This window comes from Robertmurraya mangrovi, assembly GCF_034427655.1.
Lineage (GTDB): Bacteria > Bacillota > Bacilli > Bacillales > Cytobacillaceae > Robertmurraya_A > Robertmurraya_A mangrovi.
Genome location: NZ_JAXOFX010000011.1, coordinates 57,672 through 115,342 on the forward strand (window position 1 = coordinate 57,672; position 57,671 = coordinate 115,342).

The 57,671-nt window shown below is 35.2% G+C and carries 60 protein-coding genes and 1 other RNA gene (2 of these 61 cut by a window edge); 19 read left to right on the plus strand and 42 right to left on the minus strand.

Annotated elements, in window-relative coordinates; all coding sequences use genetic code 11:
* The 8 genes from SM124_RS15710 to SM124_RS15745 all read right to left on the minus strand — a co-directional run.
* On the minus strand, window positions 1-787 hold the start of the coding sequence (locus SM124_RS15710; RefSeq protein ID WP_322447469.1) for a DNA topoisomerase III. Its footprint begins 1,355 nt before the window's first position; 787 of the gene's 2,142 nt are visible here — the first part of the coding sequence; it begins with the start codon at window positions 785-787; its stop codon lies beyond the left edge, outside the window.
* A gap of 103 nt (window positions 788-890) precedes the next feature.
* Window positions 891-1,406, minus strand: coding sequence for a GNAT family N-acetyltransferase (locus tag SM124_RS15715; protein WP_322447470.1), 516 nt, complete (start codon window positions 1,404-1,406; stop codon window positions 891-893).
* Window positions 1,407-1,503: 97 nt separating this feature from the next.
* Entirely contained in the window at window positions 1,504-2,370 is an 867-nt protein-coding gene (locus tag SM124_RS15720; RefSeq protein WP_322447471.1) for a metal ABC transporter permease, read from the minus strand.
* On the minus strand, window positions 2,367-3,680 hold the full coding sequence (locus SM124_RS15725) for a metal ABC transporter permease (RefSeq protein WP_322447472.1): 1,314 nt from the start codon (window positions 3,678-3,680) through the stop codon (window positions 2,367-2,369). The genes SM124_RS15720 and SM124_RS15725 overlap by 4 nt, the downstream gene beginning before the upstream one ends.
* A complete protein-coding gene (locus SM124_RS15730) occupies window positions 3,677-4,426 on the minus strand; it encodes a metal ABC transporter ATP-binding protein (RefSeq protein WP_322447473.1) in 750 nt (249 codons plus the stop codon). The genes SM124_RS15725 and SM124_RS15730 overlap by 4 nt, the downstream gene beginning before the upstream one ends.
* Before the next feature lie 15 nt (window positions 4,427-4,441).
* Window positions 4,442-5,365 (minus strand): metal ABC transporter solute-binding protein, Zn/Mn family, encoded by a 924-nt coding sequence (locus tag SM124_RS15735; protein ID WP_322447474.1) that lies wholly within the window; start codon window positions 5,363-5,365, stop codon window positions 4,442-4,444.
* 226 nt (window positions 5,366-5,591) lie between these two features.
* Window positions 5,592-5,879, minus strand: a complete 288-nt coding sequence (locus tag SM124_RS15740) for a hypothetical protein (protein ID WP_322447475.1) — start codon at window positions 5,877-5,879, stop codon at window positions 5,592-5,594.
* A gap of 110 nt (window positions 5,880-5,989) precedes the next feature.
* Complete coding sequence (locus tag SM124_RS15745; protein WP_322447476.1) at window positions 5,990-7,030, minus strand: HD-GYP domain-containing protein; 1,041 nt, start codon at window positions 7,028-7,030, stop codon at window positions 5,990-5,992.
* Window positions 7,031-7,549: 519 nt separating this feature from the next.
* Between SM124_RS15745 and cspD the strand changes: the two genes are divergently transcribed.
* Entirely contained in the window at window positions 7,550-7,750 is a 201-nt protein-coding gene (cspD, locus tag SM124_RS15750) for a cold-shock protein CspD (protein ID WP_268337208.1), read from the plus strand.
* 67 nt (window positions 7,751-7,817) lie between these two features.
* Here cspD and SM124_RS15755 read toward each other — a convergent pair whose 3' ends face one another.
* The gene (locus SM124_RS15755; RefSeq protein WP_322447477.1) at window positions 7,818-8,006 is read right to left on the minus strand and encodes a zinc-finger domain-containing protein; all 189 of its coding nucleotides are present in this window, start codon (window positions 8,004-8,006) and stop codon (window positions 7,818-7,820) included.
* A gap of 14 nt (window positions 8,007-8,020) precedes the next feature.
* Window positions 8,021-8,677 carry a ribonuclease H family protein gene (locus SM124_RS15760; protein WP_322447478.1) on the minus strand — a complete coding sequence of 219 codons (657 nt, stop codon included), beginning with the start codon at window positions 8,675-8,677 and terminating at the stop codon, window positions 8,021-8,023.
* Window positions 8,678-8,841: 164 nt separating this feature from the next.
* Between SM124_RS15760 and SM124_RS15765 the strand changes: the two genes are divergently transcribed.
* The 3 genes from SM124_RS15765 (at window position 8,842) to SM124_RS15775 (ending at window position 11,197) form a co-directional block, all read left to right on the plus strand.
* Window positions 8,842-9,510: a queuosine precursor transporter gene (locus tag SM124_RS15765; RefSeq protein WP_322447479.1), complete on the plus strand. Its 669-nt coding sequence runs from the start codon at window positions 8,842-8,844 to the stop codon at window positions 9,508-9,510.
* A 348-nt stretch (window positions 9,511-9,858) separates the two neighbouring features.
* Window positions 9,859-10,248, plus strand: a complete 390-nt coding sequence (locus SM124_RS15770; protein WP_322447480.1) for a reverse transcriptase-like protein — start codon at window positions 9,859-9,861, stop codon at window positions 10,246-10,248.
* A 22-nt stretch (window positions 10,249-10,270) separates the two neighbouring features.
* Window positions 10,271-11,197, plus strand: a complete 927-nt coding sequence (locus SM124_RS15775) for a DMT family transporter (RefSeq protein ID WP_322447481.1) — start codon at window positions 10,271-10,273, stop codon at window positions 11,195-11,197.
* A 31-nt stretch (window positions 11,198-11,228) separates the two neighbouring features.
* Here SM124_RS15775 and SM124_RS15780 read toward each other — a convergent pair whose 3' ends face one another.
* Together SM124_RS15780 and SM124_RS15785 are read right to left on the minus strand one after the other, a co-directional pair.
* A complete protein-coding gene (locus tag SM124_RS15780; RefSeq protein ID WP_322447482.1) occupies window positions 11,229-11,495 on the minus strand; it encodes a DUF6123 family protein in 267 nt (88 codons plus the stop codon).
* Window positions 11,496-11,558: 63 nt separating this feature from the next.
* Window positions 11,559-12,020 (minus strand): divergent PAP2 family protein, encoded by a 462-nt coding sequence (locus SM124_RS15785; RefSeq protein WP_322447550.1) that lies wholly within the window; start codon window positions 12,018-12,020, stop codon window positions 11,559-11,561.
* 94 nt (window positions 12,021-12,114) lie between these two features.
* Here SM124_RS15785 and sspL point away from each other — a divergent pair, with 94 nt between their 5' ends.
* A complete protein-coding gene (gene sspL, locus SM124_RS15790) occupies window positions 12,115-12,258 on the plus strand; it encodes a small, acid-soluble spore protein L (RefSeq protein WP_322447483.1) in 144 nt (47 codons plus the stop codon).
* A gap of 49 nt (window positions 12,259-12,307) precedes the next feature.
* Here sspL and SM124_RS15795 read toward each other — a convergent pair whose 3' ends face one another.
* The 8 genes from SM124_RS15795 to SM124_RS15830 form a co-directional block, all read right to left on the minus strand.
* Window positions 12,308-13,195 carry a 5'-3' exonuclease gene (locus tag SM124_RS15795; RefSeq protein ID WP_322447484.1) on the minus strand — a complete coding sequence of 296 codons (888 nt, stop codon included), beginning with the start codon at window positions 13,193-13,195 and terminating at the stop codon, window positions 12,308-12,310.
* Between the two features lie 99 nt (window positions 13,196-13,294).
* A complete protein-coding gene (locus SM124_RS15800) occupies window positions 13,295-13,912 on the minus strand; it encodes a hypothetical protein (protein WP_322447485.1) in 618 nt (205 codons plus the stop codon).
* A 133-nt stretch (window positions 13,913-14,045) separates the two neighbouring features.
* Window positions 14,046-14,876 (minus strand): sulfurtransferase, encoded by an 831-nt coding sequence (locus tag SM124_RS15805; RefSeq protein ID WP_322447486.1) that lies wholly within the window; start codon window positions 14,874-14,876, stop codon window positions 14,046-14,048.
* Window positions 14,873-15,058 carry a hypothetical protein gene (locus SM124_RS15810; RefSeq protein WP_322447487.1) on the minus strand — a complete coding sequence of 62 codons (186 nt, stop codon included), beginning with the start codon at window positions 15,056-15,058 and terminating at the stop codon, window positions 14,873-14,875. The genes SM124_RS15805 and SM124_RS15810 overlap by 4 nt, the downstream gene beginning before the upstream one ends.
* An 8-nt stretch (window positions 15,059-15,066) precedes the next feature.
* Window positions 15,067-15,816, minus strand: a complete 750-nt coding sequence (locus tag SM124_RS15815; protein WP_322447488.1) for a nucleotidyltransferase domain-containing protein — start codon at window positions 15,814-15,816, stop codon at window positions 15,067-15,069.
* A gap of 20 nt (window positions 15,817-15,836) precedes the next feature.
* On the minus strand, window positions 15,837-19,487 hold the full coding sequence (locus tag SM124_RS15820; protein ID WP_322447489.1) for a dynamin family protein: 3,651 nt from the start codon (window positions 19,485-19,487) through the stop codon (window positions 15,837-15,839).
* A 733-nt stretch (window positions 19,488-20,220) separates the two neighbouring features.
* Window positions 20,221-20,784 (minus strand): isoprenylcysteine carboxyl methyltransferase family protein, encoded by a 564-nt coding sequence (locus tag SM124_RS15825; protein WP_322447490.1) that lies wholly within the window; start codon window positions 20,782-20,784, stop codon window positions 20,221-20,223.
* Window positions 20,785-21,870: a type III polyketide synthase gene (locus SM124_RS15830; protein ID WP_322447491.1), complete on the minus strand. Its 1,086-nt coding sequence runs from the start codon at window positions 21,868-21,870 to the stop codon at window positions 20,785-20,787. It abuts the gene before it with no gap.
* Between the two features lie 311 nt (window positions 21,871-22,181).
* On the opposite strand from SM124_RS15830, the gene SM124_RS15835 reads away from it, so the two are divergent.
* Window positions 22,182-22,637, plus strand: coding sequence for a chemotaxis protein CheX (locus SM124_RS15835; RefSeq protein ID WP_322447492.1), 456 nt, complete (start codon window positions 22,182-22,184; stop codon window positions 22,635-22,637).
* Window positions 22,638-22,678: 41 nt separating this feature from the next.
* Here SM124_RS15835 and SM124_RS15840 read toward each other — a convergent pair whose 3' ends face one another.
* Complete coding sequence (locus SM124_RS15840; RefSeq protein WP_322447493.1) at window positions 22,679-23,452, minus strand: SDR family NAD(P)-dependent oxidoreductase; 774 nt, start codon at window positions 23,450-23,452, stop codon at window positions 22,679-22,681.
* A 607-nt stretch (window positions 23,453-24,059) separates the two neighbouring features.
* Between SM124_RS15840 and SM124_RS15845 the strand changes: the two genes are divergently transcribed.
* From SM124_RS15845 to SM124_RS15860, 4 genes are all read left to right on the plus strand, one after another.
* Window positions 24,060-24,281 carry a hypothetical protein gene (locus SM124_RS15845; protein ID WP_322447494.1) on the plus strand — a complete coding sequence of 74 codons (222 nt, stop codon included), beginning with the start codon at window positions 24,060-24,062 and terminating at the stop codon, window positions 24,279-24,281.
* Between the two features lie 333 nt (window positions 24,282-24,614).
* Window positions 24,615-24,764: a cytochrome c oxidase subunit 2A gene (locus tag SM124_RS15850; RefSeq protein ID WP_322447495.1), complete on the plus strand. Its 150-nt coding sequence runs from the start codon at window positions 24,615-24,617 to the stop codon at window positions 24,762-24,764.
* 23 nt (window positions 24,765-24,787) lie between these two features.
* Complete coding sequence (locus SM124_RS15855) at window positions 24,788-25,264, plus strand: cytochrome c oxidase subunit II (protein WP_322447496.1); 477 nt, start codon at window positions 24,788-24,790, stop codon at window positions 25,262-25,264.
* Window positions 25,264-26,919 carry a b(o/a)3-type cytochrome-c oxidase subunit 1 gene (locus tag SM124_RS15860; protein WP_322447497.1) on the plus strand — a complete coding sequence of 552 codons (1,656 nt, stop codon included), beginning with the start codon at window positions 25,264-25,266 and terminating at the stop codon, window positions 26,917-26,919. Before SM124_RS15855 ends, SM124_RS15860 begins: the two co-directional genes overlap by 1 nt.
* Window positions 26,920-26,977: 58 nt before the next feature.
* On the opposite strand, the gene SM124_RS15865 is transcribed toward SM124_RS15860, so the two are convergent.
* Together SM124_RS15865 and SM124_RS15870 are read right to left on the minus strand one after the other, a co-directional pair.
* Window positions 26,978-27,901, minus strand: coding sequence for a DMT family transporter (locus SM124_RS15865; RefSeq protein ID WP_322447498.1), 924 nt, complete (start codon window positions 27,899-27,901; stop codon window positions 26,978-26,980).
* A 160-nt stretch (window positions 27,902-28,061) separates the two neighbouring features.
* Window positions 28,062-29,570, minus strand: a complete 1,509-nt coding sequence (locus SM124_RS15870) for a carboxypeptidase M32 (RefSeq protein ID WP_322447499.1) — start codon at window positions 29,568-29,570, stop codon at window positions 28,062-28,064.
* A 202-nt stretch (window positions 29,571-29,772) separates the two neighbouring features.
* On the opposite strand from SM124_RS15870, the gene SM124_RS15875 reads away from it, so the two are divergent.
* A complete protein-coding gene (locus SM124_RS15875; RefSeq protein ID WP_322447500.1) occupies window positions 29,773-30,939 on the plus strand; it encodes an MFS transporter in 1,167 nt (388 codons plus the stop codon).
* Between the two features lie 17 nt (window positions 30,940-30,956).
* On the opposite strand, the gene SM124_RS15880 is transcribed toward SM124_RS15875, so the two are convergent.
* The 10 genes from SM124_RS15880 to SM124_RS15925 form a co-directional block, all read right to left on the minus strand.
* On the minus strand, window positions 30,957-32,873 hold the full coding sequence (locus tag SM124_RS15880; protein WP_322447501.1) for an ATP-dependent DNA helicase: 1,917 nt from the start codon (window positions 32,871-32,873) through the stop codon (window positions 30,957-30,959).
* A gap of 433 nt (window positions 32,874-33,306) precedes the next feature.
* Window positions 33,307-33,483, minus strand: a complete 177-nt coding sequence (locus SM124_RS15885) for a hypothetical protein (protein ID WP_322447502.1) — start codon at window positions 33,481-33,483, stop codon at window positions 33,307-33,309.
* Between the two features lie 215 nt (window positions 33,484-33,698).
* Window positions 33,699-34,838 carry a THUMP domain-containing class I SAM-dependent RNA methyltransferase gene (locus SM124_RS15890; RefSeq protein WP_322447503.1) on the minus strand — a complete coding sequence of 380 codons (1,140 nt, stop codon included), beginning with the start codon at window positions 34,836-34,838 and terminating at the stop codon, window positions 33,699-33,701.
* A gap of 10 nt (window positions 34,839-34,848) precedes the next feature.
* A complete protein-coding gene (locus SM124_RS15895; protein ID WP_322447504.1) occupies window positions 34,849-36,915 on the minus strand; it encodes a sensor domain-containing protein in 2,067 nt (688 codons plus the stop codon).
* A 218-nt stretch (window positions 36,916-37,133) separates the two neighbouring features.
* Window positions 37,134-37,531: RNase P RNA component class B (gene rnpB, locus SM124_RS15900), an RNA gene on the minus strand.
* 106 nt (window positions 37,532-37,637) lie between these two features.
* Complete coding sequence (gene gpsB, locus SM124_RS15905; RefSeq protein WP_322447505.1) at window positions 37,638-37,940, minus strand: cell division regulator GpsB; 303 nt, start codon at window positions 37,938-37,940, stop codon at window positions 37,638-37,640.
* A 130-nt stretch (window positions 37,941-38,070) separates the two neighbouring features.
* Window positions 38,071-38,634, minus strand: coding sequence for an SLOG family protein (locus SM124_RS15910; protein ID WP_322447506.1), 564 nt, complete (start codon window positions 38,632-38,634; stop codon window positions 38,071-38,073).
* Window positions 38,635-38,784: 150 nt separating this feature from the next.
* Window positions 38,785-39,114, minus strand: coding sequence for a CotD family spore coat protein (locus SM124_RS15915; RefSeq protein WP_322447507.1), 330 nt, complete (start codon window positions 39,112-39,114; stop codon window positions 38,785-38,787).
* 449 nt (window positions 39,115-39,563) lie between these two features.
* Window positions 39,564-40,850, minus strand: coding sequence for a ribonuclease H-like domain-containing protein (locus SM124_RS15920; RefSeq protein WP_322447508.1), 1,287 nt, complete (start codon window positions 40,848-40,850; stop codon window positions 39,564-39,566).
* A 35-nt stretch (window positions 40,851-40,885) separates the two neighbouring features.
* Window positions 40,886-43,162 (minus strand): DEAD/DEAH box helicase, encoded by a 2,277-nt coding sequence (locus tag SM124_RS15925; RefSeq protein WP_322447509.1) that lies wholly within the window; start codon window positions 43,160-43,162, stop codon window positions 40,886-40,888.
* A gap of 238 nt (window positions 43,163-43,400) precedes the next feature.
* On the opposite strand from SM124_RS15925, the gene SM124_RS15930 reads away from it, so the two are divergent.
* The 3 genes from SM124_RS15930 (at window position 43,401) to SM124_RS15940 (ending at window position 45,998) form a co-directional block, all read left to right on the plus strand.
* Entirely contained in the window at window positions 43,401-44,297 is an 897-nt protein-coding gene (locus SM124_RS15930) for an ABC transporter permease subunit (protein WP_322447510.1), read from the plus strand.
* Window position 44,298: 1 nt separating this feature from the next.
* Window positions 44,299-45,216 carry a peptide ABC transporter permease gene (locus tag SM124_RS15935; protein ID WP_322447511.1) on the plus strand — a complete coding sequence of 306 codons (918 nt, stop codon included), beginning with the start codon at window positions 44,299-44,301 and terminating at the stop codon, window positions 45,214-45,216.
* Between the two features lie 86 nt (window positions 45,217-45,302).
* Window positions 45,303-45,998, plus strand: coding sequence for a Crp/Fnr family transcriptional regulator (locus tag SM124_RS15940; protein ID WP_322447551.1), 696 nt, complete (start codon window positions 45,303-45,305; stop codon window positions 45,996-45,998).
* A 49-nt stretch (window positions 45,999-46,047) separates the two neighbouring features.
* On the opposite strand, the gene hcp is transcribed toward SM124_RS15940, so the two are convergent.
* Entirely contained in the window at window positions 46,048-47,337 is a 1,290-nt protein-coding gene (hcp, locus tag SM124_RS15945; protein WP_322447512.1) for a hydroxylamine reductase, read from the minus strand.
* Window positions 47,338-47,555: 218 nt separating this feature from the next.
* On the opposite strand from hcp, the gene SM124_RS15950 reads away from it, so the two are divergent.
* Window positions 47,556-48,038 (plus strand): Hsp20/alpha crystallin family protein, encoded by a 483-nt coding sequence (locus SM124_RS15950; protein WP_322447513.1) that lies wholly within the window; start codon window positions 47,556-47,558, stop codon window positions 48,036-48,038.
* Between the two features lie 86 nt (window positions 48,039-48,124).
* On the opposite strand, the gene SM124_RS15955 is transcribed toward SM124_RS15950, so the two are convergent.
* A complete protein-coding gene (locus SM124_RS15955) occupies window positions 48,125-48,763 on the minus strand; it encodes a YppG family protein (RefSeq protein WP_322447514.1) in 639 nt (212 codons plus the stop codon).
* A gap of 297 nt (window positions 48,764-49,060) precedes the next feature.
* Between SM124_RS15955 and yppF the strand changes: the two genes are divergently transcribed.
* Window positions 49,061-49,261, plus strand: a complete 201-nt coding sequence (yppF, locus tag SM124_RS15960; protein ID WP_322447515.1) for a YppF family protein — start codon at window positions 49,061-49,063, stop codon at window positions 49,259-49,261.
* A gap of 53 nt (window positions 49,262-49,314) precedes the next feature.
* Here yppF and SM124_RS15965 read toward each other — a convergent pair whose 3' ends face one another.
* Window positions 49,315-49,677: a YppE family protein gene (locus SM124_RS15965; RefSeq protein WP_322447516.1), complete on the minus strand. Its 363-nt coding sequence runs from the start codon at window positions 49,675-49,677 to the stop codon at window positions 49,315-49,317.
* 227 nt (window positions 49,678-49,904) lie between these two features.
* Entirely contained in the window at window positions 49,905-50,153 is a 249-nt protein-coding gene (locus SM124_RS15970) for a hypothetical protein (protein ID WP_322447517.1), read from the minus strand.
* A 265-nt stretch (window positions 50,154-50,418) separates the two neighbouring features.
* On the opposite strand from SM124_RS15970, the gene SM124_RS24175 reads away from it, so the two are divergent.
* Window positions 50,419-50,526 carry a hypothetical protein gene (locus tag SM124_RS24175; protein ID WP_507185124.1) on the plus strand — a complete coding sequence of 36 codons (108 nt, stop codon included), beginning with the start codon at window positions 50,419-50,421 and terminating at the stop codon, window positions 50,524-50,526.
* 16 nt (window positions 50,527-50,542) lie between these two features.
* On the opposite strand, the gene SM124_RS15975 is transcribed toward SM124_RS24175, so the two are convergent.
* Window positions 50,543-51,535 (minus strand): DUF2515 domain-containing protein, encoded by a 993-nt coding sequence (locus SM124_RS15975; RefSeq protein ID WP_322447518.1) that lies wholly within the window; start codon window positions 51,533-51,535, stop codon window positions 50,543-50,545.
* A 234-nt stretch (window positions 51,536-51,769) separates the two neighbouring features.
* On the opposite strand from SM124_RS15975, the gene recU reads away from it, so the two are divergent.
* Window positions 51,770-52,393 (plus strand): Holliday junction resolvase RecU, encoded by a 624-nt coding sequence (recU, locus tag SM124_RS15980; RefSeq protein WP_322447519.1) that lies wholly within the window; start codon window positions 51,770-51,772, stop codon window positions 52,391-52,393.
* 92 nt (window positions 52,394-52,485) lie between these two features.
* Window positions 52,486-55,047 (plus strand): transglycosylase domain-containing protein, encoded by a 2,562-nt coding sequence (locus SM124_RS15985; protein ID WP_322447520.1) that lies wholly within the window; start codon window positions 52,486-52,488, stop codon window positions 55,045-55,047.
* 267 nt (window positions 55,048-55,314) lie between these two features.
* Here SM124_RS15985 and SM124_RS15990 read toward each other — a convergent pair whose 3' ends face one another.
* The 4 genes from SM124_RS15990 to SM124_RS16005 all read right to left on the minus strand — a co-directional run.
* Complete coding sequence (locus SM124_RS15990) at window positions 55,315-55,821, minus strand: YpoC family protein (RefSeq protein WP_322447521.1); 507 nt, start codon at window positions 55,819-55,821, stop codon at window positions 55,315-55,317.
* Window positions 55,814-56,473: an endonuclease III gene (gene nth / locus SM124_RS15995; RefSeq protein ID WP_322447522.1), complete on the minus strand. Its 660-nt coding sequence runs from the start codon at window positions 56,471-56,473 to the stop codon at window positions 55,814-55,816. The genes SM124_RS15990 and nth overlap by 8 nt, the downstream gene beginning before the upstream one ends.
* A gap of 127 nt (window positions 56,474-56,600) precedes the next feature.
* Window positions 56,601-57,302 (minus strand): DnaD domain-containing protein, encoded by a 702-nt coding sequence (locus tag SM124_RS16000; protein WP_322447523.1) that lies wholly within the window; start codon window positions 57,300-57,302, stop codon window positions 56,601-56,603.
* A gap of 204 nt (window positions 57,303-57,506) precedes the next feature.
* Window positions 57,507-57,671, minus strand: partial view of a pyridoxal phosphate-dependent aminotransferase gene (locus SM124_RS16005; protein ID WP_322447524.1) — the end only. 1,026 nt of this gene lie beyond the right edge of the window; the window shows 165 of its 1,191 coding nt (coding positions 1,027-1,191); its start codon lies off the right edge, out of view — the gene reads right to left on this strand; it ends in the stop codon at window positions 57,507-57,509.

Genomic DNA, 57,671 nt, shown 5'->3' on the forward strand with positions numbered 1-57,671 from the left:
TACAGAATTCGGCGATTTTATCAGCCATTTCTTTCGATGTTACTCTAGATTCCCCGTCTTTCTCCCATTTACCCTTGTACTTCTTACCATCAACTAAAAAATGGGCTTGTACTTCCCAAAATGGTTCGGAAACAAAGTTTTCGATTTCTTGCTCTCTTTTTACAATTAAAGCTAATGTTGGCGTTTGAACTCTACCAACTGAAAATACGTCCGAAAATCCTTGTTGTTGTAAGAGCAAACTATAGAGCCTTGAAGCATTCATTCCTACTACCCAATCTGCACAAGCTCGAGTATATGCTTCGAAATATAGACTCCTCGTATCTGTTTCATCCTTTAAAGACTGGAAACCCTCTTTAATCGCTTTTGGTGTTAAGGAAGAAATCCATAATCTCTTCATTGGATGAGGTGATCTTGTTAACCTTAAAATATTTCTAACAATTAATTCACCTTCTCTCCCGGCATCACCTGCGTGAATGACTTCGGAGATTTCAGGATGATTAATTAATTTTTTTATTATGCTGAATTGCTTAACTTTATCCTTAGTTACTTCATATTGAAATTGTGTCGGAAAAATAGGCAAGGTTTGTAGGGACCATTTTTTCCATGATGGATTATAATTCTCTGGCGGAACGAGCTGACAAAGATGGCCGACTGCCCATGTTACGAAAGCTCCTTTTGGAAAGACTTCATTTGGAAGGATTTCAACAAACCCCTGGTTCTTTTTTGTTTTAAAAACAGAAGCAAGGGTTATTCCTTGATCAGGTTTTTCCGCAATAATGAGTTTCATATGATAACTCCTTAATTCAAATCTCTACTTTTAATAGATATATATTTTAATCCCTTACGGTGACTTTAGTAAAGAGCTAATAAATAAGCATCGATAAAGATGACTATGATTTTCTAATATAGTTTAAAAAATCATATTTCACTCCGTCCTCCCATACAATCTTCTTTTTATCCACTGACTGTAGGACAAAGTTATTCTTTTCGAGAACTCTTTGGGATGCAACATTATTGCTGGTTGTGCTTGCTAGAAACTCGTTTACACTATATTCCATTATTGCCTCTTGTAAAAGTAGCTGGAGTGCCACTGAAGCAACACCTTTTCCTAAGTAAGACTTTCCAACTCGATAGCCAATCGATCCTTGTCTCTTTTCCTTATCAACATCAACTAAGTTCATTCTTCCAACGATTTGATTGGCTTCATTTATAATAAGGTGAAAATATGAAACCCCTTCTTCTTGTTCTTTAAGTAAATCTTTTAATGATGCCAAGAAATTTTCATATATGTAGTAATCTTCACCTCTTCCAGGAACAAAGGTTTCAAAATATGCTCTATTTTCCAGTTCAAAATCATATAAACTACGTGCGTCTTCTATACTGAGTAACTTAATTGAAATATTCATTTTTGACCACCTAGGAAAATATTGTTATATTCCCTATTATATATTAAAGTAATTTCTCACATAAGGATTATTTAACATCATAAAAGCTCCCCACAATTTATATGGAGGAGCTGAGCTTTTTGGATATTAACCCTTTTGTTGGGGAAAAGAGAAACACGAGAAGGAAAATGATCCCGTTTAGTGAAGCCATACTACCCGAAATCGATACATTTAACCAAGTAGCGGAATAATATCCAGCCACGGCGGCCATTACTCCAAACAGAGCACTTAGGACTAACATGACACTTAGTTTATCTGTTAGTAAATAAGCAGAAGCTCCTGGAGCAACAAGCATGGCGACTACTAGAATCGCCCCTACACTATCAAACGAGGCAACCGTTGTAATTGAAACCATCCCCATTAATAAATAGTGAATCAGTAAAACGGGTATTCCTATAGCAGCAGCCATTTGCGGATCAAAAGATGTAATTTTAAATTCCTTATAGAAAAGGACAATAATGATGATATTTAAAATAAACACGATAGAGAGCATGAGGAATGCTTTTGGTAAAGGAGGTAAAAACCACCACTGAACTAAATCCCAAGGCACAAATGTGATTTCTCCCATTAACGCATGGTCAACATCTAGATGAACATCATTTGCATAGAGAGAAATTAATATGACGCCAACTGCAAATAGAAATGTAAAAACTACCCCAATTGATGCATCCTCTTGCACTCCATTACTAGAAAATAACTGCACTAAAAATGCGGTTATTAAACCAACCATCGCAGCCCCTACTAACATATAAATTCCACTCATACTTTGACTAATCAGAAAAGCCAACACAATTCCTAATAAAACAGAATGGCTAATCGCATCTGCTAGCATAGCCAGCTTCCGAAGAATAAGAAAACACCCAACCATTCCACAAGTCATACCTGCTAAAGAACCAACTGTTAGTATCCATAGTTCATAGCTCATGTTAGTCCCTTCCCTTCATATGGAGAGATGGCAGGCTTCATATTATATTGATCGAGAAGATAAATAATTCTCTCTGCAATCGGATCTGTCGGTTTATCAATCACTTTACTAGTTAGTTGGTCTTGTTCTTCTTCGTTGAATTCTTCTCTATGCATTAAGCAAATTTCTCCCACCCTTTGTTTCATTACTAACAAGTATCCTTTAAAAAGACCTTCGTTAGTTAGAGACCACTCATTCCCAGATTGAGTAAGGTAGCCTTTCTTTAACAAATCACCCAAGATGGTTAGAGTTAATTTTTCTGAGAAAGCTAATTCACTTGCCACAGCATTTGTTGTCACCAAACATTCCTCTAGGCCCGATTTTAAATAGCAATCTTCCAAATTCTTATAAATCGTTCTTAAAATTTGTTCTTCTTTCGTTTTCCGGTTATATTTTATTCTTCTCATCCACTTGATAACTAAACCTCTTTCAGGAGCAAAGAGCATCGATAAGAAAAATAACAAAGTGGCACTTACTACAATAAATGGACCTGTAGCTAATCCTCTTCCAAATGTACTTAGTAAGGTTCCTGCCATACCTGATATAGCTCCAAATAATCCTGATAAGATAATCATTTTTCCAAGTGAATTGGTCCAATATCTAGCTGCTATAGAAGGGGTAATTAATAACGCTGCCATTAAAATGACACCAACCGCCTGTATTCCTATAACAACAGCTGCAACTAATAAAGTTAGAAATAAGAAATTTAAAAATTTAGTAGGTAAACCTAGTCCTTTTGCAAATGCAGGATCAAAGGTTAATAATTTTAATTCTTTGAATAGTAAACTAGTGACTAGTATTAAAATAAACGCTGTACCAGCCATTAGTTTGACATCATTTCCAACAAGTGATGCAGCCTGACCAAAGATGAAATCTGCTAACCCACTTTTGTTGCCTGCTGGGGATTGAGAGACCTTTGTTAATAGAACGATACCAAACCCGAAAAATACAGACAATACTAAGCAGATGACCGTATCTTCTTTTAATATGGAGGTGGCTGTAATAAATTGAATACAGTAAGCAGCTACTAGCCCTGTAATGGTTGCCCCAATTAATAATGCAACCAATGACTTTTCACCAATTAATAAAAATGCAATACATATCCCCGGCAATGCAGCATGTGCCACAGCATCTCCAATTAAGCTTTGTTTTCTCAATAAGGCGATACTCCCTAATACACCACTTGCTATTCCTAAAAGCATTGTTCCTAAAAGCACCCACTGAGTATTGGCATCATAAAGAATCATTTGGAGTAAATTTAAATCACTCATTTCTGATTCACCATCACTCGATCTTTTTCTAAGAATGCTAGTTTTCCTCCATACGTACGATGAAGGTTTTCTATGGTAAATGTGTCTTCTGTAGGACCTTCCGCAATCGTTCTCATATTCAATAAAATTACATGATCAAAATAATCTTTTACCGTTTGTAAATCATGATGGACGACTAAGACTGTTTTTCCTTGTTTTTTCAACTCATTTAAAAGATCAACAATCGCTCTCTCGGTTGCTGCGTCTACCCCAACAAAAGGTTCATCCATAAAGTAGATTTTTGCATCCTGGGCCAATGCTCTCGCTAAGAACACCCTCTGTTGTTGACCTCCAGATAGCTGACTAATTTGGCGGTTACTGTACGATTCCATTCCCACTTTTCGTAAACATTCCATTGCTAGTTCCATATCCTTTTTCGAAGGCCGTTTAAACCAGCCGATATGACCATATCTTCCCATGAGAACAACATCCAATGCGTTTGTCGGAAAGTCCCAGTCAACTGAACCTCTTTGCGGGACATATCCAACCACTTTGTCCTTTGCGTTATAATTTTTACCGAAAATTTTTATCTCCCCTGAAGCTTTTGGAATTAACCCTAATACTGCCTTAATTAAGGTGGACTTCCCTGCACCATTAGGTCCAATAATTCCAATTAACTTTCCTTCAGGTACTTCAAAACTAACGTCTGATAATACAGGCTTTTTTTGGTAAGCAACTGTTAGATTTTTAATTTCAACAGGATTCACCCTGATCACCACCCCTTATTTAAGTGCCTCTACAATGGTCTTTACATTGTGTTTATACATTCCAATATAAGTTCCTTCTTCTGTCCCATCCTCGCCCATCGCATCTGAATATAATTCTCCGCCAATTTTCACTTCATGATTTCTCTTCTTTGCTCCTTCAATTACGGCATTTATTGAACGTTCAGAGATACTTGATTCAACGAAAACAGCTTTAATATTACGCTGAACAAGTGTATCAACAAGGCTTTGAACATCGCCCAAGCCATATTCAGAATCTGTACTAAGACCTTGGAGTCCCATTACTTCCAGTCCATAAGCTGCACCGAAATATCCAAAGGCATCATGGGCAGTAATTAACACTTTTTGCTCTGCTGGAATTTTCCCCATTTCTTCTTCAGCAAAAGCCTTTAACTCGTCAAGCTTCGCAAAATACTGCCTTGCGTTTTCCTCATAATAAGATTGATTATCTGGGTCAACTTCTATCAAACCCTCTTTTACTTTTTCTAACGCCTGCTTAAAGAGATCAATATCAAACCAAATATGAGGATCTATTGCACTTTGATTTGCGGAATCATTTAAAAGTAGGTCTTCAGCAATCGTTTCGCCAATGGCATAAGTCGGTTTTTCACCATTCATTTTCTCAAATACTTCTAGCATTTTTCCTTCAAGGTGTAGGCCATTGTAAAAGATGATATCTGCATTTTGTAATTTAGCTATATCCCCTTGAGTCGCCTTATAAAGATGTGGATCGGTACCAGGACCCATTAAACTTTGAACATTCACTTTATCTCCACCGATATTTTTTACAGCATCAGCGATTTGTCCGATGGTTGTAGTGACATTAATTTTGTCATCATTCTTAGTATTTGAAGTATTTGCTGTACAACCTACCAAGAACACAAGTGTCATAGTTAAAAAGAGTGATACTAATTTTCGCATTTCTTCACCTCATTAATTTTTATAATCCTTGTTTTTTAAATGTATGCACATTTTTTTATTACGTGCACTTTTTTTCTACAAAACTATAAATTTTAGTTAATTACATAAAAGTTTACCTTAACCAACATTTTAAACTTAACAAAACTCTTGTCAAGATAATTTTCAAAATAAAAAAGGCTGTAAACGAAGGGAGTATATACTCTCACCTTGTTTACAGCCTTTTAATTCAACCTTTGTATTTTTCAATAATTGAACCATTTTGTTTGTACCATTGATCCTTTGGAACAACGGTGACTAACTTTAAAATTAAGGATGGAACTCTTTCGATATTAAAAATAATGACTCCTAATGATTCGGTAAATAATAAGAAAGACTCACCGTGTGGAAAAGTTGATAAATCTTTACCCATATGAATGATGGAAGAAACGATAGCTTGCTTTACATCTTTCTCAATATGGACATTAGGCGAAAATCGTAAAATCCAATCCTCTTTATCTATCGAAAAACGGTACATGTCCTCACCCTTTTAACTTTGTTAAAATTATTCTGTTAAGTAATTGGATTCCTTTTAGATCATACTTATTTAAAAGGATATGAGGACATCTTCGTTTTATGACCATCTATTTATTGATTGTCTTCTAAAACTTTTTCAATTTGTAGATGCTTGTTATAACGTAAGTCAATTAACGTATCTTCTACTCTTACTAGTGAACGAAGAGGATCATACGGGTGGATCATAATGATGGTTCCCTCCGCTCCATTTGTTAACTGTACTTGTTTACCTGTCAAACTGTTCATCATTTTATATAAGAATACAAGTAGTATATTAGGGTCAAGCTTCCCAAAAGCATCTTCTTGCATTTGCTTAATCACTACATGCAAAGGAGCTGCTTTATGATACACTCTTGCGGAAGACATTGCATGAAACACATCCGCTATTGCAACGATTTTCGAATGGATATCAATTTGTCGGTTTACTAATCTAAAGGGATAACCTCCGCCATCTTCCCTCTCATGGTGTTGAAGGGCTACTATTGCCACCCTTTCATCTAAGCCTTTTATTCCTTTCAAAAGTTCGTAACCATACATAGTGTGTAGTTTCATGGTCTCGTACTCTTCTTTTGTTAGTTTTCCAGGTTTATTTAAGATATCATTACTAATTTTAGTTTTTCCAACATCATGTAAGGTTGCCCCTAATGTAAGGTGTTCTAGTTCTTCTTTAGGAAGATTTATCCACCTTCCAATCATCGTAGCTATAATACCCACACAAATCATATGTCTATACGTATACTCGTCTTTTGAATTTAGTTCGTAAAACAAATGATATAAATGGGGAATTTCAGCAGCTTGTTTAATAGTTGGAAGAATGTCCTTTTTTATTTCAGATAGCGGTACGTCCCCTCCTCTACCAATATGTTTAAAAATATCTTCCATTTGTTTTGAGGCGAGATCTATCTCTCTACTTATCTTCTTAATTTCTACTTTACTATTTACATTAGTTTTATGATCAAAGTTATATTCAACCTGATTGATTTTCATAGAATGAAGGATATGATCAATTTCTGGGAGTGTTAAGGGTCTATTATTATTCCATTCTAAAGGTAAATTACCTTTTGTCACTTCATCACCGCAAATCTCCATAATTGGTATATTTATGTAAATCATAACAAAAGATTTCTTTTGAAAAAAGAGAAATTTATTAATAGATAGTTATTACCTTATAATTTTGTATTAGCTTGATATTTTGTCCGTTAATTTCCGCTCCAGGCACTTGCTTTCCGCGGGGAGGAAGTCGAGCCTCCTCGACGTTCCGTCTGTGGGGTCTCGACCTTTCCTCTACTTCCCGCTGGAGTCAAGTGCCTTCCGCTCCAATCAACTCAGATTTTTCCAGTTTAATTAATTTAGATAAACTAACTTTACTAAGAATATTGTTATCTCTTAATTCAAAGGTGAAGATAATATCAACCTTATAAACTGACTAATGATAATAGTTCAACTTTTCTTATAATTTATGTAAAAATAATAGTAGAATCCTTGACTGAACAGGGGGATTCGTGTATATTATAAGCATCATTTAGCAGAATATATTCCCGCTAGTTCCATAATTAGCTTAAATATAGACTGAGAAATGGTAATCTACACTAGGGCACTTTGGTGTCTTGAATGGCTTAGGAGGAAATTTTTATGCAAAACGGTAAAGTAAAATGGTTTAACAATGAAAAAGGTTTTGGATTCATCGAAGTTGAAGGTGGAGACGATGTATTCGTACACTTCTCAGCAATCCAAGGTGACGGATTCAAATCATTAGAAGAAGGACAAGAAGTTTCTTTTGAAATCGTTGAAGGAAACCGTGGACCTCAAGCTTCTAACGTTGTTAAATTATAATTCATAATAGAACATATATGATTCAGGCTGGCAAATTCATTTTGCCAGCCTTTTAGTTTGAATACGGTTATGATTGTGAAAGAGAGAGTTTTTCCCCATATTTTTTAATCTGTTCCCCGACTGTACATTCATTTATACAGAAACGATGGGCGAAACGTCTTCCTTTTTCATTCTTATAATGTTTATAAACAAAACAACCTTTACAATAGCTACTCATCATTTCTTCAACTTCTGAAAGTATTTGCTTCCTGTCCATCTGTTCTTTCCTTTCTAGATGACTTGCATCTTACTATTTACAATCTTCCCTTCAAGAGCCTGTGTGGCCAACTTATCTGCTTCTTTATTGTCTTTTCGTGAGATTGCATTATATCTAGGTTCTATGCCAAGTTTCTTAATTTTTTCTTCAATGCGATCAAGCCAGCGATTTAAATTCTCTTCATAACATGGCCAATCGCCTTCCAATTGCTTTAACACGACCTGAGAGTCACCTTTAATATCACAAGGTAAATGATGAACGCCTAACTCTTCTAACAAATCTAAAGCAAAATAAAGGGCAGCATATTCTGCTTCATTATTCGTATCCATTTCGGAAATTCGTTCATTTGCACGAAGTCTATATTTCTTTTTCCCCTGTTTGTAATATATCACAACTCCTAGTCCCGCTTCATTTGTTTCATTATTAAATCCCCCATCAAAGTAGAGAACCGCATCATGTGGTTCAACTTCAATTTCTGCTGTTAATTTTTTTACCTCTTTCATTGTCCAAGAAGAACCGATCTCATCATAAAACAATAGATCAATGGCTCTTCCACTTTTCTCAAGTTCTTCCCCCATGGAGATTGCAACCTCTGAATCAATCCATTCAGAGGTGAATTGAATCGGTTCATTACCTTTTAATTTATATTTGTACTCAATTTGATATTTCATCTTCTCAACCCTTTCTATTCTTCAATCAATATCATTATTTTAATGGGCTATTTGGTAACTATATATAGTAACACCTTGAAGACTTCTTGATTCCCATAATGAAGGGTTAACGCTATAATAGTCAAAGTAATTTTACCAATTATTTTTATGAAGGAGGAACATAGATGTTTAATGAATGGTTTGGCCTCATATTTGTACTCATTAATTTCCTATTTGTACTAGCCTTTTATCGATTGTTCGGTAAAACAGGATTATTTGTGTGGATTGGATTTTCTACCGTTTTAGCCAACTTACAAGTAGTGAAAACAATTGAAATTTTTGGTCTAACAGCCACTTTAGGAAATGCTATGTACGGAACTGCTTTTTTAGTAACAGATATACTAAATGAAAAGTATGGTAAGGATGAAGCAAAAAAGGCAGTATGGATCGGCTTTTTAACACTAACTGCTATGACCATTATTATGCAGATGGTTTTACTATTTAAACCTCATGAAATAGATATTGCCCATGATTCCTTGAATACCATCTTTTCTCTTTTACCAAGAATTGCTTTAGGAAGCCTTTTAGCGTATTTAGTTAGTCAGTTCACCGATGTTTATATCTTTTCCTATTTAAAAAATAAATTTCCTAAAGACAACCAATTTTGGATAAGAAATAATGGAAGTACTTTAATTAGCCAATTGCTAGATACACTTGTTTTTACCACTATTGCTTTTATAGGTGTCTATCCAATCCAGGATGTCTGGCAAATCTTTTTAACAACTTATTTCCTAAAAGCACTTATAGCTGTACTTGATACTCCTTTTGGATATATAGCAAAACGAATGAAGTAAGGACGCCTTGATGGTGTCTTTATTTTTGACTTTTTATAAAGATTGTTTCTATTAACAACAGTTGAGCATTGAGTGGATTGTAGCGGAAGGCACTTGACTCCAGCGGGAAATAGAGGAAAGGTCGAGACCCCACAGACGGGACGTCGAGGAGGCTCGACTTCCTCCCCGCGGAAAGCAAGTGCCTGGAGCGGAAAGGAACGGGTATTGTATATATGCAAAAATAATAAACAGTTAGATACAACCTTATAAATTCAGCTGTGCTATAATTTTGAATTCTATGGTAAACTAACATATATTTATAAATGCTTTGGCTATTTACTATCTATATTTTAAATGGAGGCAATTATTTTGATTGAGATATATATTGATGGTGCTAGTGCAGGGAACCCCGGTCCAAGTGGTGCGGGGATTTTTATAAAAAACAATGGAACGGTTGAACGTTACTCCATACCATTAGGAGAAATGAGCAACCACGAAGCCGAATACTACGCTTTTATAAAAGCTCTACATATTTGTATTGAAAAAGGCTATAAAGTAGTATCTTTCCGAACCGATTCTGAGCTTGTCAACCGAGCGGTAGAAAAGGAATTTGTCAAAAATAAAGTATATGCTCCTCTTCTTGAAGAAGCTTTGCAATTGACCAAACAACTGGATTTGTTTTTTATGAAGTGGATCCCAAGTGTAGAAAACAAAACGGCCGACGAACTCGCAAGAGCTGCTGTCCGAAAGAATAACTAACTAGAGAGGACGTTAAGTAAGAATGAAAAAAACACTTTTTGCGGATATTAGCTTGTTATTAGTTACCTTTGTTTGGGGTGCTACTTTTGTGGTCGTCCAGAACGCCATTGCATCCCTTCCCCCACATTCTTTTAATGCGGTTCGTTTTTTATTAGCTACACTACTTCTCGGGGGTTGGTTAATTCTATTTGAAAGAAAGCAACTCTCTCACCTTAATAGAAAGTTATTGTTTTCTGGTGTAATTATGGGAGTTTGGTTGTTTGTCGGCTATGCTTTTCAAACCGTTGGACTTTTATACACTACATCGTCAAAGGCTGGTTTTATTACGGGTCTTTGTGCGGTAATGGTGCCCTTATTATCTATCATTCTATTAAAACAGCGTCCTAGCAAAAATGCCGTAATTGGTGTAGTTATTGCAACGGTTGGTCTATACATGCTTACAATGACGGATATGACCGCTTTAAATAAAGGTGATGTTCTAGTTTTCTTCTGTGCTATTGGTTTTGCGATGCATATTATTTTTACAGGTAAATACAGTAGTAAATATCCAAGTCTATTACTAACAGTGATTCAAATTGCTACAGTAACCATCTGTTCTTTCATGTTTTCCTTAATCACAGAAGACTATATGACTGCATTTAGCCCAAGTGTCTTGTTCCGATCAGAGGTCATTTTTGCGCTTTTAGTGACAGCCGTATTTGCAACTGCCTTAGCCTTCTTTGCTCAAACGAATTTTCAAAAGTTCACTACTCCAACTAGAGTGGCATTAATATTTGCTATGGAGCCTGTTTTTGCAGCAGCAACGGCTTATCTTTGGATAAATGAAAGATTATCAACAAGTGCATTAATTGGCTGCTTACTGATTTTAGCAGGTATGTTATTTGCCGAACTACCAATGGGTAAAGGATTTCTACTCAAAAAAATAAAACAACGTAAAAAAGCAGTATAAAAGGCGTGTCTTTTACACGCCTTTTTATTATTTAGATAGCCAGCAAGTTTTTTTGCTTCACAAACTTAATGGCCTCAGCTCTTGTATTTATTTTATTGGTCATTAATGTTTCAAGTACAGAAACGTAGAAGCTACCATCAAACGTTTTCTGTGCCTTAAGTGTCAGCTCAATCGCCGTGTTTGTTAGTTCATCTGAAGCATTTGTGTATTGTTTGCCGAAATAAATAAATCCAATGGCATCCTCTCGGAAATGAAACCCTTTCCCAATTAGATTTTGTAGATAATCCTCTGTCTTCATCCTACTTCCATCCCTCTCCCAATAACCTAACTACTAAATATTACCTCAGCTTTCGACAAACTTCTATCTTTTTTTGAATAAAAAATGCCCTAAAGTTCCTGTTAAAACTCCCAATAACGCTCCACCAACGACCTCTTCTGGTTGGTGTCCTAACATTTCTTTTAATTTTTTTGGTGTCTTTTCTTCAAACTTCACACTTTCGTCATGACGGAGCTTAGACACCAATTCATCCATGTTATTGACCTTTAATGTTAACTCTCCTGTTTGACGACGGATTCCTTGTGCGTCATACATGACAATTAATCCGTATACAAGAGACAATGCAAAATCTATAGTAGGTACTCCGCGCTCTAGAGCAATATAAGTGGTTAAAGAAGCTACTCCAGCTGAGTGGGAACTTGGCATCCCACCCGTTTGAAAAAACAATTCAGGTCGCCATTCTTTATTTTTTGCAAAGTGAATGGGAATTTTCAAACCTTGTGCTAGCCCAATACTAAATAACGCAACATAAACTCCTTTATTCATCATCTCACCTCTATATTATTGTGAAGAAGATGGAGTGAGATTATGCGCTATGGGTACAATATAAACGATTGTTTGTTGATGGGAGGTGTTTTTAGTGGGTGGAAAAAACAGTCACACAAATAGAGGAACAAAAGCTCCAGGCGTGAATCCACAAGGATATGGACAAGATGCAGAACTTACTAAAAGTCCTAAGAGTGAATTAGAAAATAGAGCGAAGAAAAGTAATACAAAGATATAATAATTGAATGTAAAAAAAGAGGTTGATCACTCGAATCAACCTCTCTATATTATGCGTATTCTTTTTCTGTTTGTAGCATTTTGTGAAGCCCTTTAAACTCAAGTTCCTGAAATTTATTCAGTACGTGATCATGTTTATAATTTAAAATTGCTTCTTCTAAAGAATACTCAATTGGTACATCACACTTAATTTCAGCTAATTGTCTGCTCAAATATAGCATCTCTAAGTCTTGCTCAATTTTAGCTTTTTGGCTCTTTGTTAACTGATCCAAATTGGAAACAATGCCCTCAACATGTTCAAATTGTTGGACAAGTTTCAATGCAGTTTTTTCTCCAATTCCTTTAACGCCTGGATAGTTATCACTTGGATCGCCCATTAGAGCTTTTAGATCTATCATCTGGTTAGGAGAAATTCCTTTTTCTTCATAAAAAGTTTCAGGAGTGTGAACAAGATAATTTCCGTATCCTTTCTGTAATAAAATAACGGAAACTCGTTCATCTAGAAGTTGTAAAATATCTCTATCTCCAGTTAAGATACTAATATTTAAATCCCCGTCCATATTTTTAGCAATCGTACCAATGCAATCATCTGCTTCATACCCTGCTAATCCAATGTTAGGTACATTGAAAGCTTCAACTACTTCTTTAACTAAATCAAATTGAGGTATTAACTCAACAGGTGCTTCTGATCGATTTGCTTTATAATCCTGAAATATTTCTGTTCTGAAAGTTTTACTTCCCATATCCCAACATACAGCTACGTGAGTGGGTTTAAAGGAAGAAACAGCTGTTAAGAAATGCTTAACAAAGCCATGTATACCGTTTGTCGGAACCCCTTTAGAATTGATCATAAATTGTCCTGTAACAGCTGTTGCAAAAAATGCACGAAATAAAAGTGCCATACCATCTACAAGCATTAAAGTTGGTTTCTGTTCCATAGGTGCGTTCCTCCTAACAAATTCTTAGTTCAAAGTCATAAAATTAATTATACCATGGAAACACCTATAAATCAGTTGGTAATCATTTTAAGCCCCATTTTAACTCTGTCCTTCTGCGTCCTCATAAATAATCTTAATGCCTCTTTCTTCCTCCAACTCAAAATACATAGCCACTCTCGCTTTAATTACGTTGGAGTTTAACAATAAAGCATATTTATTTCCGTCATTAAAACTAAGAATGAGTTCATCGCCACTCATTATCCCCATTTTTACTTTTACCGTTTGTCTAGCTTCGGTTACTTCATCCCAAGAGTAACTTTTTTCTTCAAATCCAAACAGTGGATTTATATGAATCCCTTCTTTATCGACATAATGATAGTTATTAAAACATAATATTATTACAGCAATAGAGGCAACTGTAGATATCACTATCAAACTTTTCGTTATTCTATTAATGGCACCTTTACTAGCTAAAAAGGCAAATAAGATTAGTAGAAAGGCAATTACCAATACGCAAATGATAAACGTTACATAGGCAGACTTCGGTGGTTCATAAAGCCAATATCCTTTTGGTTGATAAATCAGGCCTTGGATGGGTCCTAGAAAAAAAATGGGTAAAAAGACAGACGATAGTATTAGAATAATAGCAGTTGGGACTAGCTTTTGAATAAAATCTGTTTTTTTCTTTTTTGTAACAGTATAGCCATTTGAAATCATCCAGTTTATCCTCCAATCATTTTTTAAAGCCCTTAAATTATATCATTTTTCTTACAAATAATCCCTTTATATTGAACACTACAGTAAAAAATACATGGGTTTGCTGGCACCCATGTATTTTTATTTTAGTAAATTAATTTTTTGTGGCTACTTCATTTTCCTCATAGGATATCCAATCACTAAAACTTCCTGCGTATAACTTAACTTTTGTAAATCCCGCATCTTTTAGTGCAATGACATTTGGTGTTGCCGTTACTCCTGATCCACAATAGACAATGACTTCTTTTGACTTATCTAGGTTATGGAATCTGTTTGCTTGCTCATACGGCTCTTTAAAATGGCCATTTTGGAACCCTTCAAGCCATACATAATTATGAGCCCCTGGTATGTGTCCCGCTTTTTTATCGATTAGTTCTTCTACACCCATATAGCGTTTCGTTTCTCTGGAATCTATTAGGATAGCATCTTTTGATTCTACTGCCTGTTTTACATCAAGGTAGGAAGCTAGCATATCCTTTTGAATATCCAAAATATATTCAGCCTGATTATATTGGACAATATTATTAGTAACAGGAAAACTAGACTGTTCCCAGGAACGAAAACCACCATCTAAAATAAAGACCTTTTCATGACCTACATATTTTAAAAGCCACCATAAACGTGAAGCAAACGCACCTTCCCCTCCGTCGTATGCAACAACTGTGGTAGAGTTTGATATTCCTGACTTTTCTAATAGACATTTAAATTGTTCCAACTTTGGTAGGGGGTGTCTACCACCATGCTCTCTTACTACACTAGATAAATCCTTTTCTAAATCAAAATATATGGCACCTGGAAGATGACTCGTTTGAAATAAAGAACTACCTTCGTTTGGATTACCTAGTTTAAACCGGCAGTCAACCACTCGAACTTCTTCATCTTCCAAATGTTCAAGTAACCATTCATTGCTAATAAATGTTTTCAACTTCTCTCCTCCTTCCGCTTCTCCATCAACTTTATTACATGTTCTTTAGGTGTCCAACAATTAAATTGATAGTCGGGCTTCGTGTCATATCCTAATCGATTACAAAAGTACCTCATCCCGTTTTCTACTTTTTCAGGACGAAAATGTGTACATGTTGCACATGCATGAAATGGATTTTCCATATTTCCCCCTATATGTTTAGTAGCTCCCAAAGCCACTCGTTTAACTGGTCCTTACAATCATTCCCTCTTCCGAGTTCGTTTACTTTTTCTAATAGGGACACCTTTTCAATCTCTAATCGGTCTAAGAGGTCCACATAAAAATGATTAGGAACTACTTTGTTCATGATTTTTGCTTCAACTAGTTGACGATAACTTTTAGCAAACGGATTGGTTGTTTGGCTTTGTAAAATGTCACTAAGGAAAAAAGGACTCCTAATGGAATGACTAACGAAAAAATTATGACAAATCAAAACACTTTTTACCGCTTGGATTAATTGCTTTTGTCTCTTTAAATTAAATGTATGACATCCTTTTACTTCCTTAATATTCCTAGCCATTAAGTGAATGTAATGCATCACTAGTGAATAAGGAGAGTAATGATTCATGATCATCTGTTTCAGCTTTTCTGAAAAAGAATTTTTTTCGAAATATACTACAGGTGAAAAAGCCCACTCATACAAAGTTGGATTTGATTTTCTTAGTAATTGTAAAGCCTTTTGAATATCCCAGCCATGAATGTCTATTTCGTTGTTTATTTCAATAACATCAATTAGCTTTTCAAGAGACAAGTAAGAACGTAAATCTTTTTGTTTATAAATAAATCGTAGATCTAGATCTGAGTCCTCTGAAGATGAGCCCCATACATGGCTACCAGCTTCACAAGCAAATAAAATCTCAATATTGTAATCATGCTCTAATTCCCTAAGTACGTTTTCCATATATACTCCATTGCCAAAAATTAGTAGTTCGAGATTTTTTTCTCTAATTGTTGAAGCTGCTCAATTGGAATTTCATTACTTAGGGCAGCGTACATACCTTCATAATATTCTTTAGCTTCCTCACACATATGATTAATTAGGGAACTTAATTCTTTTGTTAACTCCATCCCATAGACATTTTTTAGTCTATTATTTTCAGTTTCAAGATAAGTTTCAGCTGGTAGTTGGAGATTTTTTTCAAGCTCCTCACTCATTAACTTCTTTTCATTCTTTTCAAAGAAAGATTTAGGATTTTTAAAGTAGGACATTGCTTTTTTAAATTCTTCTTTTTCAAGATGTTCAAAAGCCGACTCGAATTCTAGAGAAGCTAATGATGACATTTCATATGAACTAAATGAAACATCAGGATTTACATGATTCGCTTTATCTACAATTGATTGGAATGACTGTTCTAAAAGTTTACCAATAAATACTTCTAACCTTAGACTTGTTGCACGAAGCTCTTGTGCAAAATCAAAACCAATGGTTTGAAGGAAATCATCTAAAGCATTTGCTAAAGCCTTCTTAAGATTTCTGCCATCATCCTTTAGTACAGATGGATTAAATGATTCCTTAAAGAAATCACTAAATCTCAAGAATACACGCTGCTTAATGTAATAGGTTAATTCGTCTGATTCCTGATTCAGACGAGGTAGTAAGATTTCAGCGGTTTCTTTTCTAATGAGTCCTTCCATTTCTTTATGTTCTAATTTTAAATTATCTTTTCTTTGTTCCTTTAACTCTTTATCTTCTTGAGAAGAGTGAATATAACTTCTTAATAATTCAACTGCACGATTCCATTCATTATTAGCTGCAGTAACAGCAATGTCAGTTAAATCATGTGTAATAAATGAGTAGAACTGTTTCTCAAATGCATCCAATCTCGAGTTCAGTGATTGATTTGTCAGTTTCTCTTCAATAGCTAACAAGCTTGAAATTGGGAACAAATGAGGACGTCTAATCCCGTAAGCAACTAATTGATCTTCTACATATGTTAATACATCGTTCATTTCTTGCTCATCATTTGCTAAATCAATAGCATTAACAACGAAGAACATTTTATCTAATTCAAACGCATCCTTCACTCTTCCTAATTGAATCAAGAATTCTCTGTCTGCCTTTGAGAATGCATGGTTGTAATAAGTTACAAAAAGAATGGCATCTGAATTTTTTATATATTCAAATGCAACACCTGTATGACGAGCATTAATAGAGTCAGCACCAGGAGTATCCACCAAAGTAATGCCTTTTCTTGTTAATTCGCAATCAAAATAAACTTCAATGGTTTCAACAAGACATGACTTCTCCTCATTAGCTACAAATTGTCTAAATTCATTTAGATCTACAGATATAACTTCTCCTAAATGCTCCTTATAAGCTTCAAATCCACGATAAAATGCATGTAAAAAAGCATAGTGAGTTTTCTCGTTAGCATCGAAATCATCAACATTGTCGATAACTGTTTTTATTTGTTTTAAAGCATCATCGAAGTGACCAGCTTTAAAATTAAAAACAGATAGGGAACGGCTTACGTCATTAAACAAGACATTAGCATCTTTTAATTTAACTTTTACTGTTCCATGTGGATGTTGTTCATCAACAGGCATGATCTTATTGATGGCAGCAGTTGTCGGATTTGGAGATACTGGTAGTAGCTTCTCCCCTATTAACGCATTTGCAAATGACGATTTACCCGCACTAAAAGCACCGAAAAGGGCCACTGTAAACCCTTGATTTTCTAGGCGTTCTGCTTTTTGAATTAGTTCCGCTGTAATTTTTTTGAACCCTGGGACCTTCTCTAGATCACCTGCTGTACTCTTCAATCTATTTACTAATATCTCCATATTTATTTGACTGTTATTTTCAGAAGATCTACTTTCCTCTTCCTGTATCTCTGTCTTGACTAGTTTTACAGGATTATCTTGAATTGAATTCTGTAAGGAATCATAAATCACTTCTACTTCTTCCTGGTTCTCAAGAAGTTCTTGCAGTTTGCCAATGAAGGTTTCTTGATTAAAGTGACCAGATATTAACTGTTCAAGATGAATTTGAGCAGCCGTTTGATTATCAAGAATCTCTTGTTTATTTTGCCAAGCTTTAGATAATTGAGTAGCTTTATTTAGTTCAACATTTAGCTTTTGGTTTTCTTTTGACTGTTTATTTTCTATTATCGATAAATATGCTTGTTTGATATCGCTTACTTTTAATCTAGCCAATTTCTTAATCTGTTCCACTACATCATTTGTATAGTTGAGCACATACTCACCTGATAAACGTGCTCCTTCTTTCACCGCTTGTTCCAATAGCCCCTGTTCAAAGTGAATGGTGATTGCTTGAATTTGTGATAACAAGGTAGTGTCATGGATATTCTCTTCTTTTAAAATAGTTAAAAATAATTCTTTCACATGCCATTCCAGTTGTGATTTTACTTTATCTATTAAATCTGCATAGAACTTTTCTAAGCGTTCTGCTCTTTCTTGGTTTGTTTTTTGTTTGGAAAAGAAAAGTCCCACTTTAAAGTCAGGCTGTCTAGATTGCAGGTATGATTCAGCCAATTCTCTAGTTTGAAACGGCATTAAATAAGCGTTTTTCAATACAGATTCTATTTCATTAGTAAGTTCGATTTCTCTATCTTTTAATGATAAAGCTAACTCGTTTATTTCGTCCTTTAACTGAGGAACTCGATAAATTAGCTCTTGTTGCTCTAGTTCAGAAAGGGATGACAACTCTTCTTCATATTTAGCTAGATTTTCTTCATTTATGTTTTGTAAAAAACTGATGTGCTCCTCCGTTAACTTTTTTAACGAATGAAAAACAGAGACCGATAATAATTCATCTCGTTGCTCGATTTTCGAATGGATGAACGATTGAAGTTCCTTAAACTGATTTTTAGGATGTTGCTCTTCCCTTAATGAAGTATAAAAAATATGTGAAGGCTTTACTCCCCATGCTGCAAAGGATTCCTTAACACTATTTTTGAATTGATCAAAGCTGAGCTCTTCGTCACGATGTTTATCTATTTGATTAATGATTAAATAAACTTCCTTACCAGCAGCCGTTAGCTCCTTTGTAAATAAGAAATTTAATTCAGACTGAACATGATTATAGTCCATTACATAGAAAACTAAATCTGCTAAATGTAAGGCAGATTCAGTAGCAATTCGATGGGCGTCATCTGTAGAGTCTATCCCCGGCGTATCCATGATCACAACCGAACTAGGTAAGACATCGGTTGCATGACTGATTTCAATTGTTTGAATTTGGTCACCATCTTTACAAAATGACTTTACTTGTTCGTAATCATATGGAGCAGGATATAGCCTTGGCTTCCCTTCTTTAAAAAATACTTTTGCGTATTCGTCCCCTGTTTTTACCTTAACTAAATTGGCACTTGTTGGTATAGGGCTTGAAGGCAGAAGGTTTTCGCCAATTAATTTATTTATCATGCTTGATTTACCTGCAGAAAAGTGGCCACAAAAGGCAATCGAAAATTCACGTTCTTCAAGCTTTAGTGCTAATTGTTTTGCTTTATTAGCTGTTTCGGTATCTTTATTGTCTTTACAAAAAGAATGTAAAGCAGCTGTTTTTATTAATAATTCAGTCTTTTCTTGTTGATGTAACGTTTGAACCATTATTTCTAACCCCTTGTTGTTCGATTTAATTAATCATATTTTAACTGATTTACTTCAGTTTTCCTATCTTTATATATGTAGAGGTGTTTCGTAATGCGTATTTTTGGTGAGTGGAGAAGCGGTTGATCTCCGCTCCAGGTGCTTGCTTTCCTGGGGGAAGAATAAAGAAAAAATCCTAAAGCCGATTTTTTCAAAGAACGATTCTTCCTCGGGCGTTCGGCGAGCCTCCTCGTCGCAAGCTCCTGTGGGGTCTCGCCTGCAACGCTAATCCCCTAGGAGTCAAGCACCTTCCGCTCCGATCAACTTGTTTTGCTTATAAACGTGGTTTTTAACTTCCTGTTATAAATAAAGGATGCAAGGAAGAAACCTTACGAGGTCACGAAAAGCAAGTGCCTGGACCGGAAATCAACGGACAAAATTACTAGAACCATTCAAAAAATCGGTAGCCTTATAAAAAGAGGGCTTTTCTCAAAAAATCATTTTTATAATGACCTTTTGAGGAAAGCCCCTCATTAAATATATTTTTTATAGATAAAATTACTTGTTTAATGCAGCTTTACTAACATTTTTTAATATGTATTTTGCTAAGTATGTGTAGATGCCTATTGTAGCTATGATAAATATAGTTACCATTCCTTAACACCTTCCTCATGATTTGAGAGTGAGAATTAATATCAAGCTTACTAAAACTTTATCATGAAAGAGAATCATTTTCAATTACTGATTAGAATGGTTACCATTTTTTAAAGATATTTGGTACAAATCGGTTGGATTTTAGAAATTCGTTTTCATATTCTGTTAGTTCTTTTAATGCTTTCTCCTCTGCCGGAATTCTAATTGATAAAATCAATACATTCAAAAAAGAAAAGATGAATGCAGTAAAGTAGGCCTGAAACATTAATGGAATAACGATAAATTCAATGGTCACAATTACATAGTTAGGGTGCTTTAAAAACCGGTAGGGCCCTTTTTTCACTATATCTGCATTTGGTAGGACGATAATTTTGGTATTCCAGTACTTTCCTAACGATGAAAGGGCCCAAATACGCCCAGTTTGTGTCAAGATGAAGATGATTAATAGAAATGGCCAAACTGGGCTAATTTGTTTTTCAAGTAAGAATACTTCTCCGGTATAAACGACAAAAAATAAAGAGTGAATGAGAACCATAAAAACATAATGGGTCTTCCCAAACTCTAATGCTCCCCTACTCTTCATCCAAATTTCATTATTTCTGGCTACAAATAATTCAAAAATTCTTTGCGTCAATATGAATGCTAAGAAAATGGTAAATAACATTTATACCCACCTTAACAATAAGAGTTCTGAGCTAAAACCAGGCCCTAATGCTGTTGCTAATCCTAACTCCCCTTTTTCTGCTTTTTCCATAAACCGTCTAAGTACGTACAATATAGTTGAAGAGGACATATTGCCATACTCTCTTAATACCGCCTGTGAAACTTCAATTTTTTCACCTGTTAAGTCTAATGAATGAACATATGCTTGCAGTACTTTTTTCCCTCCAGGATGAGCAACAAAATGTTCAATATCCTTCATTTCTATATCGTATTGATTTAGTAATTGATAAACATTAGGTTTTAACCATTTTTCAATAATGGAAGGGATATCTTTTGAAAAGATGACGTATAATCCCTCATTTTTAACATCCCACCCCATGACATCAAGTGAATGTTTCATGGTTGTTGATTGAGTAGCAAATATGGAAGGAATAGAGTCCATTTTTTGAATCTCTTTACGCTCAACATCATCACCCACTACTAAGGCACATGCAACCCCATCAGCAAATAAGGACGTTCCAATTAAGTTACTCTTGGAGTGATCATTTCTTTGGAAAGTTAAGCTGCATAACTCAATAGTTAATACAAGAACCTTTGCCTTTGGGGAAGCTAGACAATATTCATACGCTCTTGATAGTCCGCTAGCTCCCCCAGCACACCCTAATCCCCAAATGGGTATTCTTTTTGTATGTTCTGAAAAGGATAAGAGATTCATGATTCTAGCTTCAATACTTGGAGTAGCAAGCCCTGTACTTGAAATTGTTATAATGGCATCTATTTCAGTGAAATCAACTTTTTCTTTAAGGAATTTGGAGCTATGTAAACAATTAACAATTGCCTTACTACCCAGCTCAACTGCATTCTCTATATAGGCATTGTTTTTTTCTTCAAATGTTTTATCACTACTGAACCACTCTATGTCTTTGGCAAAATGACGTTTTTCAATTTCACCATTTTGAAAAGCTTTTAAAAGTCTTTCGATATCTTTAAAGGAATCGGAGAAGAGTTCTCGTGAAAAATTTAACACTTCATCTTGATTGATTTGATAAGAAGGGATTGCTTCGGCAACCGACAAAATAGAAGGCATAATCTCTCTCCTTTATTGATGTACAATATGAGGTTAACATTTCCATAAAGGGTAAATTTATGCGGTAAGAGGCAAAAAAAAAATCCCCCAAATGACTTGGAGGAATTAACGTCTTGAAGGAGTTGCTGTGCAATTCCTATTATAAGGGGTTTATAAATGATATTCATCATATAATCTTTTCCAGTTGAAGCGCAACTTTATAACTATTACTTATTACTTATCCTTTTTTTAACACTTTTTAAAAATCAATACTATAAAATCAGAAAATTTATGATAATATTAGATTTAATCGAGTGTTGGGGGAATGTTTTGTGACATTAACGAAAAGTGTAACTGATATATTAAACGGGACTATCGATTCAGTCAAATCAGTACTTCCTTTTGAAGTTGCTGTAGACAAGCCTTCACTATTTTCTCAACCGTTTACACAGCACTCTGTAGGTGTGTTAATCGGGATGACAGGTGATGTTAGAGGACGAATTATCATTAATGGTAGTGAAGAGATCTTCGGAAAAATCGGTGAGGGTATGTTTGGCATGATCCTAGAAGGTGAAATGCTTGAATCTTTTGCTGGTGAACTTGGGAATATGATTGCAGGTAACTTATCAACAACCATTGCACAAAAAGGATTCGATATGGATATTACTCCTCCAACAGTTTTTGTTGGACAAACAAAAGTTTATGGTTTTGAAAAAGCATTTAAATTACCTATACATATCCAAAACCTTGGCATGATTGAAGTAATTTTAATGGTTGAGATGAAGTAAGGCACTTTCATGCGAAAGCGCCTTTTTTCTTTTTTGTAGTTTTAAAATCCGTGAATAGTCATTCCACCATCGACAAACAATGTTTGCCCACTCACGTAATTTCCAGCGTCTGAAGCAAGGAACACGACAGGTCCAACAAGTTCAGGAAGTTCACCGACTCTATTTAAAGGAGTAACAGCCAAAATGTCTTTAACATAGTCAGGATCTGCTAGTAATTTTTCTGTTAATGGAGTCTTAAAATACCAAGGACCGATAGAATTTACATTAATGTGATGTGGACCCCATTCAAGAGCTAACACTTTGGTCATTTGAATGAGAGCCGCTTTAGTTGCAGCGTAAACGACTCCAGTTCGTAATGCTACATGACCGGCAACTGATGAAATAGAGATGATTTTACCATGAGTTTGTGTTTCTTTCATGATTTTCCCAACTTCTTGTGACATCATAAATGCTGACTTTAAATTTGTATCCATAATAGTCTGCCATTCTTCATCAGTCACATCTAACGCTTTAGATCGTATATTCATGCCTGCATTATTAATCAAAATATGTATGGTATCCCATTGGTTTCTAATTACTTCTAAACTCTTTTGTATCTCATCACGCTTAGTAACATCTGTTGGAAGGATAATAGCTTGTCTTCCTAGACCTTCTATTAGGCTAGCTGTTTCTTTCAAATCATTCTCTGTTCTAGATAATAAAGCTACATCTGCCCCCGCTTCAGCTAATCCGATAGCAAGTGCCCTACCAATACCTCTTCCAGCTCCTGTTACAACCGCTTTTTTTCCCTCTAAACTAAACGATGGTAAATACATCCGATTTCACCCTCTTCAATAATAATTTCTTCCTATCCAACATATCAAATGAATTAAAAAAAGGGAAGAAAAGTGGACTAATTCATATTTAAAAAGAACACCAGAATCGACTGGTGTTCATGCTTTATCATCGTTATGCTTTTGTACTTCAATCCAGATTTTATTTACAACAACGTTACCACAGACTTTACACGGTTCCTGATGATTGTATAGAAGTCTGCAATGTTCGCAATAATACTTTTCCATCTATAACACTCGCTTCCTTAAATACGTGTTTTTATATAATATTTCTTCTCATGTCTATTTGTTAATCTTACTGTTGAATTTTTTTATGGACATACCTAGGCGCCAGGAAAGAGAAGTTAGAATATAATATGAAACTACTTGTTATTCAATCACCTTTTTTTCATTGGAACGCATAAAAGTTACTGTTCATATGAATAATACATATAGGTACTGTTTTTAGTTATTTATTACTTTTCATTAGAGTTACATTATTTTAGAAAAATATTAAAAAATAAATAGCTAAAAATAACCTAATTGTATATTAGCAGGTGAGAAAAAATGGGATTATTAAATGCTTTTAATGAGTGGAAGGCCACAAGAAATGAGAAATACATTACAAGAATGCAGACTGAAAATAAATGCCCTGATTGCGGTGGCAGAGGATATCATATTTATCCACCCGCGAGTGAGTTTATTCCATATGATAATACTTTCGACTGCGAAGGATGTAATGGAACAGGCTTGTACTCCGATTGGACTATGGAATAAAAAAAGAATTGGCAACATGTTAATTAGCCCAAATGTTTTAAAGAACGTTTCATAATACTAAACGTTCTTTTTATTTTGGATTTAAATACCCTCTTCTTAACCTTCTGCACGATTCAATTACTCTTTGAACAGTGAATATCCCCCTTAATTTACTGCTTCCCACATTTGAACATTTCACATTCTTTTCACATTTACATAGTGGTTAATGTGACATATATCACTGCTGTATCAACTTTACACTACTAATATAGTAGATATAACATTAATGAACAATTTGTGAAATCCCAGAAACCATATGGATTCTTACAAATTGTTTTGTATGATGAAAGTGTAATCATTCATTTAAGCAAGTTTTACGTTATCAGAAATTCTGGAGGGAGTGAGTGGTATGGCAAAGCCGGAACTTAGTAGAAAAACAAAAACTGAAATTGAGGATAGCTCTTCTCTAAAGGGAACTTTGGCTTCCGTTTTCTTACTAGGTTTTATACTAGTAGTTACTTGGGTAAGTGTTTACTTTTTATTTTTAGATCGTTTTTAATGAGAGAAAGGGGATAAAGAGCCATGCATATTCATAAGTTTGAGAAAATTTGGCTTACCTTCGGTGTAGGTGCACTACTAGTATTCTTAACAGTCCTTGGTGTAAGTGCATTCTACCTTGGAAATCAACCACCGAGCTGTTTAGCAACTATTAACCCGGAAAAAGTTGATACAACTGCACCATTTAATGAGCCAGGATTGAAAAAGGTTGAAGGTAAAGATTGGGATTATGAATTAGTATTCGTTGCACAAGCTTTTGCTTACACACCTGGAACAGTTGAAGTTCCACTTGGTGCAAAAGTAAAAGTAATCGCAACAACAAAAGATGTAATTCACGGTTTCCAAGTTGCTGGAACAAACATCAATATGATGCTTGAACCTGGATACATCAGTGAATATGTTACAACTTTTGATAAAGTTGGAGAATACTTAATTTTATGTAATGAATATTGTGGTACTGGTCACCACATGATGACATCGAAAATTGAGGTGGTTGAATAATGATTAGCCAAACAGCTAACGCAAAAGTAGACCGCCGTGATGGTAAATTAGCAATGGCCCACTTCCATGTGGCATTCATTGCATTAGCATTAGGCGGACTTGCTGGATTACTGCAAGTACTAGTTCGTTCTGGAAAGTTTGAATTACCTTTAGGTATTGGATATTATCAAGTTTTAACTGTACATGGAGTATTATTAGGTCTTGTACTAACTACTTTCTTTATTTTAGGTTTTCAATTCGCTGCAGTAAGCCGTACGGCAGGAGCTCTTTCTAACGGAGCACGTACGACTGGTTGGATTGGCTTCTGGACAATGACAATCGGAACTGCAATGGCAGCTGCTATGGTTCTTTTAAACGAAGCTTCTGTATTATTCACGTTCTATGCACCATTACAAGCACACCCTATTTTCTATATTGGATTAACTTTAGTGGTGGTTGGAAGCTGGTTAAATGGTGGAGCTATGATTACTACTTATGCTAGATGGAGAAGAAGTAATCCAGGAAAACCAAGTCCACTTTTAACATTCATGGTTGTTGTTAACACGATGCTATGGATCGTAGCAACAATCGGGGTAGCTGCTACTGTATTATTACAACTTCTACCTTGGTCTTTAGGATTTGTTGAAAGAATTGATATTCTAATAAGCCGTACACTATTCTGGTATTTTGGACACCCGCTAGTATACTTCTGGTTATTACCTGCTTATATGTGCTGGTATGTTGTTATTCCAAAAGTAATTGGTGGAAAAGTGTTCTCAGATTCATTAGCACGTATGTCATTTATTTTATTCTTACTATTCTCAATTCCTGTTGGTTTCCACCATCAGTTAATGGAGCCTGGTATTGATCCAGCATGGAAGTTCTTACAAGTTATTTTAACTTTCTTAGTTGTAATACCTTCTTTAATGACAGCATTCTCTTTATTTGCTACATTTGAAACATTTGGTCGCTCTAAAGGAGCAACAGGATTATTCGGTTGGGTTAAGAAGTTACCTTGGGGTGACGCACGTTTCGTTGTTCCTTTCATCGGGATGTTAGCGTTTATTCCTGCAGGTGCTGGTGGTATGGTTAACGCATCTCACCAAATGAACCAAGTTGTTCATAATACGATTTGGGTAACTGGTCACTTCCACTTAACACTAGCAACATCAGTAGTATTAACTTTCTTTGGAATTTCTTACTGGTTAGTACCACATATTACTGGACGTAAACTAACTAAAACAATGAACAAACTAGCAATCATTCAAGCTATCACTTGGTCAATTGGTATGACATTTATGTCAGGTGCAATGCACGCTGCTGGTTTACTTGGTGCACCTCGTCGTTCATCATTCTCTGAATACGGCGGTGCTGCTCAAGCTTCTGAATGGATTCCTTACCAAATCGCTCAAGCAGTTGGTGGGTCAATCCTATTCATTGGTATTATTTTAGTATTAATCATCTTCGTTAACCTTGCATTCTTTGCACCTAAAGGTGAAGAAGAATTCCCAGTTGGTGAGTCTGCTGAAGATGTAGAAAAAACACCAATGGTATTTGAAAACTGGAAGTTATGGCTTGGAATTACTGTTCTATTAATTCTATTCGCTTATACGATTCCGTTCATCGACATGATACAAAATGCCCCAATTGGATCTAAAGGATTCAAACTGTGGTAATTATAAAAGAGATATAACATTGCTCAGCCCTAGCTGGACATACAAGCAAGCTCCGATTCTACTGAATCGGAGCTTTTTTGATATTCTCTGATGCTGCCAGTCCCTTTCCCCTTTTAGGAAGGTTAACTATAATGACAGAAATTAAAATAAGGAGAGAACCTACAATCTGTATGCCACCAATAGTTTCCGAATAAATAATAAGACCCACTAATGTTGCTACAATCGGCTCTACCGTTGCAATTACAGAGGCTATACTGCTTTCTGTTTTCTCCAATCCCCATGTATATAAGAAGTATGCAACCACTGTAGGTAGTAGCCCTAGACCAACACTGTAGAGAAGCACAGTAGGGTCGAGTAAAATTGAAATTTTACTCCAAATACCGCTAAAGGGCAAAAGGGCAACCGTTGCTACTAAGAAGGTATACAATGTAACAGTAAATGGCTCATAATGACGTAGCGCGATTTTACCAAAGATGCTATATAAAGCATAGCCTAGACCCGCTCCAAGACCAATAATTACACCTGCGAGAGTAATTGATGATGTATCATTGGATTGAACTCCAGCAATTAAGATGCAACCAATAATAGTTCCAACTACAGCTATAATCTTTTTAGCGTGTAATGATTCTTTCAAAAATAGAAAGGAAAGGATCGTTACAAATGCTGGCGATGTATACAACAAAATCACGGCAAAAGAAATGTTCATCATGTTAATGGCAGTAAAATAGCACCAATTAAAAAATAATATACTTAGAACCCCTGTTCCAACAAACAAGTGAATCTTTCGTATATCAATTTTAAGACTATTCCTATACCGGGTAAACCCTATGATTAATAAAAATACTGTGGCAAAGGAAACACGGATCATAACAATTTCCATTTCATTCAGACCTGACTCCTTTAAACCACGTACGAAAATTGCAATAAGCCCCCAAAGGCTAGCTGCAATAGATATCGCTATATAAGGAAGGATCTTTTTCATCTTGTCACCATTTAATTAAATTTTCTTTCTACTACCATCTTATTTAATTATGCATTTTCTCATAAGCCACTTCTCTATTAAATTTATGAAAGGATGACTATAAGCCATCCTTTCGTCTATTTTTTCCTTGTAGGCAGAATCCTTTTGGAACTATAGTGGATTAATTTAATTGATAAACTTGACCATATTTCTCATATAGATAATCAACTAAATGCTTAGCGTTTAATCCTTCACCTGTAACATCCGTTAATATTTCTAATGGCTTTTTCATTTTACCAAATTGATGTACTTTCTCTGTAAACCATTCTTTTATTGGTAAGAGGTCACCTGATTCAAGCAATTCATCATAGTTTGGTAAATCTTTTAGCATAGCATTCTTTAATTGTGCCGCGTACATGTACCCTAGTGCATATGATGGAAAATAACCGAAACTTCCCCCAGACCAATGAACATCTTGTAGTACTCCGTTTGCATCACAATCTGGTTTAATACCTAAATATTGTTCGTACTTTTCATTCCATACTTGAGGAAGATCTTTTACTTCTATCTCATCATTAAATAGGCCCTTTTCAATTTCATAACGTACAATAACATGAAGTGGGTAAGTTAATTCATCTGCCTCAATTCTGATTAATGAAGGCTTTGATTCATTAATTGCACGGTAAAACTCCTCAATGGAAACATGATCAAACTGTCCAGTTGAATAGCTTTTCAATTGTTCAAAATTACTTTTCCAGAAAGATAAGTTCCTTCCAACAAAGTTCTCATAAAATAAAGATTGTGATTCATGGATTCCCATGGAAGTCCCTGAACATAGAGGAGTACCTATTAAGTCTGTAGACACATTCTGTTCATATAGAGCATGCCCACCCTCGTGAATCGTACCAAAGACAGCCGTACGGAAATCACTTTCATCATATTTTGTAGTCACACGTACATCTCCAGGGTTCAACCCGATTGCAAATGGGTGAACGGTTTCATCTAAACGTCCTGCATTAAAATTGTACCCCATTTGTTTTAATACATCTAAGCTAAAGTCACGTTGTTTGTCTTTCGGAAAATGTTCAAAAAGAAAACTTGTTTCTGGTTTATTTGATGATTCAGCAATTGCCTTCACTAAAGGGACAATTTTCTCACGAAGCTCCCCAAACACTTGGTCTAATACTTCTACTGTCACTCCAGGCTCATACATATCTAATAAAGTATTGTACTTATTCCCGCTGTAGCCCCAGTATTGTATAAAACGCTTATTCATTTCCACTAACTTTTCTAAGTAAGGACGGAATAATTCAAAATCAGATTTACCTTTAGCCTCTTCCCAAACACTTTCAGCCTTCGATTGAAGAATCACATATTCTTTGTATTCTTCTGCAGGTATTTTTTTATTTCGGTCGTATTCCTTCTTACATTCTTCAACCATTTTTTTTGTAATCTCTGAAAGTTCATGACTTTTCGATAATTCATTTATGTAAGTAGCCATTTCTTCCGAAGTTGACATGTTAAAAACTTCTGAAGAAAGCACTCCAATTACTTCTGATCGCTGTTCGACACCTTTTTTCGGAGCCCCCGTACGTAAATCCCAGAATATTAATGACAATGCTTCTTGATAAGCACTCATTTTCTTCACATAATCTAAAAAGTTTGCTTCTAACTTTTGAATCTCACTCATTTTGTAACCTCCTAAAAATCACTACTAGCTAATTTTATCATATTTTTCAGAATAATGTTAATATAGGAGGAAATTTACTAAACTGTAGAACAGTATGACAGAATCTATATCAGTCACTTAAATGTCATTGATTTTATTTTCCATTCGGGTTAGAAACCTTTATACTTTTAGGTAGACATTCTTTAAGATAGGATGATGGATCATGCCCTACCTTATTTACCTAATTGTGATAGTTTCATTTATAGATATGTTTTCACAACTTCCCATAATGAGTCCCTTAGCAAAGGATCTAGGTTCAACCTCTGCGCTCATTGGGGTTATTGTAGGCATGTATTCATTTACAAATATGATTGGGAATATTTTATCAGGTTTATTTATTGATAAAAACGGTGCGAAGAAAGTCATTGTTATTGGCCTCCTTCTTACAGGAGTAATAGTTTCTCTTTATCCATTTGTAACATCACCAGAGTCCTTGCTTGTTGTTCGCTTTTTACATGGATTATGTGGAGGGTTATTAGTACCCGCAGCCTTTACTCTCCTTTCTTATTCAAGTAATACGAACAACCAAGGAAAATCGATGGCTGTATCAGGGGCAGCTGTTGGAATTTCTGCTATTGTAGGTCCAGCATTCGGGGGAATCGTGGCAAACAAGTTCGGATATAGTTGGGTTTTCTTCCCTATTACCATCCTAATGTTAATTGTGGCTGTCCTGGCATTTCTATTTCTCAAAGGTCCTGAAAAACAGATGATGTCAACAAAGAAAGATCATTCATCTTCTAAGTTTGATGTATTACAATTACTAAAGACTCCTATGTTATTAATTGCTTATTTAGGTGCTTTTTCACTCATGTTTGCACAAGGTGTCTTAGCATTTTTACTACCATTAAAAGTAGATGATTTACAGTATGGAAGTCAGTTTAGCGGGTTGTTATTAAGTACCTTTGGAATGGTAGCCATACTAATCTTTATTCTGCCAACCAATCGGTTATTTGATCGTTTTAGACATGAAAAAGTAATGGTTTTAGGTATGTTTATTATCAGTTTTGCCTTAATAGGCTTAAGTTTTATTGACAACCTATTGCTATTATTTATTGTAATGTCTGTTTATGGACTAGGATTTGCTTGTTTATTTCCTTCCATAAATGCCTTAATTATTACTAATAGTTCTAGTGAAACACGCGGAAAGGCTTTTGGACTATTTTATGCGTTCTTTTCGGTTGGGGTCGTTTTTGGTTCGTCTGTTACGGGGGTCATTACAGATTCATTTAGCACTGGTTTTCTTGTAGGTGCTGGTTTCTTAATAGTAGTTACTAGCTCAATTGTTATTTTGCGTAGAAATATGGATAGTAGAAAACGCGGGACTTATTAATAAGATCCCGCGTTTGTTTATTCTGTAATTTTTGTAGGAAGTGCGTTTTTTACTAATTCAATTACTTCTTTATTTTCATCTTTATTGATTAAAATGTGTACGGTTCCCATGTCTTCATGGCCTCGTATTAGTCTTCCTACCCCTTGTCTCAAGCGGAGTAGCATGTATGGTAGATCTACTTCTTCGAAAGGATTTTCTACCCCTTCTCTCTTAGCAGTAAAAACGGGGTCAAATGGTGGGAATGGTAAGTCAAAAATAATAACATTGACTAATGATTCCCCAGGTATATCTAGTCCTTCCCATAAATGAGTCGAACAGAGTACGGATTGCTCTTCATTTTGAAAACGAGAAACTAAAGTACTTATTTCCGCATCTCCTTCATAATAAATAGGGAAAGGATTATCGTTACCTACAAATTTCTTGAAGTTGTTTAAATCCTTTTGATTTGTAAATAGGACTAGGCCTCTTCCTCCAGTATTTGTAAGTTCATTCCACGTATATTCCATCTTTTCATTCATTTTATCTTCGGAAAAAGATGGCATCTTAATAACCATATTCTCATCATAATCAAAAGGTGAGTTAACAGAAAATGAATAATATTGGTCAATGCCTAAGCTTTTCGCTATATAATCAAATGATTTGTTCTCAGACAGTGTTGCCGAAGAAAATACGAAAGGTTTCTGCTGTGAAAACACTTCTTCCCTCATAATATCTTCAACCATTCGAGGCATGATGACTAAAGTTCTCTCATTATTCATTTCTTCAAACCAAATAATTCCTTTTAACTCTCTTAAAAATAAGGATAAAGAATAAGTGATTTGCTCTAAATATTCCTCAACGATTTTCAATTCATATTCATTGATTACGTACATTTCACTTTCAAATACAAGTTCTTCTTCCAGTGAAGATAATAAGTAATGAAGCTTTTTCCCTTGCTCTAAAACATAAGGAGTTTTGGTGATCATTTGTTTATCAGATCCAACTGCCTTAGTCGATGCTTTTGTTAATGCTTCAAAGAAACGTTCACTTTGAATGATGGATTCATCCATAATATGCAATGTTTTTTCTCTAACATCGTTTGACATTAATCTGGTTAAAAGCGATTCAAGCGTTTGTTCAGTTAGCCTGTATGTCAATGCCTTTTGGCTCGCATACTCTAACAGGTGACCCTCGTCAAAAACTACACATGAACCATCTGGAAGTAACGGTAATTGCCCTTCTCTTTTTCGGGATTCTTTCGTCCATACATGTTCCATATAAAAATCATGAGAACATATAATTAAGTCTTTTGCATTTCGGTAGTAGTCTCTATGGAGAGTTTGTCCACAACGATGACGCTTTTCACAAGTGAAACAATCTTGTAAAGGGTCCCAACCTACATCCGCCCATTGCTCATCCGATAATTCAGGATAATCTTTACGGTCGCCATAGCGGTCAAATAATTGCATAGATGCTCCAGAGTGAACGAAATCAGGTAATTGATCAAATACTGCATTGAACGTTGGATCTTGGACAACCTGTTTATCAAGTTTATTTAGGCATAGGTATTGGTCTCTTGATTTTGCAAGGCGTACATCAATTTTTAAATCAAGAGCCTTTTCTAGTTTCGCGATATCTCCCTCTTTTTTTACTAGCTGTTCAATTAGGGTTTCATCTGCACAAGCAATAATACCTGGCTTATTTGTATAACGTGCGTAGCAAATCGCATATAGCAAATAAACTAATGTTTTACCCGTACCTACTCCCGCTTCCGCAAATGTTACTTTTTTATCTTTGAAGGCTTTTTCAAGTTGAAAAGCCATATAAATTTGTTCATCTCTTAATTCAAATCCAGCTTCAGGTAAAATATCATAAAACACATCTCCAATCCATTCCCCTAATTTTTCAAAAAAGGATTCAGTCTTAGATAATGTAAATGGTAAACGATTTTGCATGAGATCCCTCCAAATAAATTAGAAAAGCGCAAGCGCCCCGGTTAGCGACGTATGGACTGGAGCACCTCGACTGAGATAAAGGAAACACGAAGAGCGTGAGCGATTCGATGTTGACTTATCGTAGGGAGAGGAGCGAAGTACACTAGTCGCTGAGCGCTGGAGCTAGACAGTAGTCTAACTTCAGAAATTATACATTCGAACAAATAAAACTTTCTTCATATAGTTACTTCAGAGATCATCTAAACTAATATCGCACAAAGGATCTCGTGGTATTATTCTACATATTTATAGTCAAATCCTTTAATATAAAATGCCAAGGATTATTAAATAGCAAAAACAGACCAACCACCATTTTACACATTCTTTTATACTAGAGTCAATGTTTACCCCTTAAGATTAAATAGAAAAAGCCGGCTTTATAAAGAGCCAGCTTTTACATTCTAGTAAAATTTGAATTTAATGAGTAATTTAATGCTTGTTGCAACGTTTCTTGTGCAAAGGTCAAACTCTCAATTGCCTCATTTGAATCAAGTTGTTCACTCTTAATAGCCTCTAGTGAACCGGATAGTGCTTGAGAAATTTTATGAAAGTCAATATGTGATTGGTTCATGATTTACCTCCAGACCGAAAAAATATCTTAGCTAATTTAGATAGATGTATTTTATTCGGTCTGTATCGATATTATACCATTCACACATAGGTGCAATAGAGTTTTAAAACTTTCAGATTATTTCTACCTTATTTAACAGTATTGTTGTTCAAAGTCACTATTGTTTTTTACAAATTAAATAGACCAACTTTATAAAAAGTTGGTCTGTGGCATATTTATTTATCTCTTGGCGGCCTTTTACCCCAATATTGGTAATAGTCCGTTTTAATAAATCCATTAAACAATTTTCTTTTTTTCGTTGCTGGTTTTCCAAAGCATTCTTCAAAGTTTTCATTAGATGTCAACATATAGATAGACCAAGTATCTAATGGTGCAAAGGCTTGTCCCATTTCTCGATACATTTTTTCAACAGCAGGTTTATCACCTAATCTTTCACCATATGGTGGATTTCCGACTATTACTCCATATTCCTTTGTTGTTGTAAAGTCTCTTACTTGCATTTGCTTAAACGTTATTAAATCACCTAGACCGGCTTCAAAAGCATTTTCTTGCGCGATTTTTACCATTCGGTGATCAATATCCATCCCGGTAATATCTAAAGGTTGATCATACTTAGCTAAATCTTCTACTTCGTTTCTAGCATCTTCCCATACTTGTTCAGGAATCCAATTCCAACTTTCCGAAACAAACTCTCGATTAAAGCCTGGAGCAATATTTTGTCCAATTAATGCCGCTTCAATCGGAATAGTCCCAGACCCACAAAATGGATCAACAAAAGCTTTATCAGAGTTCCAGTTTGTTAATAACACTAAAGCAGCAGCTAAGGTTTCTTTTAATGGTGCCTCCCCCTGGTCTGCTCTATAACCACGTTTATGTAAACCAACTCCACTTGCGTCGATTGTAAGAAAGGCAATGTCTTTTTGAAGTGCTATTTCAATTTTGAAAAGAGGGCCGTTTTCTTCAAACCAACTTGTACGCTTGTATTGTGTTCTTAAGCGTTCAACAATTGCTTTCTTAACAATAGCCTGGCAATCAGAAACACTGAATAATTTTGATTTAACGGATTTACCTGAAACAGGAAATTCAGCATTTTCAGGTAAAAATTGCTCCCACGGAAGTGCCTTTGTTTTCTCAAAAAGCTCATCAAAGGTGGTCGCTTTGAATTCCCCCACTTTGATACGAATTCTATCGGCTGTGCGCAACCATAGGTTACTGCGCACGATTGCTCTTTCGTCACCTTTATATGTAACTCGGCCATTTTCTACTTCACAATCATAGCCTAAGTCACGTACTTCTTTCGCTACAATAGCTTCTAAGCCCATTGCTGATGTAGCGATAATATTAAATTTTGACATATTTTCACCCTTACTTTAATAATTCTTGATCCCAATTTTCTAATAGATAAATAAGGTCATGAAGCTCAAGCGGCTTAGTAATATAATACCCTTGAATAATATCGCAATTTTCTTCCTTTAGGAAATCAAATTGTTTTTTCGTCTCAACACCCTCGGCTACTACTTTTAGATGCAGCCTGTGTGCCATCGTTATGATCGCTTGCACAATGGATATATCTTCTTCATACACACCTAATTTTTTTATGAAACTTTGATCTATTTTTAACGTATCTATTGGAAAACGATTTAGGTAGCTTAGAGAAGAATATCCTGTACCAAAATCATCTACTGATAGCTTTAGACCCAATTGTTTTAGTTTAACTAATTTATTAATTGATTCCGTTGCTTTTGGCATAATCATACTTTCAGTTAACTCGAGTTCTAACAAGTGAGGATTTACATTCGTATGATGAATCGTATGGTAAATTGATTTAACAAAGCTGTCCTGATTAAAATGATAGGCAGAAATATTAACACTCATTCTTATTTTTGAAAAGCCTAAAAGATGAAGATTTTGAATATCTTCACAAGCTTTTTTCAACACCCACTCACTTATCGGTATAATGAGACCCGTTTCCTCAGCGAGTGGGATAAAATCAGCAGGAGAAACAATGCCCATCTCTTCTTGTTTCCAACGAAGAAGAGCCTCTACACCAATAATTTCCCTTGTCTCACTATCAACCTGTGGATGATATACTAGGAAAAATTCATCTTTTTCAACAGCTTTACGTAAATAATTTTCCATTTTAAGCTGCTTAGTTTCATCTTGGTGCATATCACTATGATAGAGTTCATACTGATTACGACCTGATGATTTCGCCTGATACATGGCTTTATCTGCATTTCTAATTAATGACTCCATTGATAGGCCATCTAATGGATAAAGGCTTATTCCAATACTGGTTGATATGTAAACCTCTTGGTTTTCTAGAAGGAAAGATTGTGTTAAAGAATGGATAATGTTTTCAGCTATATGGACCGCTTCTCTCGGGTGCTTGATGTTTGGTAGAACGATTACAAATTCATCTCCACCAAGCCTTGCAATCATATCTTTATTTTTTATCAAATTCTTTAACCGCTCTGACACTTTTTTTAATAAAAGGTCTCCATAACTATGACCGAGTGTATCATTAATTTGCTTAAATCGATCTAAATCCAAAAATAATATTGCTAGTTGTTGATTATATTTGGCAGCCGTTTCAATCAAACTGTTTAAGCGCTTATTTAAAGAATATCGATTAGCGACACCAGTTAATGCATCGAAATGAGCTAATTTTCTTAGCTGATCCTCTGCATGCTTCCGATCCGTAATATCTGAAAATACTGCAACGTGGTTTGTAACCTTACCTTCATCATCCTTGATTGAACTAATGGTTAACCATTCTGGAAAAATTTCACCGTTTTTCCGCTTATTCCAAATTTCGCCCTTCCAACTTCCATGTTTTTTTATTTGTGTCCACATTTCATTGTAAAAGGTTTGATCATGTATTCCCGATTGTAATAGACTTGGATTTAGTCCTAGTACTTCCTCTTTAGTATAACCAGTTACCACCTCAAAAGCTGGATTTACAGAAAGAATGGTGCCCTTTTCATCAGTAATAAGCACTCCCTCACTAGTATTTTCCAAAACTTTTGCGGCTAATCTTATCTCTTTTTGAGAATGCTTCTGCTTGGTTATATCTCTAAATACAACGACATAATTATTTGTAGTACCATCAGCTTGAGACACCTTACGAATGTTCATCCATTCAGGATATACATCTTTGTTTTTTCTAATTTTCGTTACTTCACCTTTCCACTTGCCTTCTGAACATACCTTAGAGGTAACGGTTTCATATTCGGCTAGATGATGAAATAACATTGAAAAAGGTTTCCCTAGTATTTCTTCTTCAGTGAAATCTGTTACTTTTTGTGCCCATGGATTTAACGATATAATATTCAACTGTTGATCCAGAACAATAATACCTTCCTGCATATGATTGAACACAATTTCTGATAGGGAATCATTATTCTTTACTTTTAATTTCACATTAGACATAAAAAGCCCCCAAGATGTAACTTGAATCTAACAAACAGATATGTATTTAATTAAAAAAAATCAGTCATTTGAACTATTACTGTGTAATAATACCTATATAAATTATCCCGTTTTTTGATCCATCTTGCTATATGTAAAATATTCCAAGTTGTGAATATATAAGAAAAGCTCTCCTCAAGGAGAGCTAAATAATAACACTCATACTATTGTTAATAACGTTCTGTAAGCCATGTTTTGTTCCTTTGTACTACAAACGACTATTCGTCTCGTACTCCGGTGGTAATCATCTATCTACAGAATGAAAATTCACTCTGTCCTTCTCCTCGTTCAAATTCCTAAGAGAAAGTGCCCCTACCATCATTTGGGTTTCTCGCTCGTGGGGTTTACCTCGTTCCACCCTATTCATTTCTAAATAGGCTCCGTCACTGTGGCACTTTAAAGGTATTCATGCCATATCCAAAGGACTTAGGCATTTTCCCTGCCGTCAGCCAAGCCAAAGCCTAGCTGCCCTAGCTTATGAATTCGCTAGGCACGAACACTACGAGCATCTCAGCTCGTGCGAGCATGGACTTTCCTCTACAAGTCGCAAAGCTTCTTGCAGCGATTACCCGAACGCTATTAACGATACATTCTTATTATATGTAATCGGAAGTTGAATAGCAATGGTAATAAACTAGAAAATATTACAGATTATGTTAACTCAACATATTCAGCAATGAATTTTAGTCGTATAACTTACTACCGAATACATGTTTCTCTAGATTTGATAAGCGTTTTAGTATATCAAAGTTTGTAGTTCCTGCTGTTTGTGGTGTTGCTGGGCGTCTAGAAGATTCATCAAGCTGCTTCTTTAATCTCGCGTTTTCTTGAAGAAGTTCATCGTATTCTTGATGCATTGCCTCATAATCCTTTATAACCAAATCTAAAAACTTATCTACATCCTCAGGCTTATATCCACGCATAGCCGTTTTAAACTCTTTTTCTAGGATATCTTTCGCTGTTAAATTAATTTTATCGGATAACAAATTACTCACCTCGATATTCGAACAATCATTAATAACATTTTTTCAAAAATATGCAGTTTTGTCAATTTATCTTTCTGCAAGGCCAAATATTTTTACTGTAAAAAACAGTGGTCCTTCGAGTTATTTCTCTCTAAAACCCTTGTTTCTTTAGTTGTTCTTCTTCTACTGCTAACTGCAATTCATAAAAATCAATTAATTGTAGTTCGTAATCTTTATTTTGTTTGTATGACATGGCCATTTCATACATAAATTTTGGACTGCCTTCTTTTTCGGTATCATATAAGAGAACTAATACGTCACTTTTTTCGATTAGGAATTGATTTTTCATACGAAATTGCCAAGGCTTCTCGTATCCTTTTTTACTAACAGAATCAATATAATCTGCTTGAGCAAGGACCGATTCATACCATTCCTTATTTGTATCGCTCCACTTGTCTTCTTGTTGCAAAAATGGAGTAATAACAGCAAGCTGTAAATATTCATATCCTTCCATCTGCAAGTCAAAAACAATTTCTGCAGTCCAAAGTTCAACACCTAATTGGCCACTGATTAGAACCCACTCTAGTCCTTCCTCAAGTAAACTAATTAATTTCTTTCTAATCGCTAACTTTATATAGTAGATACTAGGTTCATTTTGTTTAAATATTCCTAATTCATATGGCTTATATCCCGATACTACAGCAACTTTAGCCAAACTTCTCTTGAAACCCCATTTCATTTATATGTATTTTTATATTTTTTTATGGCTCTTAAATATAAAATTATTGCTCCTAGCTTTGTTTTAGACAAAGCCTTTGTATGAGAAAGCAAGGGTTAAATGTTTAACCCTTGCCAAAATAAATACTTACCTAAATCCTGGGCCAGCACCGAATCCTGGGCCAGCGCCGAATCCAGGACCTGCTCCAAATCCTGGGCCTGCCCCAAATCCTGGGCCAGCTGCTGGACCACCGAAAGGTACTGGTCCTGGAGGAACCACCACGTTTGAAGTTGATACTTCATTTACTACTGATTGAGTGTGTGGGAAGCTGTGTTGGTTTTGATAGTGAATATGATTCACCGTTGTAGTATGGCTCGGATGAATGTGAGGCACAATGTTGTTAGTAAAAGTATGATTTACACAGCACTTTGTTGGATGAACAACCGCTGGTAAAATATTTGTTGGTCTGCAATGCATATAAACAATCTCCCTTCAAATAGTTGTTTTGTTTTTACATTAACAGCCTATGATAGGGAGGGGAATCTTGTACTAATTAAAACACCTAATTTTATAATGTTTTTCACTTGTTATATTTTACCACTATAAAATCATCTATTTAAAAATGTCTAATTAAAAAAATGTGTAGAAATTATCTTTCATACTTGTTAGGATAAACGCTGTTAAACAAACCATAAGGAAAAATAGAAATAATATTGCCTTATACATAAAACTCGTTACACTCCTCTATTTTAAGGCTCATTACATAAGAATTTCGCCTTTCCATTAATCAACCGTACAACTCTACATTTTACAGCTACACAGAGGTACAGACAACTAGGAAATAGTGGATTTAACCCATTTGTAATATGAACATTTTGTGACAGTTTTATGTTGAAATCCTCACGCTTATCCTATCTTTTTAGACGTTAAAGAGACTGGGATGTTCCTAACCTTCTCTTTAAACGGATCATTCTTTTTTCAACTTCATCTGTCTTTATCGATAAGTTATGGTTAGCAAGTAAAGAAATCGCTTTTTCAGTGAATTCAATGGCTGACAGTACATCTCTCTTTTTATGCTCAAAGACTTTTGCAAGTTCTATACAAGAATGAAAGGCTGATAATGGACATTGCAATTGACTTATGTTTTCCCATAATTCAATAGCTTGCTCCAAATCTCCACTCCTTTTAAACTGCATGGCCAGTTCAAATTTTGCTCTTACCGCATCCATTTCTTGTCCATTGGATATTTGGGAGAAGGTCTCTTTGGCAGCTTTAGACTCTTTAATATACGCATACCAACGGCCTACCTCATACTTTTCTTTTACTGTCTGATTATCGTCCAATGAAAGCAGTTGAAAGGTTAAATGAGTGTATAAGGTGATAAGAGATAAAATGTCCATTTCATTATGTTTTAGCATCCCCATCATTCCTTCTGGATCTTTACGTTCGACGAAATCAAAATAAATCATAGGGGCTAAAAAGCCTGGAACATCATCCACCCTTTTTATATCTAAAACCTCTTTTTCTACTATAGAGAGCTTTAATCGCTCTAGTTTATGTTTCCATAATCTTCTGGCTGCATGAAATAAATCAAAATGTCCGAAAGATGGAAGCTTTGGCACATGATCTCGAATAAGAGTATGTCTTGTTTTTACTTGGGGCCAATCAAAAGCTTTCCCATTATATGTAACAAGATTTTCGTAATCAACACTTTCTAAAAAGCTAGTATATAAAGGAACCTCTGCGCCTGGATGGGGTAGAATATGCTGTTTTAAGACGATATGGTCTTCCATTAAGCTAGCATGTCCGAGCAGAAAAATGGTATTACCTGTTCCACCACCAAGGCCTGTTGTTTCTGTATCAAAGAAAAAGAGTTGATCCGGACGAAATCCCTTTGCAGAAAGAGGATGTGTATAACTCGTGTTATTCCAAGCCTCTATTGCATCTATAAATTCAGATAATCTATATTTTCCATATTGCATTTCTAGTGGATATTTTACTTCTCGAACGAGACAGTACTCCTCTCCTACATAAAAAGGGCTTACACCAAACGTTTCCCATTCAGTTAGAAAGGGAATGTTCCCTTTCTTTTCAATTGGTTTCTGTTTTTTCTTTTCAATTGGTTTCTGTTTTTCGTCACTCATCATGCTTGTCGTAGAGTCATTACTCATATATGGCTTTAACCGATTAAGCTTATTTTTTAAAGACACCATTTCCACCTCCCTTAGGAGTTAATTAATTCGACTTTTTATATCGCGGCCTGATAAAACATATTTAAGATACTTAAAACATCTCTTTTGGCCGTTTCGGATGTAGTATCTGATCCAACACACGAAGGGCAACCTGAATCACATTGACACTGCTTAACCATTCCGCGAGCTTCATTTAATACATTCTCAATGCCATTATAAATTTTTTCACTTAAACCAATTCCACCGGGATAACGGTCATAGAAAAAGATGGTTGGTTTTTCATTGTGCATAGCTTTAACCTGTGGGACAACATGGATATCTTGAGAATCACACATTACAAAAAGTGGAGCAATATGCTTTAAAGCATGTGCTGTTCCAACTAGCCCCTGTTCTAGACGTTCTTCGGTCAAGTCTGTTAACTCTCTATTTAATGATATCCATGAAGAGCTAGTATGCAGTTCCTCTTCGGGTAAATAAATAGGACCGGAACCAATGTTTTCATGGGTTTCAAATTTAATCTTCTTAAATATGGTTGCTTTTGCCGTAACACTTACGTCCCCATAGCCAATTTGCGAAGCTTTTACATCTCGACTTTTGTCTATCTCTAAGACTTTCAGCTCTACAGCTAAATTGGCATCTGTAAAATAATCTACATCGACTTCTCTTACAAATGCCTTTTTCTCTTCCCAATCTAGTTTTTCAACCTGAAATTGTGTTCCTTGATGGAGGTATATTGCCTCTTCATGCAATAAAGTCATCGCAGAGAAACGATCCATTTCCCCAATTACCTTAGCCTTAGCAACATTAGATTGGTCAATGATAATGACGTTTTCTTGTGAAGCCGAACGAAGACTAATGTTATGAGCAGGGAAGGCATCGTTCATCCAATACCATTTATCTCCGTTTTGAAACAGTACTCTCTCTTCTACAAGATAATCGAGTACTTCCTCTGTTTCTAGAGAACCAAATTGCTCCCCTTTTTTAAAAGGAAGCTCAAAGGCTGCACATTTTATATGGTCAATCAAAATAATTAAGTTATCTGGGTTAATTCTAGCTGTTTCTGGGCTTCTATTAAAAAAGTAATCAGGGTTTTGAATAATATATTGATCAAGAGGGCTTGAGCTGGCAACTAAAATAACGAGTGACTCCCCATGCCTCCTACCTGCTCTTCCAGCCTGCTGCCAAGAGCTAGCAATGGAACCAGGGTAGCCAGTCATAATACACACTTGAAGTTGACCAATATCAACTCCTAATTCTAAGGCATTTGTACTCACGACTCCGTAAATATCACCATTTCTAAGGCCTTTTTCAATGTCTCTTCGTTCAGTAGGTAAGTACCCGCCTCGATAGCCTCTAATCGCTTTGGGACCTAATTGATATTTTACTAACTCTTGTAAATAAGTTAATAGTATTTCAACGCGCACCCTACTCCTTGCAAATACGATCGTTTGAATCTTATTTTTTAAAAGTGTACCAGCGAGCTTTCTTGCTTCTAGAGTTGCACTTCTTCTTATATTTAGTGGCTTATTTACGATAGGTGGATTGTAAAATAAAAAGTGCTTTTTTCCACTAGGGGCACCATTATTGTCTATTAACTGCATTTTGCAGTTTGTTAAATTTTCTGCCAGTTCTAATGGGTTCGCAATGGTTGCTGATGTACAAATAAAGATTGGATTACTCCCGTAATAATTACAAATTCGACGGAGTCGGCGTATCACATTAGCTACATGACTTCCAAAAACACCTCGATAAATATGTAATTCATCAATTACAACATATTTTAAGTTTTCAAATAAGGAGACCCATTTTGTATGATGCGGGAGAATGGCTGAATGAAGCATATCCGGGTTCGTGATAACAACATGACCGGCTTTTCTTACTTTCTCTCTAATATTTGCAGGAGTGTCTCCATCGTACGTATAGCTATTTATGTTAAGTTCAGATTCTTGGATAATTTCGTTAATCTCGCTCTTCTGATCCTGAGCAAGAGCCTTTGTTGGAAAAATATACAATGCTCTAGTTCGTGGGTCTTGGACGATAGATTGTAGGACTGGAAGGTTGTAACAAAGTGTCTTCCCTGATGCTGTAGGAGTTACTGCTACTATACTTTTTCCAGACTGTACTGCTTCGAATGCAGACTTTTGATGAGTATATAACTGATTAATCCCCCGGTTTTGAAGGGTCTTTCTCAATTGTTCGTGTATAGAATTTGGCAGTTCTTCTGTCTTTGCTTCTTTTTCCTCAATTGTCTGCCAATGTACAATATTTTCTTTAAACGTATCCTCTATTTTTAATTGCTTTAAGAATTCTTGCAAATTTTTACGAACGTTCATGTTCTCACCTCAGGATATTTCGGCTCCTCATATAGATATAAAGAACCTATATATATAATATCGAATGAACGTTCGATTAAAAAGACTTTTTATATTACTTTTTTCTACCAATAGACCACCCATTGCTACTAATCTATCTATTTTAAGATGACTAATTTGACTTTTTTTGAAATATTTGTAAATATTACTATTGTACTATTATGTAAGTTTATAATATTCTGACAAGAGGAGGTATTATATGTTTGTACAAATTCTTAAAACATTCTTTGTCTTTATTCTAATAGTTACTGGGTTCTTACTCATACTGTTATTACCTAAGGAGAAGGAAATAACAGTCATATCACCCTTCCATATAGAAGCAGAGTATCCCTTTACATTTAATCATTACAAAGGAAACATTAATGAGTTCTTTACACATTTAAAAAATGAAAAGGGCTTCGGCGATTCTTATACTGGGGTTCCTATATTGGAAGAAACACAAATACTTTTAGGTAGAAGTTTAAAGATTATACTCCCTGCATTCTTATTCAGTCTAGTATTTGGAACCTTTTTTGGGGTTTTACAATTTTATTATCGAGAGAAAAAAAGAGGGAAAATCCAGGCTTTCTTTTCTTGGTTCTTTTCTTCCTTCCCAGATTTTTTTCTATTTATGACGATACAATATGTTCTTATTCTTTTAATCCAAAAAGGCTTTCCTCATTTTAGCTTATACGGCAATGATCAGTGGTATACCTTTATTATTCCGCTCATATCGATTACTATTTTTCCTTTTATTCATATGGTAAAAATCACTTCCGCTGCTTTAGAAAAGGAAATGGGCCAGGAATATTTACGAACGGTTTATTCGAAAGGTCTTGGAACAAAGAAAGCTCTCATCCACATGCTTTGGAATAGCTGGACAACTATTTTAAATCAAGGCCAGTTCATTATGCTCTATATATTATCCAGTTTGCCTATTATTGAGAAATTAGCTGGTTACAAAGGAGCGGGGATAAAAATGCTTGAAAGTATTCTAGCATCTAACCATATAAGTGCTTTTGCGCTTATGCTGCCTTTCCTATTTATCATGTTTTTAACAATCGTTATTACTCAAACGATTAAACACATTTTAGTCCCTACTAAGGCAGGTGTTTAACATGCAAATTCGTTCTTTTATTAAAAATCACTATTTGTTTATCATAGGGTTGTCTATGATACTCTTGTTAGCCTTTTTCGCATTTATTGCGCCATACTTACCTTTCGTAGATAAAGAACTAAAAACCATTCTTTATGTGTTCGATGAAAATAGGAAGCCGGTTGTCCCTCCTTATCCACCTTCTGAAGAACATCTATTTGGAACGGACAAACAAGGTAGGGACTTACTGAGCTTAATTATTTTAGGAGCGAAAGAAACTTTAATACTCGTAATTATGATAACCGTCCTTCGTTACGCTATCTCAATTCCTTTAGCATACTTAGCTCACAAACAGCTTTTAGGAGCTAATGCTTTACTAAATTGGTTAAATGGGCTGTTTTCCTATATTCCAACTATTGTTGTTGTTATTCTAATAGCTATGCTTCCACCCATCTTAACAACTGAATATAGACCCTATCTATTATTACTTATTGTTGCATTCGTGGAAGTTGGACGTGCATCTGAAATGATTAAGTTAGAATTTAGTGATATTTCTTCAAGGGAATATATTAATGGTGGGATAGCAGCTGGTGCTTCAGGATTTACATTACTAAAATTATATTATTTACCACTTCTATATTCTAAGCTAATTGTGTATATGGTAACTGACTTAGGAAAAGTGATGTTTTTACTAGCTCAATTAGGTTTTGTTGGTATATTCATCTCTCAAGATCTTATTCAGATTGAGACAGGAGACTGGATTATAGTAAACGATTCTTATACTTGGCCGATGATGTTAATGAAGGCTTTTGAAGATATCCGTGGTCCTATCTGGATCCCATTCTTTGCAGCAATGGCTATGACATACACTATTTTCACCTTTAATATTTTTTCACAAGGTTTACAAAAGTTCTTTAATAGAAAAATTAATTATATTTAAGTTCTAGGTATGATCTGTGTAATAATAATGAGTAGTTACCCTCTCATTTCAACAAAAGTTTGGGGATATACATTGAGGTGGATATGTTGAAAGATGACAAAATTAAAAGTGTCCTAAAAGAGTTTTCACTGTTTAAGAGCTTAAATGAAGCTGAGTTAGAAAAAATGGTTCGTGTCAGTATATCAAGACACTATCCAAAAGGTAGCCATATTTTTATACAAGAGGAACCTCTTGAAAATGTATATTTTATCTATGACGGAAAAATAAAAATATATAAGAGCGATTTGAATGGAAAAGAACAAATTGTTGCGATTTTAAAGAAAGGGGAAATGTTTCCTCACGTTGGTTTTTTCCGTAAAGGAGGCTATCCAGCTAATTCCGAGGTGATGGACCAAGCAACTTTAGTAATTTTACCGATCTCAGAATTTGAAAAGGTCTTAATTGAAAACCCTGAACTCAGTATAAAAGTATTTAAAGTACTGGGTGAAAAAATTGTGGATCTTCAAGACAGACTTGAATCTCAGATTTTGAATAATACGTATGAACAGATCATTAAACTATTAGTTAGACTAGGGAAAATACATGGGAAAGAACAGCCTGATGGATCTTTTAAACTAAAAGGTGAGTTTACGAATAAAGACTTAGCTAACATGATTGGTACGACTAGGGAAACGGTAAATCGTACTTTAACCAAAATGAAAAAAGACGAGTTAATAGAAGTAGATTCTAACGGGGAACTAACCTTTATTCCCTCCGTTTTATTGGATGAGCTTTTAAAATAAGTATATGAAAAAGCCGTTGTCATTAACTGACAGCGGCTTTTCACTATTTTTATAAGTTTAGCATTTCTTCCATATCTTCTTGTGCAGTACCAATTAATTTTAAATTAAATGTCTCTTGTAAAACATTCATAACCCCTTCAGAAATAAATTCTGGCGGCTTTGGTCCAATACGAATATCTTTAATACCTAAACGAAATAATCCTAATAGTATCGCGACTGCTTTCTGTTCAAACCAAGATAGAACGATACTTACAGGTAGTTCGTTTATTTCACATTCGAAAGCATCTGCTAATGCTTTTGCAATTTTTACAGTCGAACCAGAGTTATTACATTGCCCCAAATCGATATAACGAGGAATATTTGTACCTGGAACCACTCCATAATCCACATCGTTAAAGCGGAACTTCCCACATGAAGTTGTTAAAATAACCGTTTCCGGTGGTAAAGAAGTTGCTAGTTCACGGTAGTATTCTCCACCTTTACCTGGAGCATCGCAACCAGCAATAACAAAGAAACGTTTGATTTTTCCTTCTTTGACAGCAGCGATTACCTCTGGTGCTAAACCAAGAACCGTTTCATGGTGGAAGCCAGTTAATAAAGTTTCTTCTGAATCAATATTTGCTTCAGGTAATTCTAGTGCTCTCTCAATTAATGGAGAAAAATCATCATTTTCAATTTTCAACACATTTTCAAGACCAGCAACTTCGTAAGAGAACATGCGATCCGCATATGAACCTTTAATTGGCATCACGCAGTTTGTTGTTGCGAGTATTGCACCAGGGAACTTCTCAAATAAACGACGTTGATCATACCAAGCTTTTCCGATGTTTCCTTTTAAGTGAGGGAATTTCTTTAAAGCCGGATATCCGTGTGCCGGTAACATTTCTGAGTGTGTATAAATATTGATACCTTTTCCTTCCGTTTGCTTTAATAATTGCTCTAAAGCAAATAAGTTATGGCCAGTAACGATGATACACTTACCTTCAATTTTGTTTTGTGATACACGGATCGGTTCTGGAATACCTAAAAGTTTCGTATGAGCTTCATCTAATACTTCCATCATACGAACGGCTGATTGACCTACTTTCATGGCCATTTCAATATGTTCTTGAACGTTAAAGTTTGAATTCGTTAAAGTCAGATATAAAGCTTCATGAGTAGTAGCATCGACAAATGGATCAGTATATCCTAATTGATTTGCATGGGTACGGTAAGCAGCAATACCTTTTAGACCAAAAATAATGGTGTCTTGTAAACTTGCAATTGTCTCATCTTTACCACACACACCAACGACCTTGCATCCCCCTGTTGGCGTTTGTTCACATTGATAACAGAACATGTTAGATCCCCTCTTTCAATCAATTTCTGTTAACAGCATAACTCGCTCTTGATGCAAAAGGTGTGATGTACATCACAACCAGTTGGATTGTCAAAAAACGTTCATATTCTCTTCAAAAGACATTCAAAAAAGCAAAAACATGAAAATTACTAGGCACCCTTAGTAAAAGATTGAATATCGTATAGGGAATTAATCTGACCTGAGAGGAGCTTAAATGTATGTCTAAAAACCTTTCTAACGGCCCTAATAAAAGAGACAGAAATGAGCCTTTTGGAGATTTAATAAGAACAATGAATGATTTTTTTCAGGAGAAACCGGTTAAAGGAATATTACAAAGTATCGACGAGTTCTTCAAAACTCCATTTCCTCCTATATCGTCCTTCCCTTTAGATGTAGTAGAAATGGAAAATGAACATATTGTGACAGCTGAATTACCGGGAATTAAAAGAGAGAATATTCATATCGATGTGCTAGGCAATTACTTAACGATATCAGTAAAGAATGGAGAAATCATTACAGAAGAAGATGACATTAATAAAACGTATCGAAGAAAACAAACTTTCCAGCAAATGTCTAGAACAGTAAGCTTGACCCACCCTATTAACGAAAAAAAAGTAAAAGCCTCGTATCAAGATGGTTTACTTAAAGTTCGTATCCCTAAACAAAAAGGAAAGAAAATTGACATATTAGATCAGATTTAGAGTAACCTCTCTATACACATAGAAAAAGCGGCTTTGGGTAGCCGCTTTTCTTCTTGTTTTACTTTGTAATGTGTAATGAATAATAATTAAACTTTAAATATACCACCTATCCCTTTTACCATCGAGGAAACTTGCGTGAATGCATTCATCATTTGTCCAGCCGTATCCACCATCTTATTAAAATCTAAATTTCCATCTTGTGTTTTAAAAGAATTTAAGATAGACTGCATCCCTGATGGGGGTCTTGGAAAGGCAGACTGTTTCGGATATGGATTCATATATGGAATGTTATTGCCTAAGAATGCAGGATTATTACTTGGTCCCGAATAAGATTCCTCTATTTGCTGCAACGGATTTTGATAGATTGTCTGAGTATTAGATTTCTTCTTATTCGCATTTTGGGAGAATGACTCAACATTCCCTTCCCCTTGGAACCCATTAAAGTTACCCATAAATGATGGGTATGAAGGGTAGTTTCCCGAAAAAGGTTGTAGAGAATTCGGCATTCCATTCATATAACCTAAGTAATTATTAGACTGGTTCATAGAAGGCATTTGATATGGATTCACGTTTTGATACCCGCTCCACTGTTGATTACCATTTAACTGTGGGATAGGTTGTTGCCTCACATTATGATTGTTTGGATAGTAGGAACTCGCGTTATCTCCATAAACATTGTAGGGAGACTGTTGTGGAAAAAAATGTACTTTTTTTCGGCCAAACATGGGCAAACATCCTCCTTATTTCTTCGCTACTACACCTTATGAATCATTAGCCTATTCGGTGAATAAAGAGGGAGTTTTTTATATGCTGCCATTTACTGATCAATATTTATGGTCAAAAATTTTTTCTGAAAATCCCTATTTTTTTGACTTTGTCTAACAGTAGGAAATACTGTCGGAAGTCTCAATTTTATAAAAACAGAGATATATTTTTATTCATGATACGATATAAATAGGATACAAAACATCATCGGAGTCTATCACCCAAGCAACTCGTAAAACAAGTGAGGAGGAGTACGTATGAAAGTTCACGAACTAAAAGAAATGTTTATGAAAATTAGAAACTATACTACTGAAAATCCAAACGAATTATTAGACTTTGCTAAGAAGGCATATGTTTGTAATGAAATTTCTATTAGCCAATACAGAAAAGTGGTTTGTGAACTAGAAGCCTATGGTGCAGAGCTTCCTAAAGATGAAAAAGAAAATTGCTTAAGTTAATCATAAAAGCTCCCTAGTGGAGTTTTTTTGTAACTAAATTTATAACGATGTATTTATTCTCTTTTTTCAAGTTCAGCCAATAGTACTTTTAGGATGTATTGTACAGATTGTAAGTAATTAATAAATCTTGTTCGACTTGTATCAGAGTAAAAAGCTTGGATCGAGAGAGTCTCAATTTGTTCGTGTGTTGATTCAATTTGCTTTACATAAATGTTTTTCGGTCTTGTCTGGAGGACCCATTTAGTCGCTACGTCTTTCCACTGATCATTTACTAGCTTAACTTCATCAGCAAAGGGTTTCACCTCATGAAAAAAATCTCCTTTTGTACCGTTTTCCTTAGCGTAAGTAAATTTATTTAAAAATACTTCTGTGTATTCTAAAATTATTATTGTAAGTTGCTTAATGTTTGTTTCCATAATCATTATTTCCTTTCCAAATTCAATGATATTGAACATTAGTATTTCAAGGTTCACTAAATTTTAACAAAAGTATTTATCTCTTTAAAGTAATGTGCTTGTATGTGAAATAGCACGTACATCCATTTTGTACGTGCTAAAAAATCTTATTCTTGTTGGAGTGCGTGATTATACCCGTTGATTTCCATGTATGTGTGGACTAAGGGACAAGTTTTATAAGAGTAGAATTAAGCAAAAATACTTTGGCCAATTTCTCTTCTTAATGGTTTTGGGGCAGCCTTTGTTTTTGAGTTTAAGCTATTTTCAAATTTAACAATTTTAGTTTCACAATTTGATACTTTTGACATTTGTTCTTCTATTAAACTTTGTCTACGGTCTGAAAGGTTTTCCTCTAGTGTCTGTTCTAATTCCTCAAGTTGATCGTAAATCTCCGTAAGCATGGATAATAATTCTTCCTTATTTACTCTTTTCTCCACTTATAACTCCTCCTTATAATCCAATCAATGTTATTCATTTTATTTTTATTAATTAAAAATTTAATTTTGTTTAGTTGTTCAAGAGATAATTTCGCCCTTTTATATACGGTTCCTTCATGCTTGACAAAACTAGAAGTAATTCGGCAAAGAAAGTAATATTTTTCAAAATAACCCCAACAATTCGACATCAGTAATATGCTTGAACAATTGCTGCAGCGAATGAAAGTTTATTTGCCTGAACAAACTAAAGTTGGAGGTGTTAGTGATGAAACAAGAGGAAAAAAAGAACAATGTTCAACCTAGTAAAAATGAAGAGAAAAAGCCTGGTTATGGTGACAAGAAGTTAGAAGGTCCAGATCGCCCTTCTACTTAAGTATAAAAAGCAAGGGCTACCCTTGCTTTTTATTGTGTAGCATTAGATTTATACAATCATTTACACTCGCAGCTAGGTGTATTTCCAGCTGCTTTTTTTCATACCATTTTGTGATACGTATAGGATGGCGATGATTTATTTTTCGAGAAAACCACTTCTGCTTCGTTTTATTTTCCTTTGACCAATCCCTATATTCACTAATGTGGTGTTTGACAACCGGAAACGTGGCACGTAGATATGGGGTAGTAGTGGTTGGCCTTTTTTCTAAATATTGTTCATAATCTCCCCTCGAACCAGTGTGCTTAGTTTTTTCCGCAAATTCAAAAATGCTAGGGTAATTTTTAGGATTGAATAAAATGTCTGCTAACCTTTTTCCTAAATCAATTCTCTTATCAACGGACCGAAAGCCATTTACACTCGCCCCAAACAATTGACCACTACAGGTCGGAAATAATACAGCGCTGAAATGGAACCAGTCTTGAAGAGAGAACAACATTGAATGGAATACTCGTTTTTTATAAATAGGATGTTGCATAACCGGTTTTTGGATTACGTTTTGTTCATTTATTATTAATGCGTACATTAATCTAAGATCGTCCCTATGAGTCCAATAAAAGTTCCATTCCCTTTCCATAAAAGAAGAAACATGAAAATATTTTAATAAGTGAAACATTGGACGATTTATTTTCGTCGAATAATGATAGAGGAGTAACTGTGGAAATGCATCCTGGAATATTAACCAATTGGCTCTTTCATATGTTAAGAATAATCGCTCTCTAAAATTAGGTTTAAGTAATTTGGGAAAGACGGCACCTTCTAAGTCACACATGTTATAACCAGCATTACGGGAAACCATACTCGCTAAAAAGGACCAGACAATATTTTTATGCTGTTTATAATAGGAAAAATATCGATTTGTTCTAGAAATATTATCTTTATTGTAGAGAAAAGTTTCCTTTTCAATCATTTGAATGATTTCTTTCTCAGAATATAATGAGTTTATTAACATAATGTGTGATTCGTTCCTCTCACATACTTTCTATTTAGAATTTCATAACTAAGTTTTTTTATACGATATGGCCATTTTAATGATCCTGGTTATTAATCAAGGAAGACAAGTGAAAACATATTTTTTCATGGGTATTGATAAAAGTAACAGCTACCTAAAGTTTTAAGAAAAGAGCCTTATTCAACAAAAGACTGTTAACGTGTTATGATAGTTAATAGTTTGTGAGGTGTCTAGATGAAATTTCATTACCCAAACGGAAAGAAGTTTATTCCGCTGCAACAAAAAACAACAAGCATCAAAAAGACAAAAGACAAAGACGGAACCTACGGAAATAGAGGGATGACACTTGAGGAAGATTTAAATGATACGAACGCCTATTACCTTGAGCGTCAAATTGCGGTTATTCATAAGAAGCCGACCCCTGTTCAAATTGTCCAAGTAGATTACCCGAAAAGAAGTGCAGCTGTTATTAAGGAAGCCTATTTTAAACAAGCGTCAACCACAGACTATAACGGGGTCTATAAGGGAAGATATATTGATTTTGAGGCTAAGGAAACAAAGCATGAAACTTCATTCCCTTTAAAAAATTTTCATGAACATCAAATTCAGCATATGGAACAGGTGATTGAACAAAATGGAATTTGTTTTGTCATTATTAGATTTTCCACGACTGAAGAAGTGTATTTAATTGAAGCCAAACATTTACTACATTTTTGGAACAGAATGAATACGGGTGGGAGAAAATCAATTACGAAAGAGGAAATTATTGAATATGGTCATTCAATTCCTTTAGGTTTTCAGCCGAGAATTGACTATATAAGAATAATAGATTATCTTTATAATCCTAGTTCATACTAGAATATTAATTAAGGATTAACGTAGAAAAAGTCGCAAGGTATGGATCCTTTAATCATTATTTTTGCTTAGCTGTTAGAAAGGATGTTACAAATATGGCAGATAAAACACAATCAAGAGAGGAGCGTCGGAAGCAACAGCAACATTCTAAAAACAAAGGGAAAAAGAAATCTAAAGGCTTAGTTAAAAAGACCTTTCTAACTCTTGTTGTTCTTGGAATTGTAGGTATGCTTGCTGGCGTTGCTACTTTTGCTTTTATGGTAAAAGATGCTCCAAAATTAGATGAAAAGTTATTAAAAGATCCTATTTCTTCTGAAGTTTTTGATATGGATAAGGAAACGATTACTGAAATCGGTTCTGTTAAAAGAGATTATGTCGATTATGAAGACATACCGAAAATGGTTGAAAATGCATTCATTGCCGTTGAAGACTCACGTTTCTATCAACATAATGGGATAGATGTCATTCGATTAGGTGGTGCAGTTATTGCCAATATTACGGATGGCTTCGGTTCGGAAGGTGCTAGTACAATTACACAGCAAGTAGTAAAAAATTCATTTCTTTCACATGAAAAAACGATTTCACGAAAAGCACAGGAAGCTTGGTTATCCTTCCAGCTAGAAAGAAAATATACGAAACAAGAAATTTTTGAAATGTACGTGAATAAAATCTGGATGGCTGCTGGTGGTCATGGGGTGGCCACTGCAGCAAAGGTCTACTACGGTAAGGAGCTAGATGAATTAACTTTAGCTGAAGCTGCTTTACTTGCCGGTATGCCACAAAGTCCAGCCAACTACAACCCTTTTGAATATCCGGAAAAGGCAGAAAAGCGTAGAAATATCGTTCTAACCTTGATGAATAGACATGGATTTATTACAAAAGAAGAATTAGAAGAAGCCAAGAGTGTTGATGTGGTTTCTACCCTAGTAAAAGAAGAAGATAGACCAACAGGGGATATCCCTTATGATGCGTTTATTGGGCAAGTAATTAAAGAAATTAAGAAGAAATATCCTGATTTAAATCCTTTTTCTGACGGTTTAAAAATTTATACTACCTTAGATAGAAAAGCACAGGATCACGTTGAAAACTTATTAGCTGGGAACGCAGGAGTACAATTCCCTGATAATAAATTCCAAGCTGGAATCACTCTTCTAGATACTAAGACTGGTGAAATAAGAGCACTAGGCGGAGGGCGAAATAGAAAAGGTGATTTTGGTTTTAATTTTGCTACTGATTCGAAAAGACAACCTGGTTCTACTATCAAGCCGATTTTAGATTATGGTCCTGCCATTGAGCATTTAAAATGGGGTACTTATCACATGTTAGATGATAAACCTTATAAATACTCAACGGGTCAACCAATTAATAACTGGGATAATAAACATATGGGACCAATGACCATGAGAACAGCCTTAGCATTATCTCGAAATGTTCCTGCATTACAAGCCATGCAAGCTGTTGGACTAGAACAATCAAAAACGTTCGCTAACGGTATAGGAATTCCTTTAAAAGAAATACATGAAGCCTACTCAATCGGTGGTCTAGGTGGTAAGCATGATAAAGGGGTATCTTCTCTTGAAATGGCTGGTGCATACAGCGCATTTGGAAATAATGGCCTATACACTGAACCTTATTCGGTTATTGAAGTGGAACTAAGAGACGGTACAAAACTTAATCTGAAGCCTGAAACAAAAGTGGCAATGCAAGACTACACTGCATTTATGGTTACTGATATGCTTAAGAGTGTTGTACAATGGGGAACTGGTACAAGAGCTAATGTACCTGGACAGCATATAGCTGGGAAAACTGGGACAACTAATTATGACAAGGCAGTTAGAGAAAAGCATAACATTCCTTGGGGAGCGGTTCCTGATTCATGGTTCGTGGGCTATACGCCAAACTATACGGCAGCGGTTTGGACTGGATACGCAAACCCTAATAAGAATTATTTAATTGGTACTGAACAAAAAATTTCTCAAGACTTATTTAAAAACTTAATTCAGCAAGTTTCGGCTGGGGATACAGAAGATTTTACCATGCCAAATAGCGTGGAAAAGGTAAAAATCGAAAAAGGAACGATGCCAGCTAAGCTTGCTAGTGAATTTACTCCACCTGATCAAGTTTTAAATGAATATGCAGTTAAAGGCAATATTCCAACTGAAGTTTCCGAGAAATTTGATAAGCTTGAAATGCCAAGCGAGTTAAAGGCAGAATTTCTTGAAGCTTCTAACGAAATCAGCTTATCATGGCAACATGAGGGTGGAGATGGAGTACAATTTGAAGTTTATGGTGCTCTAAATGACGGAAATGAGCAATTGTTAATAACAACTACAGAAAAGTCTGTAAGTATTCCTGTAGAATATGTAGGATTCTATAGCTTTAAAGTCGTTGCGATTCGGGAAGAAATGAAGAGTGACCCAGCCACTACCACATTAGAAATAGCTGACCCTACCACTGAAGAAGATATAGGTGAAGGAAGCGAAGACGGTACAGAGACTGATACTGGCAGTGGTGAAACTGGTAGTGGTGAGTCTGGTAGCGGTGATACTGGTGATAATGGTAGCGGTGATACTGGCACTGGTGATGATAGTACTGGGGATCATGGTACTACAGATGACGATGGAAGTACAGATGATGAAGATACGGATAATAATTAATAGCTGAAAAATTCTACTTTAATGAACAAAAGCGCAAGCGCCTCGGTCAGCCCCGACAAGCAAATGTTCTTCAGCCCTAAAAGTCTGGTTTTCGACTTTTAGGGTTGAAGGTTATTTGACCGAGGAATAAATGGCTTTTAATTTATTCCCTCGAGGGGCTAGGCGCTGGAGCTGGACGGGGACACTCAATGTTATAGAGTTATCCACAATGCGAAGTATTTTATTCCTAAACGACAGAAAAGTCTAAGCCACGAGCTTAGACTTTTTTTATTGCTTTGCTTTATTTATAGCCACTACTTTAAACCATTGTTTCTCCATCTCCGTCATCAATTCTACTAATTGTATAAATGAATGGTAAAGATGGGGTCTAGATAAAATAAACTCTAATCTTTCCTTTACATTAACTGGTTTTATTGTCAATTGTTCATATTGAATAGGAGACAGACATACTGGTAATCCATTGCTCCAATGTAACAGCTGAATAAAAAGAGCAATTCCCTGTTTCATCGGTTCAGTTACTTCCTTTGTATTCCTCATTTTAAATAACTGCTCTACTTTATCTTTAAGCAGCTTCCATTCTTCTATTAGACAAGGAATCGTCTCTTCAATTGAATTCCAGGGCTGAAGCATAGATATATTACAATAATAGGCAAGTTCATACATAAATGGTTGTTGAAAATTTATGGCTTCTCCATCTTCTAGGTTCCAATTCAATTCTTTGTCGGGGAAAAAATAAGGATTAGAAAGTTTCTGTGGTAAAAAGAGCCTAGTCATTCTTACTCTTACCTTTCATTCTCTTTTTCCCTTCACGACATAGGTCCAATAGTGGACAAATTTCACATTGAGGATTTTGTGCCTTACAATGATAACGACCGAAGAAGATTAATCGATGATGAGTTACTGACCATTCATCCTCCGGTACTTTTCTCATTAAAGCTTTCTCAACCTCTAAAACAGAATCCTTCCATCGACAGAAGGCTAGCCTCTTGCTTATTCTTTCAACGTGTGTGTCAACGGCTATAGCAGGGATATTATAGGCAACCGATACAACTACATTAGCCGTTTTTCTTCCTACCCCCGGTAATTTTGTCAACTCATCCCTATCTTTTGGTACTACACCATTATATTCATTAATTAACAACTCACAAAGTTTTTGTATATTCTTTGCTTTATTTCTATATAAACCTATTGACCTTATATCATTTTGAAGTTCTTCAATTGATACATTCAAGTAGTCTTCTGGTGTTTTATATTTTTGAAATAGATTTTTCGTTACTTTATTCACTAGAGCATCTGTACACTGAGCAGAAAGTGCTACTGCGATAACTAATTCAAACGGATTCGAATGGACAAGTTCACAATGTGCATCAGGAAACATCTCACCCATTGTATCTAAACAAAACCTAACTTGCTCCTTATTTAACATGTAATTCACCTTCTACCTAATAAATTTCTCAATAAAATTCGTCTATTAAGTGATTCTTAATATTCCTTACTATTTATAAAACTAACTGAAAAAAGAGAGAACAACTTCTCTCTCCACTCCTAACATACTATTGTTCAAGCCAGTTGTAAAATGGGACATTTTTTGTTTGTGGTACCTCTTCTTTCTTTTCTCTCTGTTGAGGCTGGTGCTGCCTAATTTTTCTCCCATGATTTTTAGCTTGTTCAATCGTCTTTATTCCATTTCGTTTCCACTCAAATAAAATCCGATCAATATATCTAAAATTTAATTTACCTGAGATAACAGCTTCTCTCAATGCCGACTTAATAATGATAGGATCATGTCTATCATCATCCATCCACATAGCTAATGATTCACATTCAAATGGAGATAATGGTCTACCAAATTCTTGTTCAAAGCAAGTATATAAATCGGTTTCTTCTTGCTGCTGTTTCTCAATATATTTATTTTTTGTATTCATTAAAAATTGTTCAATCAGTTTCTCCCAAAGTGGTTGTAATGAATATTTCTCAAATCGTATCCCATCATATGAATGTCCATCTTGAATCTCAATTAAGCCTTTTTGAACTAATCTACGAAGCATATCTGAACATTGTGTTAGTGATATTGTCATTCTTGAGGATATTTCACTTGGGGTTGGAAATTCGTTCCCTTTTTCTTGAAAGGAGAATACATGTAGTAACAGGACTAGCTCCTCTTCATTTATACCCATTTGTTTATAAAAAGTTAATAATGCACTTGGAAAAGTAATATTTCCTTCATTGAACCATTGAATTAGATTTTCCTTCATTGTGAACACACCTCAAGTACTAGTATATCATGAAGTAGGTTTCCTAAGTAACTCGAAGCTATTACCAATAACATAACTAATTTTGAAAGAAAAAGTCAGTTTAATAGCCCAATATTATACGTTCCGAAAACTTACAAGCAATACAAAGCGGAAAGCCCACCAATAGGACATTCCGCTCGCTCAATTCACGTATAAAATCCGAAATTATTTCATTTTACTTACAACAAATTGATGCATTCTCTCAACAGCTGCTTCTAATTGCTCTAACGAAGTGGCATAGGATAGTCGGATATTGTCTGGTGTACCGAAGCCGGAACCCGGGATAACAGCTACTAATGCTTCTTCTAATAAGCCTTCAACAAATTGGTC

What these genes read in the sequence shown, in the direction of transcription:
- SM124_RS15740 (WP_322447475.1), bottom strand. Translation starts at nt 5,879, where the DNA reads ATGTACCGTTTTTCGATAGATAAAGAGGATTGGATTTTACGATTTTCG.
- SM124_RS15965 (WP_322447516.1), bottom strand. Translation starts at nt 49,677, where the DNA reads ATGGAAACAAACATTAAGCAACTTACAATAATAATTTTAGAATACACA.
- yppF (WP_322447515.1), top strand. Translation starts at nt 49,061, where the DNA reads ATGAAAGTTCACGAACTAAAAGAAATGTTTATGAAAATTAGAAACTAT.
- SM124_RS15785 (WP_322447550.1), bottom strand. Translation starts at nt 12,020, where the DNA reads ATGAATAAAGGAGTTTATGTTGCGTTATTTAGTATTGGGCTAGCACAA.
- SM124_RS15855 (WP_322447496.1), top strand. Translation starts at nt 24,788, where the DNA reads ATGCATATTCATAAGTTTGAGAAAATTTGGCTTACCTTCGGTGTAGGT.
- SM124_RS15755 (WP_322447477.1), bottom strand. Translation starts at nt 8,006, where the DNA reads ATGGACAGGAAGCAAATACTTTCAGAAGTTGAAGAAATGATGAGTAGC.
- SM124_RS15725 (WP_322447472.1), bottom strand. Translation starts at nt 3,680, where the DNA reads ATGAGTGATTTAAATTTACTCCAAATGATTCTTTATGATGCCAATACT.
- SM124_RS15930 (WP_322447510.1), top strand. Translation starts at nt 43,401, where the DNA reads ATGTTTGTACAAATTCTTAAAACATTCTTTGTCTTTATTCTAATAGTT.
- SM124_RS15860 (WP_322447497.1), top strand. Translation starts at nt 25,264, where the DNA reads ATGATTAGCCAAACAGCTAACGCAAAAGTAGACCGCCGTGATGGTAAA.
- hcp (WP_322447512.1), bottom strand. Translation starts at nt 47,337, where the DNA reads ATGTTCTGTTATCAATGTGAACAAACGCCAACAGGGGGATGCAAGGTC.
- nth (WP_322447522.1), bottom strand. Translation starts at nt 56,473, where the DNA reads ATGTTAAATAAGGAGCAAGTTAGGTTTTGTTTAGATACAATGGGTGAG.
- SM124_RS15720 (WP_322447471.1), bottom strand. Translation starts at nt 2,370, where the DNA reads ATGAGCTATGAACTATGGATACTAACAGTTGGTTCTTTAGCAGGTATG.
- SM124_RS16000 (WP_322447523.1), bottom strand. Translation starts at nt 57,302, where the DNA reads ATGAAGGAAAATCTAATTCAATGGTTCAATGAAGGAAATATTACTTTT.
- SM124_RS15920 (WP_322447508.1), bottom strand. Translation starts at nt 40,850, where the DNA reads ATGGTGTCTTTAAAAAATAAGCTTAATCGGTTAAAGCCATATATGAGT.
- recU (WP_322447519.1), top strand. Translation starts at nt 51,770, where the DNA reads ATGAAATTTCATTACCCAAACGGAAAGAAGTTTATTCCGCTGCAACAA.
- SM124_RS15955 (WP_322447514.1), bottom strand. Translation starts at nt 48,763, where the DNA reads ATGTTTGGCCGAAAAAAAGTACATTTTTTTCCACAACAGTCTCCCTAC.
- SM124_RS15865 (WP_322447498.1), bottom strand. Translation starts at nt 27,901, where the DNA reads ATGAAAAAGATCCTTCCTTATATAGCGATATCTATTGCAGCTAGCCTT.
- SM124_RS15775 (WP_322447481.1), top strand. Translation starts at nt 10,271, where the DNA reads ATGAAAAAAACACTTTTTGCGGATATTAGCTTGTTATTAGTTACCTTT.
- SM124_RS15715 (WP_322447470.1), bottom strand. Translation starts at nt 1,406, where the DNA reads ATGAATATTTCAATTAAGTTACTCAGTATAGAAGACGCACGTAGTTTA.
- SM124_RS15880 (WP_322447501.1), bottom strand. Translation starts at nt 32,873, where the DNA reads ATGCAAAATCGTTTACCATTTACATTATCTAAGACTGAATCCTTTTTT.
- SM124_RS15845 (WP_322447494.1), top strand. Translation starts at nt 24,060, where the DNA reads ATGAGAAATACATTACAAGAATGCAGACTGAAAATAAATGCCCTGATT.
- cspD (WP_268337208.1), top strand. Translation starts at nt 7,550, where the DNA reads ATGCAAAACGGTAAAGTAAAATGGTTTAACAATGAAAAAGGTTTTGGA.
- SM124_RS15815 (WP_322447488.1), bottom strand. Translation starts at nt 15,816, where the DNA reads ATGGAAAACGTACTTAGGGAATTAGAGCATGATTACAATATTGAGATT.
- SM124_RS15825 (WP_322447490.1), bottom strand. Translation starts at nt 20,784, where the DNA reads ATGTTATTTACCATTTTCTTAGCATTCATATTGACGCAAAGAATTTTT.
- SM124_RS15950 (WP_322447513.1), top strand. Translation starts at nt 47,556, where the DNA reads ATGTCTAAAAACCTTTCTAACGGCCCTAATAAAAGAGACAGAAATGAG.
- SM124_RS15830 (WP_322447491.1), bottom strand. Translation starts at nt 21,870, where the DNA reads ATGCCTTCTATTTTGTCGGTTGCCGAAGCAATCCCTTCTTATCAAATC.
- SM124_RS15885 (WP_322447502.1), bottom strand. Translation starts at nt 33,483, where the DNA reads ATGAACCAATCACATATTGACTTTCATAAAATTTCTCAAGCACTATCC.
- SM124_RS15985 (WP_322447520.1), top strand. Translation starts at nt 52,486, where the DNA reads ATGGCAGATAAAACACAATCAAGAGAGGAGCGTCGGAAGCAACAGCAA.
- SM124_RS15765 (WP_322447479.1), top strand. Translation starts at nt 8,842, where the DNA reads ATGTTTAATGAATGGTTTGGCCTCATATTTGTACTCATTAATTTCCTA.
- SM124_RS15795 (WP_322447484.1), bottom strand. Translation starts at nt 13,195, where the DNA reads ATGGAACAGAAACCAACTTTAATGCTTGTAGATGGTATGGCACTTTTA.
- SM124_RS15735 (WP_322447474.1), bottom strand. Translation starts at nt 5,365, where the DNA reads ATGCGAAAATTAGTATCACTCTTTTTAACTATGACACTTGTGTTCTTG.
- SM124_RS15780 (WP_322447482.1), bottom strand. Translation starts at nt 11,495, where the DNA reads ATGAAGACAGAGGATTATCTACAAAATCTAATTGGGAAAGGGTTTCAT.
- SM124_RS15890 (WP_322447503.1), bottom strand. Translation starts at nt 34,838, where the DNA reads ATGTCAAAATTTAATATTATCGCTACATCAGCAATGGGCTTAGAAGCT.
- SM124_RS15820 (WP_322447489.1), bottom strand. Translation starts at nt 19,487, where the DNA reads ATGGTTCAAACGTTACATCAACAAGAAAAGACTGAATTATTAATAAAA.
- SM124_RS15870 (WP_322447499.1), bottom strand. Translation starts at nt 29,570, where the DNA reads ATGAGTGAGATTCAAAAGTTAGAAGCAAACTTTTTAGATTATGTGAAG.
- SM124_RS15935 (WP_322447511.1), top strand. Translation starts at nt 44,299, where the DNA reads ATGCAAATTCGTTCTTTTATTAAAAATCACTATTTGTTTATCATAGGG.
- SM124_RS15800 (WP_322447485.1), bottom strand. Translation starts at nt 13,912, where the DNA reads ATGATTTCAAATGGCTATACTGTTACAAAAAAGAAAAAAACAGATTTT.
- SM124_RS15840 (WP_322447493.1), bottom strand. Translation starts at nt 23,452, where the DNA reads ATGTATTTACCATCGTTTAGTTTAGAGGGAAAAAAAGCGGTTGTAACA.
- SM124_RS15760 (WP_322447478.1), bottom strand. Translation starts at nt 8,677, where the DNA reads ATGAAATATCAAATTGAGTACAAATATAAATTAAAAGGTAATGAACCG.
- SM124_RS24175 (WP_507185124.1), top strand. Translation starts at nt 50,419, where the DNA reads ATGAAACAAGAGGAAAAAAAGAACAATGTTCAACCTAGTAAAAATGAA.
- SM124_RS15895 (WP_322447504.1), bottom strand. Translation starts at nt 36,915, where the DNA reads ATGTCTAATGTGAAATTAAAAGTAAAGAATAATGATTCCCTATCAGAA.
- SM124_RS15975 (WP_322447518.1), bottom strand. Translation starts at nt 51,535, where the DNA reads ATGTTAATAAACTCATTATATTCTGAGAAAGAAATCATTCAAATGATT.
- SM124_RS15745 (WP_322447476.1), bottom strand. Translation starts at nt 7,030, where the DNA reads ATGATTTACATAAATATACCAATTATGGAGATTTGCGGTGATGAAGTG.
- SM124_RS15990 (WP_322447521.1), bottom strand. Translation starts at nt 55,821, where the DNA reads ATGACTAGGCTCTTTTTACCACAGAAACTTTCTAATCCTTATTTTTTC.
- SM124_RS15915 (WP_322447507.1), bottom strand. Translation starts at nt 39,114, where the DNA reads ATGCATTGCAGACCAACAAATATTTTACCAGCGGTTGTTCATCCAACA.
- SM124_RS15850 (WP_322447495.1), top strand. Translation starts at nt 24,615, where the DNA reads ATGGCAAAGCCGGAACTTAGTAGAAAAACAAAAACTGAAATTGAGGAT.
- SM124_RS15810 (WP_322447487.1), bottom strand. Translation starts at nt 15,058, where the DNA reads ATGGAAAATCCATTTCATGCATGTGCAACATGTACACATTTTCGTCCT.
- SM124_RS15875 (WP_322447500.1), top strand. Translation starts at nt 29,773, where the DNA reads ATGCCCTACCTTATTTACCTAATTGTGATAGTTTCATTTATAGATATG.
- SM124_RS15925 (WP_322447509.1), bottom strand. Translation starts at nt 43,162, where the DNA reads ATGAACGTTCGTAAAAATTTGCAAGAATTCTTAAAGCAATTAAAAATA.